The 57,671-nt window shown below is 46.2% G+C and carries 61 protein-coding genes (2 of these 61 only partly in view); 51 read left to right on the top strand and 10 right to left on the bottom strand.

Annotated elements, in window-relative coordinates; genetic code table 11:
- The 34 genes from alr to DESDI_RS16650 form a co-directional block, all read left to right on the top strand.
- Nucleotides 1-456 carry the 3' end of an alanine racemase gene (alr, locus tag DESDI_RS16815; protein ID WP_015263807.1) on the top strand. 723 nt of this gene lie to the left of the window's left edge, so only the last 456 of its 1,179 coding nucleotides appear in the window; the start codon falls outside the window, past its left edge; it ends in the stop codon at nt 454-456.
- A 32-nt stretch (nt 457-488) separates the two neighbouring features.
- A complete protein-coding gene (locus DESDI_RS16810) occupies nt 489-845 on the top strand; it encodes a response regulator (RefSeq protein WP_015263806.1) in 357 nt (118 codons plus the stop codon).
- Between the two features lie 128 nt (nt 846-973).
- A complete protein-coding gene (locus DESDI_RS16805) occupies nt 974-1,645 on the top strand; it encodes a hypothetical protein (RefSeq protein WP_015263805.1) in 672 nt (223 codons plus the stop codon).
- A 2-nt stretch (nt 1,646-1,647) separates the two neighbouring features.
- Entirely contained in the window at nt 1,648-2,502 is an 855-nt protein-coding gene (locus DESDI_RS16800; protein WP_015263804.1) for a class II fructose-1,6-bisphosphate aldolase, read from the top strand.
- 11 nt (nt 2,503-2,513) lie between these two features.
- The gene (fsa, locus tag DESDI_RS16795) at nt 2,514-3,155 is read left to right on the top strand and encodes a fructose-6-phosphate aldolase (RefSeq protein WP_015263803.1); all 642 of its coding nucleotides are present in this window, start codon (nt 2,514-2,516) and stop codon (nt 3,153-3,155) included.
- Nucleotides 3,156-3,385: 230 nt separating this feature from the next.
- Nucleotides 3,386-4,360, top strand: coding sequence for a class II fructose-bisphosphatase (gene glpX, locus DESDI_RS16790; RefSeq protein ID WP_041220068.1), 975 nt, complete (start codon nt 3,386-3,388; stop codon nt 4,358-4,360).
- A gap of 52 nt (nt 4,361-4,412) precedes the next feature.
- Nucleotides 4,413-5,126 (top strand): peptidoglycan DD-metalloendopeptidase family protein, encoded by a 714-nt coding sequence (locus DESDI_RS16785; RefSeq protein ID WP_015263801.1) that lies wholly within the window; start codon nt 4,413-4,415, stop codon nt 5,124-5,126.
- A gap of 120 nt (nt 5,127-5,246) precedes the next feature.
- On the top strand, nt 5,247-5,444 hold the full coding sequence (gene rpmE, locus DESDI_RS16780) for a 50S ribosomal protein L31 (protein WP_015263800.1): 198 nt from the start codon (nt 5,247-5,249) through the stop codon (nt 5,442-5,444).
- Nucleotides 5,445-5,578: 134 nt separating this feature from the next.
- Nucleotides 5,579-6,646: a peptide chain release factor 1 gene (gene prfA / locus DESDI_RS16775; RefSeq protein WP_015263799.1), complete on the top strand. Its 1,068-nt coding sequence runs from the start codon at nt 5,579-5,581 to the stop codon at nt 6,644-6,646.
- A complete protein-coding gene (prmC, locus tag DESDI_RS16770; RefSeq protein ID WP_015263798.1) occupies nt 6,646-7,497 on the top strand; it encodes a peptide chain release factor N(5)-glutamine methyltransferase in 852 nt (283 codons plus the stop codon). The genes prfA and prmC overlap by 1 nt, the downstream gene beginning before the upstream one ends.
- Nucleotides 7,497-8,543 (top strand): L-threonylcarbamoyladenylate synthase, encoded by a 1,047-nt coding sequence (locus tag DESDI_RS16765; protein WP_015263797.1) that lies wholly within the window; start codon nt 7,497-7,499, stop codon nt 8,541-8,543. Before prmC ends, DESDI_RS16765 begins: the two co-directional genes overlap by 1 nt.
- A gap of 391 nt (nt 8,544-8,934) precedes the next feature.
- Nucleotides 8,935-9,522: a manganese efflux pump MntP gene (locus DESDI_RS16760; protein WP_015263796.1), complete on the top strand. Its 588-nt coding sequence runs from the start codon at nt 8,935-8,937 to the stop codon at nt 9,520-9,522.
- A gap of 11 nt (nt 9,523-9,533) precedes the next feature.
- Nucleotides 9,534-9,977 carry a low molecular weight protein arginine phosphatase gene (locus DESDI_RS16755; protein ID WP_041219570.1) on the top strand — a complete coding sequence of 148 codons (444 nt, stop codon included), beginning with the start codon at nt 9,534-9,536 and terminating at the stop codon, nt 9,975-9,977.
- A gap of 200 nt (nt 9,978-10,177) precedes the next feature.
- Nucleotides 10,178-10,627, top strand: a complete 450-nt coding sequence (gene rpiB, locus DESDI_RS16750; protein ID WP_015263794.1) for a ribose 5-phosphate isomerase B — start codon at nt 10,178-10,180, stop codon at nt 10,625-10,627.
- Between the two features lie 23 nt (nt 10,628-10,650).
- Complete coding sequence (locus tag DESDI_RS16745) at nt 10,651-11,199, top strand: TIGR01440 family protein (protein ID WP_015263793.1); 549 nt, start codon at nt 10,651-10,653, stop codon at nt 11,197-11,199.
- A 46-nt stretch (nt 11,200-11,245) separates the two neighbouring features.
- Nucleotides 11,246-12,499, top strand: coding sequence for a serine hydroxymethyltransferase (locus DESDI_RS16740; RefSeq protein ID WP_015263792.1), 1,254 nt, complete (start codon nt 11,246-11,248; stop codon nt 12,497-12,499).
- A gap of 12 nt (nt 12,500-12,511) precedes the next feature.
- Nucleotides 12,512-13,141, top strand: a complete 630-nt coding sequence (gene upp / locus DESDI_RS16735; protein ID WP_015263791.1) for a uracil phosphoribosyltransferase — start codon at nt 12,512-12,514, stop codon at nt 13,139-13,141.
- Nucleotides 13,138-13,608, top strand: coding sequence for a deoxycytidylate deaminase (locus DESDI_RS16730; protein WP_015263790.1), 471 nt, complete (start codon nt 13,138-13,140; stop codon nt 13,606-13,608). The genes upp and DESDI_RS16730 overlap by 4 nt, the downstream gene beginning before the upstream one ends.
- Nucleotides 13,609-13,793: 185 nt before the next feature.
- Complete coding sequence (gene wecB / locus DESDI_RS16725; protein WP_083879905.1) at nt 13,794-14,897, top strand: non-hydrolyzing UDP-N-acetylglucosamine 2-epimerase; 1,104 nt, start codon at nt 13,794-13,796, stop codon at nt 14,895-14,897.
- 185 nt (nt 14,898-15,082) lie between these two features.
- The gene (locus DESDI_RS16720) at nt 15,083-15,313 is read left to right on the top strand and encodes an AtpZ/AtpI family protein (protein WP_015263788.1); all 231 of its coding nucleotides are present in this window, start codon (nt 15,083-15,085) and stop codon (nt 15,311-15,313) included.
- Nucleotides 15,288-15,656: a hypothetical protein gene (locus DESDI_RS16715; protein WP_015263787.1), complete on the top strand. Its 369-nt coding sequence runs from the start codon at nt 15,288-15,290 to the stop codon at nt 15,654-15,656. The genes DESDI_RS16720 and DESDI_RS16715 overlap by 26 nt, the downstream gene beginning before the upstream one ends.
- An 11-nt stretch (nt 15,657-15,667) precedes the next feature.
- Nucleotides 15,668-16,405 (top strand): F0F1 ATP synthase subunit A, encoded by a 738-nt coding sequence (atpB, locus tag DESDI_RS16710; protein WP_015263786.1) that lies wholly within the window; start codon nt 15,668-15,670, stop codon nt 16,403-16,405.
- Nucleotides 16,406-16,518: 113 nt separating this feature from the next.
- Complete coding sequence (gene atpE, locus DESDI_RS16705) at nt 16,519-16,749, top strand: F0F1 ATP synthase subunit C (protein WP_015263785.1); 231 nt, start codon at nt 16,519-16,521, stop codon at nt 16,747-16,749.
- Between the two features lie 110 nt (nt 16,750-16,859).
- Nucleotides 16,860-17,354 (top strand): F0F1 ATP synthase subunit B, encoded by a 495-nt coding sequence (gene atpF, locus DESDI_RS16700; protein ID WP_015263784.1) that lies wholly within the window; start codon nt 16,860-16,862, stop codon nt 17,352-17,354.
- Nucleotides 17,348-17,884 carry a F0F1 ATP synthase subunit delta gene (locus tag DESDI_RS16695; RefSeq protein ID WP_015263783.1) on the top strand — a complete coding sequence of 179 codons (537 nt, stop codon included), beginning with the start codon at nt 17,348-17,350 and terminating at the stop codon, nt 17,882-17,884. Before atpF ends, DESDI_RS16695 begins: the two co-directional genes overlap by 7 nt.
- 44 nt (nt 17,885-17,928) lie before the next feature.
- On the top strand, nt 17,929-19,437 hold the full coding sequence (gene atpA / locus DESDI_RS16690) for a F0F1 ATP synthase subunit alpha (RefSeq protein ID WP_015263782.1): 1,509 nt from the start codon (nt 17,929-17,931) through the stop codon (nt 19,435-19,437).
- A gap of 58 nt (nt 19,438-19,495) precedes the next feature.
- Nucleotides 19,496-20,341, top strand: coding sequence for an ATP synthase F1 subunit gamma (gene atpG / locus DESDI_RS16685; RefSeq protein ID WP_015263781.1), 846 nt, complete (start codon nt 19,496-19,498; stop codon nt 20,339-20,341).
- A 36-nt stretch (nt 20,342-20,377) separates the two neighbouring features.
- Nucleotides 20,378-21,775, top strand: a complete 1,398-nt coding sequence (gene atpD, locus DESDI_RS16680; protein WP_015263780.1) for a F0F1 ATP synthase subunit beta — start codon at nt 20,378-20,380, stop codon at nt 21,773-21,775.
- 2 nt (nt 21,776-21,777) lie between these two features.
- Complete coding sequence (locus DESDI_RS16675) at nt 21,778-22,179, top strand: F0F1 ATP synthase subunit epsilon (RefSeq protein WP_015263779.1); 402 nt, start codon at nt 21,778-21,780, stop codon at nt 22,177-22,179.
- A 209-nt stretch (nt 22,180-22,388) separates the two neighbouring features.
- Nucleotides 22,389-23,039, top strand: a complete 651-nt coding sequence (locus DESDI_RS16670) for a hypothetical protein (protein WP_015263778.1) — start codon at nt 22,389-22,391, stop codon at nt 23,037-23,039.
- Nucleotides 23,040-23,167: 128 nt separating this feature from the next.
- Nucleotides 23,168-24,421: a UDP-N-acetylglucosamine 1-carboxyvinyltransferase gene (gene murA, locus DESDI_RS16665; RefSeq protein WP_015263777.1), complete on the top strand. Its 1,254-nt coding sequence runs from the start codon at nt 23,168-23,170 to the stop codon at nt 24,419-24,421.
- Between the two features lie 92 nt (nt 24,422-24,513).
- Nucleotides 24,514-25,467 (top strand): stage II sporulation protein D, encoded by a 954-nt coding sequence (gene spoIID / locus DESDI_RS16660; protein WP_015263776.1) that lies wholly within the window; start codon nt 24,514-24,516, stop codon nt 25,465-25,467.
- A 152-nt stretch (nt 25,468-25,619) separates the two neighbouring features.
- Nucleotides 25,620-27,803 carry a DNA topoisomerase III gene (locus DESDI_RS16655; RefSeq protein ID WP_015263775.1) on the top strand — a complete coding sequence of 728 codons (2,184 nt, stop codon included), beginning with the start codon at nt 25,620-25,622 and terminating at the stop codon, nt 27,801-27,803.
- Between the two features lie 153 nt (nt 27,804-27,956).
- Nucleotides 27,957-29,135, top strand: a complete 1,179-nt coding sequence (locus tag DESDI_RS16650; RefSeq protein ID WP_015263774.1) for a thiolase family protein — start codon at nt 27,957-27,959, stop codon at nt 29,133-29,135.
- Between the two features lie 128 nt (nt 29,136-29,263).
- Here DESDI_RS16650 and DESDI_RS16645 read toward each other — a convergent pair whose 3' ends face one another.
- The 6 genes from DESDI_RS16645 to DESDI_RS16620 form a co-directional block, all read right to left on the bottom strand.
- Nucleotides 29,264-29,908: a Crp/Fnr family transcriptional regulator gene (locus DESDI_RS16645; protein WP_015263773.1), complete on the bottom strand. Its 645-nt coding sequence runs from the start codon at nt 29,906-29,908 to the stop codon at nt 29,264-29,266.
- A gap of 204 nt (nt 29,909-30,112) precedes the next feature.
- Nucleotides 30,113-30,430, bottom strand: a complete 318-nt coding sequence (locus tag DESDI_RS16640; RefSeq protein WP_015263772.1) for a thioredoxin domain-containing protein — start codon at nt 30,428-30,430, stop codon at nt 30,113-30,115.
- A gap of 14 nt (nt 30,431-30,444) precedes the next feature.
- Entirely contained in the window at nt 30,445-31,368 is a 924-nt protein-coding gene (locus DESDI_RS16635) for an NAD(P)/FAD-dependent oxidoreductase (protein WP_282432560.1), read from the bottom strand.
- Between the two features lie 180 nt (nt 31,369-31,548).
- Entirely contained in the window at nt 31,549-33,420 is a 1,872-nt protein-coding gene (locus tag DESDI_RS16630) for an aryl-sulfate sulfotransferase (protein ID WP_015263770.1), read from the bottom strand.
- 19 nt (nt 33,421-33,439) lie between these two features.
- Complete coding sequence (locus DESDI_RS16625) at nt 33,440-34,921, bottom strand: aryl-sulfate sulfotransferase (protein WP_015263769.1); 1,482 nt, start codon at nt 34,919-34,921, stop codon at nt 33,440-33,442.
- 77 nt (nt 34,922-34,998) lie between these two features.
- Complete coding sequence (locus DESDI_RS16620) at nt 34,999-36,474, bottom strand: SLC13 family permease (RefSeq protein ID WP_015263768.1); 1,476 nt, start codon at nt 36,472-36,474, stop codon at nt 34,999-35,001.
- A gap of 277 nt (nt 36,475-36,751) precedes the next feature.
- Here DESDI_RS16620 and DESDI_RS16615 point away from each other — a divergent pair, with 277 nt between their 5' ends.
- Nucleotides 36,752-37,267 (top strand): murein hydrolase activator EnvC family protein, encoded by a 516-nt coding sequence (locus tag DESDI_RS16615; protein WP_041219565.1) that lies wholly within the window; start codon nt 36,752-36,754, stop codon nt 37,265-37,267.
- A gap of 151 nt (nt 37,268-37,418) precedes the next feature.
- On the opposite strand, the gene DESDI_RS16610 is transcribed toward DESDI_RS16615, so the two are convergent.
- Both DESDI_RS16610 and nifJ read right to left on the bottom strand, forming a co-directional pair.
- On the bottom strand, nt 37,419-37,604 hold the full coding sequence (locus DESDI_RS16610) for a CDIF630_02480 family spore surface protein (RefSeq protein ID WP_015263766.1): 186 nt from the start codon (nt 37,602-37,604) through the stop codon (nt 37,419-37,421).
- 35 nt (nt 37,605-37,639) lie between these two features.
- Entirely contained in the window at nt 37,640-41,164 is a 3,525-nt protein-coding gene (gene nifJ, locus DESDI_RS16605; protein ID WP_015263765.1) for a pyruvate:ferredoxin (flavodoxin) oxidoreductase, read from the bottom strand.
- 208 nt (nt 41,165-41,372) lie between these two features.
- Between nifJ and spoIIID the strand changes: the two genes are divergently transcribed.
- From spoIIID to DESDI_RS16580, 5 genes are all read left to right on the top strand, one after another.
- The gene (spoIIID, locus tag DESDI_RS16600; RefSeq protein WP_015263764.1) at nt 41,373-41,621 is read left to right on the top strand and encodes a sporulation transcriptional regulator SpoIIID; all 249 of its coding nucleotides are present in this window, start codon (nt 41,373-41,375) and stop codon (nt 41,619-41,621) included.
- A gap of 291 nt (nt 41,622-41,912) precedes the next feature.
- The gene (gene mreB / locus DESDI_RS16595) at nt 41,913-42,899 is read left to right on the top strand and encodes a rod shape-determining protein (protein WP_015263763.1); all 987 of its coding nucleotides are present in this window, start codon (nt 41,913-41,915) and stop codon (nt 42,897-42,899) included.
- Between the two features lie 163 nt (nt 42,900-43,062).
- Complete coding sequence (locus tag DESDI_RS16590) at nt 43,063-43,800, top strand: WecB/TagA/CpsF family glycosyltransferase (protein ID WP_015263762.1); 738 nt, start codon at nt 43,063-43,065, stop codon at nt 43,798-43,800.
- Between the two features lie 70 nt (nt 43,801-43,870).
- Nucleotides 43,871-44,584 carry an RNA polymerase sigma factor SigI gene (gene sigI / locus DESDI_RS16585; protein WP_015263761.1) on the top strand — a complete coding sequence of 238 codons (714 nt, stop codon included), beginning with the start codon at nt 43,871-43,873 and terminating at the stop codon, nt 44,582-44,584.
- Nucleotides 44,581-45,813: an anti-sigma factor domain-containing protein gene (locus tag DESDI_RS16580; protein ID WP_015263760.1), complete on the top strand. Its 1,233-nt coding sequence runs from the start codon at nt 44,581-44,583 to the stop codon at nt 45,811-45,813. Before sigI ends, DESDI_RS16580 begins: the two co-directional genes overlap by 4 nt.
- 103 nt (nt 45,814-45,916) lie before the next feature.
- On the opposite strand, the gene DESDI_RS16575 is transcribed toward DESDI_RS16580, so the two are convergent.
- Nucleotides 45,917-47,038: a glycosyltransferase gene (locus tag DESDI_RS16575; RefSeq protein WP_015263759.1), complete on the bottom strand. Its 1,122-nt coding sequence runs from the start codon at nt 47,036-47,038 to the stop codon at nt 45,917-45,919.
- A gap of 94 nt (nt 47,039-47,132) precedes the next feature.
- Between DESDI_RS16575 and fabZ the strand changes: the two genes are divergently transcribed.
- On the top strand, nt 47,133-47,570 hold the full coding sequence (fabZ, locus tag DESDI_RS16570; protein WP_015263758.1) for a 3-hydroxyacyl-ACP dehydratase FabZ: 438 nt from the start codon (nt 47,133-47,135) through the stop codon (nt 47,568-47,570).
- 263 nt (nt 47,571-47,833) lie between these two features.
- Entirely contained in the window at nt 47,834-48,208 is a 375-nt protein-coding gene (locus tag DESDI_RS16565) for a hypothetical protein (protein WP_015263757.1), read from the top strand.
- Between the two features lie 122 nt (nt 48,209-48,330).
- Here DESDI_RS16565 and DESDI_RS16560 read toward each other — a convergent pair whose 3' ends face one another.
- Nucleotides 48,331-48,693 (bottom strand): DUF2680 domain-containing protein, encoded by a 363-nt coding sequence (locus DESDI_RS16560; protein ID WP_015263756.1) that lies wholly within the window; start codon nt 48,691-48,693, stop codon nt 48,331-48,333.
- Nucleotides 48,694-48,982: 289 nt separating this feature from the next.
- Here DESDI_RS16560 and DESDI_RS16555 point away from each other — a divergent pair, with 289 nt between their 5' ends.
- From DESDI_RS16555 to secA, 9 genes are all read left to right on the top strand, one after another.
- A complete protein-coding gene (locus DESDI_RS16555; protein WP_015263755.1) occupies nt 48,983-50,749 on the top strand; it encodes a helicase-related protein in 1,767 nt (588 codons plus the stop codon).
- A 16-nt stretch (nt 50,750-50,765) separates the two neighbouring features.
- Nucleotides 50,766-51,512: a ComF family protein gene (locus DESDI_RS16550; protein WP_015263754.1), complete on the top strand. Its 747-nt coding sequence runs from the start codon at nt 50,766-50,768 to the stop codon at nt 51,510-51,512.
- 94 nt (nt 51,513-51,606) lie between these two features.
- On the top strand, nt 51,607-51,900 hold the full coding sequence (locus DESDI_RS16545) for a zinc-ribbon domain containing protein (protein WP_015263753.1): 294 nt from the start codon (nt 51,607-51,609) through the stop codon (nt 51,898-51,900).
- A 232-nt stretch (nt 51,901-52,132) separates the two neighbouring features.
- Nucleotides 52,133-52,930: a basic amino acid ABC transporter substrate-binding protein gene (locus tag DESDI_RS16540; protein ID WP_015263752.1), complete on the top strand. Its 798-nt coding sequence runs from the start codon at nt 52,133-52,135 to the stop codon at nt 52,928-52,930.
- A gap of 142 nt (nt 52,931-53,072) precedes the next feature.
- Nucleotides 53,073-53,747: an amino acid ABC transporter permease gene (locus DESDI_RS16535; RefSeq protein ID WP_015263751.1), complete on the top strand. Its 675-nt coding sequence runs from the start codon at nt 53,073-53,075 to the stop codon at nt 53,745-53,747.
- Entirely contained in the window at nt 53,734-54,453 is a 720-nt protein-coding gene (locus DESDI_RS16530; RefSeq protein ID WP_015263750.1) for an amino acid ABC transporter ATP-binding protein, read from the top strand. The genes DESDI_RS16535 and DESDI_RS16530 overlap by 14 nt, the downstream gene beginning before the upstream one ends.
- A gap of 165 nt (nt 54,454-54,618) precedes the next feature.
- Complete coding sequence (locus tag DESDI_RS16525) at nt 54,619-54,816, top strand: cold shock domain-containing protein (protein WP_015263749.1); 198 nt, start codon at nt 54,619-54,621, stop codon at nt 54,814-54,816.
- A 221-nt stretch (nt 54,817-55,037) separates the two neighbouring features.
- Nucleotides 55,038-55,568: a ribosome hibernation-promoting factor, HPF/YfiA family gene (gene hpf / locus DESDI_RS16520; RefSeq protein WP_015263748.1), complete on the top strand. Its 531-nt coding sequence runs from the start codon at nt 55,038-55,040 to the stop codon at nt 55,566-55,568.
- Between the two features lie 203 nt (nt 55,569-55,771).
- Nucleotides 55,772-57,671, top strand: the 5' portion of a protein-coding gene (gene secA, locus DESDI_RS16515) for a preprotein translocase subunit SecA (protein WP_015263747.1). It continues 599 nt past the right edge of the window; the window shows 1,900 of its 2,499 coding nt (coding positions 1-1,900); the start codon lies at nt 55,772-55,774; its stop codon lies beyond the right edge, outside the window.

The raw sequence follows: 57,671 nt of genomic DNA, 5'->3' as shown, positions 1-57,671 counted from the left end.
TGGATTGCTAAAGCTCAGATTGTCAGTCTTCGCCAGGTGCCTAAAGGAACCTTTGTCGGCTATCAAAGCATTTATCGTACCAAAGCAGAGACTCGTTTGGCTGTAATCCCCGTGGGATATGCCGATGGCTTTGGGGTACAGCCTCATTTTATACCTCAAGGTTTTTGGGATTTTATTAAAATTATTATTAAAAATTTCCTCGCTCTTTGCGGGATTTTTGTCGGTCAAGAGACTGTGGCTTGGCAAGGCCATTCGATTCGCGTGGCGGGCAAAATTGGTATGCAGTTGACTGTTCTCGATGTAGGCAGGCTTACCTGTCAGGTTGGGGACGTGGTGATTCTGCCTTTAAGGCGGACTCAGGCTAACCCTCGCATGTTAAGACAATATTGGTCGGAAGAAAGATTAATCACGAAACGTGAAATAAAAGAAGGATATTTACAAACTTATCCAGAATAACCATAATTATTGGCGGAAGGAGATGGTAATATATGGCCAACATACTCGTTGTAGATGATCAGATGGGGATTCGCCGACTTCTTTTTGAAGCCTTCAAGGAAGAAGGTCATCGTGTAAAGATGGCTGAAAACGGCAATGAAGCGCTTCATTTGCTCGAGGATTTCCAACCGGAATTGATAATTATGGATATGAAGATGCCAGAAATGAATGGTATTGACACACTAAAAGAGATTAGGATGTTTAATAAAGAGGTTCAAGTGATTATGATGACAGCCTATGGAGATCTTCAAACCATGGAGAGGGCTCAGGAACAAGGGGTGAAGTGTTATATTAGCAAGCCTTTCGATCTTTTCGAGTTACGTGATTACGTCCGTCAAATTCTTCAATAGACTAAGTTGATCTAGAGACACCGCAGAAAGTATTGTAGCGACTGTCTCTTATTTTTTTGAATTGAGGATGGAGGAAAAACCCCTCTACTTGCCGAAGTATAGTTTCGAGGTAGAAAGAGGTGGGAAAATTGATCCTGACGACCCATACATCCGTAGCTATACAGTGCCCTCAATGTGGAGAATTAGAGTTTCACGGCCTTTCTCTTTTTGCGTTTTCCGGAAAGGGACGGGTAAATTTATATTGCCGTTGCGGTGAATCCTTGATATCCGTGGCAACAAGAGACCGCAAACATTTTAATACATCTTTTAATTGCGCTTTTTGCGGTCAGGTTCACTATCTTCGCCTCAAACGCGGAGCTTGCTGGGGTAAGAATGCTTTGGCATTAGTGTGCCCAGAAGTAGAGGCATCGGCAGGGTTTATCGGTCCCAAGCAAAAGGTGGCCCAAGCCTGCCAGGAACGCGAAAAGTCCATTGCTGAGCTTGCCTCAGAATTAGGATATGAAGATGAGTTTGAGAATCCGGAAGTCATGTTAAAACTGCTAGATCATCTCCATTGCTTAGCCAAGGATGGAGCTTTAGGTTGTCAATGCGGCAACCATAATCTAACCTTTGAACTTTTGCCGGACCGAATTGAGCTTTATTGTGATATTTGTGAAGCGGTTGGCGTAATCTATGGAGAGAATGCTGAAAACATTCGTATTTTTGAGGGAATGACATCGGTCAATTTGGACGAAAATAAAACCGTATTGCTGAATTGTACACAGCATGGACGCTTTTGTAAGGCAATTGAGGAGGAATAAGGATGAGTTTGGTATCTATGGCTGAGCTGCTGCAGGAAGCTCAAAGGGGTCATTATGCGGTGGGGGCATTTAATTGTAACAATATGGAAATTGTTCAAGCTATTGTCGGTGCGGCAGAAGCAGAAAAATCCCCTGTCATCGTTCAGGCAAGTCAAGGCGCCATTAAATACGCGGGGATTGAATATATAGCAGCAATGACCAGCTTGGCAGCTGAGAAAGCCAGTGTGCCGGTAGCCCTTCATCTTGATCATGGTACCAGCTTTGCACAAGTGATGAGTTGCGTAAGAAATCAGTTTACCTCAGTGATGATTGACGGCTCAAAGCTCTCTCTTGAGGAGAACATCGCCCTAACCAATAAAGTTATCGAAGCGGTTCGCCCCTTAGGAGTCTCTGTAGAGGCAGAGCTGGGTAAGATTGGGGGAACAGAAGACGATATTACCGTCAGTGAAAAGGAGGCCCTCTTTACCGATCCCAATGAGGCTGAACGTTTTGTGAAGGAGACCGCAGTCGATGCCCTAGCCATTGCTATCGGAACTGCCCATGGACAGTATAAAGGGGTCCCACAGCTTGATTTTGATCGTCTTGCAGAAATCCGTAAGCGGGTCAACGCCCCCATTGTTTTGCATGGTTCGTCGGGGGTTCCGGATGAGGCCATTCAAAGAGCAATCTCTCTTGGTGTCTGTAAAGTCAATATCGACACCAACATTCGGGAGGCTTTTGTTACGGCAGCCCGCAAGGCCATGACTGATAATCCACGCGAGATTGACCCTAGGAAAATGCTGGGACCGGCTCGTGAAGCGACCATTGAGATTATCCGTGAAAAGATCCGCCTTTTCGGGAGCAGCGGAAAAGCCTAAGGAGGACAAAAATGGAATTTTTATTAGACTCAGCCAATCCAGAGGAGATTAAGCAAGCCTGGAATATGGGAGTTATCGCTGGAATTACGACGAATCCCAGCTTGGTGGCTAAAGAAGGAAGAGGTTTCCATCAGCTATTAGAGGAGCTAATCGAAATCGTCGATGGCCCGATCAGTGCTGAGGTTATCGCTTTAGATACGACCGGAATGCTGACTGAAGCTCGGGAACTTGCCGCTATGCATCCTCATATTGTGGTTAAGATTCCAATGACAGAGGATGGCCTCAAAGCAGTGAAGATTCTAAGCGCCGAAGGGATTAAAACCAACGTGACCTTGATCTTTTCAGCAGTTCAGGCCTTGTTAGCCGCACGGGCAGGAGCTACTTATGTAAGCCCTTTCTTGGGCAGGCTGGATGACATTGGTGAAAATGGTCTCCTCCTGCTTGATGATATTTGCGAGATTTTTGGAGTTCATGGTTTGGAGACCAAAGTGATTGCTGCCAGTATCCGTAACCCCGTGCATGTCACGGAAGCGGCCAGGCTGGGCGCGGATTACGCGACAGTACCCTTTAAAGTATTGCGCCAACTCTTCAAGCATCCTTTAACTGAGGCCGGAATCGATAAGTTTTTAGCCGATTGGCAGAAATTAAAGTAAAATGTTGATTATGGATTGGTAAAGCTCTGACAGACGATTTTCGACTGAAAGAGCTTTTCTTTCTGAGTTCCGGCATCCTGCCTTGCATCCCCAAAAAAAGTATGGGACAATACATTTGGTGCTAATGCATTAAATGAATCAATGGGCGACCACGCTTAGGCACATCTTTGAGATTGTGAAAGTTTAAAGATAATACTATTGGAGGGATCATCATGGATAAAGATTTAACTATGGAACGTGAGCTTACCATGGAATTTGCTCGGGTGACGGAGGCAGCGGCTTTAGCTTCAGCTCGTTGGGTTGGACGTGGTAACAAAGAGGCTGCTGACGATGCTGCTGTACAAGCCATGCGATCCGTTTTTGACACAATCCGTATGAGTGGAACGGTAGTCATCGGCGAAGGAGAAATGGATGAAGCGCCTATGCTCTACATCGGTGAAAAAGTGGGAAGTGGGGAACCTCCTGAGTTAGACGTGGCGGTAGATCCGCTCGAGGGTACAAATATTGTGGCTAAAGGTCTCGCTGGTGCGATTGCTGTGGTAGCGATAGCGAAAAAAGGCGGTCTTTTGCATGCACCGGATATGTATATGGACAAGATTGCTGTAGGCCCTCAAGCCAAGGGCAAGATTCACTTAGATGCTTCCGTGCAGGATAACTTGCGCAGTGTGGCCCAAGCCTTAGGAAAAAGCATGGATGATCTTACGGTCGTAATCATGGATCGCCCTCGGCATGACAAGATTATTCATGAGGTGCGAGAAGCAGGAGCGCGCATTCGTTTGATTACGGACGGAGATGTTTCACCTGCCGTCGCCTGTGCGATTGAAGGTACCGGGATAGATATAATGATGGGAGTTGGCGGAGCACCTGAAGGGGTGCTGGCTGCCGCTGCTTTGCGTTGTTTAGGTGGCGAAATGCAAGGAAGGCTTTGGCCGGAGAATGATGCTGATGTCCTGCGCGCGAAAAGCCTAGGCATTTTGGATGTAAGTAAATTATTAACCATGAATGATTTGGTTTGCTCCGATGATGTATTCTTTGCAGCTACGGGCATTACGGAAGGGCCTTTATTGAAAGGGGTGCACTTTACAGCCCAAGGCGCTCTGACACATACGGTCGTGATGCGGGGCAAAACCGGTACGGTTCGCTTTATTGAAGCGCGGCATAGCTTCGACAAGAAGCCTGCTTATGCCATGAAGGGTGTTATCTAGGTATTTTTTTCCTTATCATAGGAGAGACTACCATTGAGGTGGTTTCATAAAGATGAACATAAGTAAACACAAGCGAGGGGGATTCTTGTTTAAAGGGTGTGCCCTATTACTTGTGTGCAGTTTCTGGATCAATGCCGGGATTTCTATTGGATATTGCCAAGAAGAAAGTACGGTGGTTCAATTTTCTATCGTCACGTTGCAAGAAGGACAGACTATTGAAGACTTAGCGAAGAAGTATCAAACGACAGCCCAGCAGATTCGGTTGGACAACCAAGCGGTTAGCTTAAAACCAGGTGCTACTGTGACCATTCGAGAACAGGCCGGCAGGAATTCAACAGTAGATATTATTGAGACTCCGGCGGCGTTCGAAGCCCTTTCACGTGGGACCCATCGGATTTGGAACTGGCCAGTCCACGCTCGTATTAGCTCGGATTATGGCTGGCGAAATGGAGAATTTCATCACGGCATTGATTTAGCTATTCCTCATGGCACAGATGTTTTAGCTGCTCGGGAAGGTAAAGTGGTCAAGGCGCGATGGATGGATATCTATGGTTTCACAGTACTTCTGGATCACGGCAATGGTGTACAGAGTCTCTATGCGCACAATCAAAAACTGCTGGTTGAGCCCGGTGACTGGGTCGAGCAGGGTGAGGCTATAGCTATTTCCGGAGATACGGGAAGAAGTACCGGTCCCCATCTCCACTTTGAGATACGACTTCAGGGAAAAGCTATTGATCCTCTGCCTTATCTCCCTCCAATGAGCTAAGGTAACTAAAAAAAATTTTTCAGGATAAGGTTCTATTCATTAATTATATATTGACCTGCATGAAGTCGTTGTGTTACAATGTTCAGAGTTGACGACTCGGTTGGGAAAGAAGGTGACGACATGAAAGAAAAGACACACCCTAAATATGAACAAACCACTATCACTTGTGTATGCGGCGAAGTAATTCCAACTGGCAGCACTAAGAAAGACATTAAGGTGGAAATTTGTTCTAAATGCCATCCCTTCTATACCGGTGTTCAACGTTTTGTAGATACTGGTGGACGAGTGGACCGCTTTAAGAAAAAATACGGAATGTAATATGAACAACGACCTGCGGTCGTTGCTAAAAGAAAGGCAGAGCGCATGCTCTGCTTTTTCTTTGACTATGTCATTCCTGAATAATGGCAAGGTTATTCGTTCAGAACTATTCTAGCTCGCTTGAGGTGTGAAAGATGCAAAATAAATTAGTTGAAATTGAAAGGCGCTACGATGAGCTGACTCAGCTCTTAAGCGATCCTGAGGTCATTGCCAGACAAGAAGAGTGGCAGAAGTATGCCAAAGCCCAGTCGGGTATGACGGATATTGTGGAAACCTTTCGTGAGTATAGCACGGTGGTTAAGAATCTCGAAGAGACGCAAAGTCTTCTTCAAGAGAAATTAGATCCCGAATTCAAAGAAATGGCTGAGCTTGAACTTGAGGAATTGACAGAAAAACGGGATGTACTGGCTGAGGAGATGCGGGTTTTGCTCCTGCCTAAGGATCCCAATGACGATAAAAACGTCATTATGGAAATCCGTGCCGGTGCGGGTGGAGAAGAAGCAGCACTCTTCGCTGGAGATCTTTATAGAATGTACACGAAATATGCCGAAGGTCAAGGATGGCGGACAGAACTGCTTAGCGCCAGCTATACGGATATCGGTGGCTTCAAGGAAATTATCTTTCTTGTAGAAGGCCAGGGAGCTTATAGCAAGCTAAAGTTCGAAAGTGGTGTTCATCGGGTGCAGCGGGTCCCCGCCACAGAATCCGGTGGGCGCATTCATACCTCGACGACAACAGTGGCAGTACTCCCCGAGGCAGAAGATGTGGATGTCCAGATCAACCCTAATGATTTACGGATTGATATTTTTTGCTCCAGCGGCCCGGGAGGGCAATCAGTTAATACTACTCAGTCGGCGGTACGGATTACCCATATTCCGACAGGTACCGTGGTGTCTTGCCAAGATGAGAAATCTCAGTTGAAAAATAAAGAAAAGGCCCTGCGGGTTTTGCGGGCACGGGTACTGGAACGGGCTCAGGAAGAGGCCGTAGGAGAATTGGCCAGCGAGCGTCGCAGTCAAGTTGGGACGGGCGATCGTAGTGAGCGAATCCGGACCTATAACTTTCCACAAGGCAGGGTAACAGACCATCGCATTGGCTTGACTCTTCATCGACTCGATGCAATTTTGTTAGGTGAGCTCGATGATGTAATCAATGCATTAATAACTACAGATCAAGCTGAGCGACTTAAAGCGGAGGCATAATGCGTATCGTTGATGCCCTTTTATGGGGAGAGCAAGAATTAAAGCTGGCCCAAGTGGAAAATCCGCGCTGGGATGCGGATCTCCTGCTTGGGTATATTCTTAAGCTAAGGCGTGAACAACTTTATCTGGGTAGAGACCAATTGCTTGCTCCTGACCAAGAGGTTGCCTTTGCCCAAGTCATCGAACGCCGGGTCAAGCGAGAGCCTCTCCAGTATATTCTAAGGCACCAGGAATTTATGGGGCTTGATTTTTATGTGGATAAAAGAGTTCTTATCCCTAGAGCAGATAGCGAGATTCTAGTGGAAAAGGTTCTAGAATTAAAAAGAGCGTGGAGCCCCACTAAGGATGGAAGCCCTCCTGCTATCGTCGACCTTTGTACGGGTAGCGGTGCTTTGGCTATTAGTGTTGCTCATTATTGGCCTGAGGCTCGAGTTGTGGGAACGGATCTATCGCCTAATGCACTTGCCGTGGCTCGCCTAAATAGTGAACGGCTTGGGGTTCGGGTCGAGTGGCGAGAGGGAGATTTTCTGGCCCCGATTCGTGGCCAAAGCTGGGATATCATCATTAGTAATCCCCCCTATATTGCCGAAGGCGAATATACTGAACTCGCCCCGGAGATTGCCGAAGAACCGAGGATGGCCTTTCTTGGGGGTGTGGATGGTTTGGATTTTTATCGGGAACTGGCTAGAGAAGCACCCGCTTTGCTTAAAGCCAGTGGAAGGATCATAGTGGAAATCGGGTGGCAGCAGAGTGTACCGGTCACACGATTTCTTCAAGAACTGGGTCTCACTACTGAGGTTTTTCAAGATTTAGGCGGGAGAGATCGGGTAGTTTTCGCGAGGTGTGAATAATGGAAACAAAACGAGTCACTATCGATGCTCAAAAACCTGAATATGAATGGATTCAAGAGGGAGCAAAGCTGATACGTGAGGGGAAATTGGTCGCTTTACCCACTGAGACGGTGTATGGCTTAGGGGCCAACGCCATTGATGCAGAGGCTTGTCAGGAGATTTTCCGAGTCAAGGGCAGACCCCAAGATAATCCTCTCATTGCCCATATCTCAGATTTGGATATGGCCAAAAAGTTAACAGGACACTGGACTCCACAAGCTGCCCTCTGTGCGGAACAGTTTTGGCCGGGCCCTTTAACCCTTGTGTTAGAGAAGACTGATTTAGTGCCGGATGTGGTAAGTGGCGGATTAGGTACCGTGGGTATTCGTATGCCAAACCATCCCGTAGCCTTACAGTTGATTCAGGAAGCTGGAGTCCCGATCGCGGCTCCCAGTGCTAACCTTTCCGGCAAACCCAGCCCTACCAAGGGAAGTCATGTTTGGAAGGATTTAAAAGGCAAGATCCCCTTGATCCTGGACGCCGGAGCATGTTCGGTGGGAGTGGAATCCACTGTCTTGGATTTAACCGGAGAAGTGCCCATCATTCTTCGTCCCGGAGGAGTTACTAAGGAGCAACTGGAAGAGGTGCTGGGGGAAGTAGCAATCGATCATCCCTCCGAGCAACAGGCCCCCAAGGCTCCCGGTATGAAATATCGTCATTATGCCCCAAAAGGGGACTTAACCCTTCTCATTGGCGAACGAGCAAAAGTTATTCGCAAGATGGTTGAGGAGATTCGCAAAGGACAATCCCGTCTGAAGAAGGTAGGAATCCTCTGCACATTAGAGAGCGCAGCGGGGCTCCACTACCAATTGCCTGACTTGCTTTACGTCTTGGGTTCTGAGAATAATCCCGCAGAGGTTGCCGGTAACCTCTACGAGGGCTTAAGGCTCTGCGATGAGCAGGGTATGGATATTATTCTCGCCGAAGGGGTCTCAGATAAGGGTCTGGGCTTTGCTATTATGAATCGGTTGATTAAAGCGTCGGGGCAGAAAGTGCTTCGGGTGTAGGTCTTTGATTTTTCTGAAATTCGGGTTCGTGCAGCTTTACGCACAACACTCACTCAGTAGCTCCGGGGCAGCGATACTTGCAGACCGGGGCATGGGTCCAATATAGAAGCCTGACCCAAGGATTTTGATATACCGAAGAGAGCGACTTCAAAGCGAGCAGCTACCCGTTCTTCACGAAAAGCTTGCAGCGGAGAGCTTGAGCGATTAGAACGGGTGAGCGCAGCTTTCTGAGCGAACGTGTATAGCAAAATCCTGGAGAAGCCTACCCCCACAAACGTGTATAGTAAGATCCTAGAGACAAAATCTCATCATTCATGTAAGCACACCCTCAAGCATAGAATACAAAGACGCCGTATTGTATTCTATATACCTCGAATAGGAGGAGTGGGGATTGAATCTTGCCTGGATCTTAGCACTTTCTGTGGCTTTAGGAGCGGACGCCTTTAGTTTGGCCTTAGCCATCGGCTTAGTAGGTGTAGGGAAACGTATGACTCTTCGTCTTTCCTTGATGGTAGCAGTCTTTCATGTGTTCATGCCTTTAGGAGGTCTGCTCTTGGGTCAAACTCTGGGGATGTTTCTGGGGCATTTAGCGAAAGGAATTGGCGCACTTGTCCTGTTATGGTTGGGAGGAAGGATGGTATTCCATGTCTGGAGGCCGGAGCCGGAGTGTATTCCTCTTTCTAGAGCAAGACTGGCTCTACATCAGCAACAATTGCCCACGGGGGTATGCTTAAGCGGGGTAGGGTTATATGCCTTAGCTGCCAGTGTGAGTTTAGACGCCCTCAGTGTTGGATTTTCTTTAGGGACAGTGGATAGCGGGGTTGGAATTACTGTATTGGTGATGGGAACGGTCGCCGGATTGATGATGGGCAGCGGCTTAGTGCTTGGTCGTTATGTAGGTTCTTGGTTAGGAAAACGAGCAGAGGCCATGGGAGGTCTTGTGCTCGTCATTATTGGGATAAGGATGTTATTGGGATAGGAGTAATCATGGTGCGAATTGCCTTTGTTTGTACTGGAAATACATGCCGCAGCCCTATGGCCGAAGGTTTGGCAAGGCATATTTTGGGACCGGGAGTAGAGGTAGAGTCTGCTGGTCTTGCGGCTTGGGGCGGAGATCCTGCGAATGGCAAGGCCATTCAAGTGTTAAAGGAGAAAGGCATTGATATCGCCTCCCACCAAGCTCGTGCTGTGAGTCGAGACATCCTTGCCTCAGCAGATTGGGTTATTCCCATGACTCAAACCCATGAGAGACAGCTTAAGGATGCATTTCCGGAATGGAGTTCGAAAGTGAAGCGACTGGGGGCCTGGCATAGCCAAGGGAAATATCAGGATGTCCGTGATCCTTGGGGCGGTAGCGTTGAGACTTATCGACAGTGTGCTCAAGAAATCGAGACCTTGCTTCATGAGGTCAAGACTGGATTAAAAGCTCATTGAGGTAATAGGGTTGGATCGTTATGGATAAACTAATGAGCAATAATCATTTGTTGAGGTGATGATTGATAGCTTGGCGTAGAGCCAAGCATTTTCTCTAAATGCCTTTTCCTAAATAATATGAAAACTCTTTTTTCGTAAGATGAGGCAGGGATTGCATCATTAATGTAGAAAAATTCAATAGAACATGGAGGTGGGTGACCTTGAGAATCGCATTAGGAGCAGATCATGGAGGGTTCGAGCTTAAGAACGAAATTCAAGCCCATTTGGAGAGCCAAGGTATTGAAGTTTATGATTGCGGCACGAACTCAAAGGACTCAGTTGATTATCCAAAGTACGGATTTTTAGTCGGGGATGCCATAAATAACGGTAAAGCGGATTTAGGTATCGTAGTCTGTGGGACAGGCTTAGGGATATCCATTGCTGCCAATAAGGTACCAGGAATCCGCGCTGCTGCCTGCACGGAAACCTATTCGGCTCGGATGGCAAGGGAGCATAATAATGCGAACGTTCTAGGGCTTGGTGGCCGGGTCACCGGTGTGGGACTAGCCTTAGATATTGTTGATATTTTTATCAAGACTCCTTTTGCAGGAGGACGACATGCTCGGCGGGTGGATTTGATCACAGCCATCGAACAGGGTGAACGTATTTAAATCCTTTGCTGGAGGAAAAAATAATGAATTTTGAGGATATCATCAAAGATTGGGATCAAGCGCTGGAGGAATTTTTTGCTCAGGCAGATTTAAAATCCCGGCACATCCTTGTGTTAGGCTGTAGTACGAGTGAGGTCATGGGACATCACATTGGGAAGGCAAGCAGTACCGAAGTAGCCGAGGCCCTTCTTCCTCCCTTATTGGCAAGAGTGAAGCAAAGGGAAATTTATTTGGCCATCCAAGCTTGCGAACACCTTAATCGTGCTTTATTGGTTGAGGAGGCATGTATCGAACAGTATGGTTTGGATCCGGTCACGGTAGTACCCTCCTTACAGGCCGGAGGATCGATGGCCGTTAACGCTTGGCAGAGCTTCCAATCCCCGATGATGGTGGAGACCATCCGCGGACACGCAGGGATCGATGTGGGAGATACGTTTATCGGCATGCATCTACGCCCAGTGGTGGTACCGATCCGGCCCTCGATTAAGGAAATTGGTCACGCACATTTAACTATGGCCAAAACAAGACCGCGGCTTATCGGCGGCCCTAGGGCTATGTATTCGATGGTATAGATGGACATAAATTTGGATTAATAATTGGAGGTAGGAGTGGATAAGTATGGATTATATTAAGGAATGGATTCTCCCTCAAGATCCAGAAGTGGCAGAGGCTATCGCCCAAGAAGAAGGGAGACAACGCAATAAAATCGAGTTGATTGCCTCGGAGAACTTTGTTAGCCGTGCTGTTATGGCGGCTCAAGGTTCAGTTTTAACCAATAAATATGCTGAAGGATATCCTGGTAAGCGCTATTATGGCGGTTGTGAATATGTGGATATCGTTGAAGATTTAGCTCGGGAGCGCGTGAAGAAGCTTTTTGGTGCTGAGCATGCGAATGTTCAGCCTCATTCCGGTGCCCAAGCGAATACTGCAGTTTATTTTGCCATATTAAAACCCGGGGACACCGTCCTCGGCATGAATTTATCCCATGGTGGTCATTTAACCCATGGCAGCCCGGTCAATCTTTCAGGGATGTACTATAATTTTGTGGCTTATGGCGTGAATCCGGAAACAGAGCTCATTGATTATGATGAGGTGCGTAAGCTGGCACTTGAAAACAAGCCCAAACTTATCGTAGCTGGAGCTAGTGCTTATCCTCGCCAAATTGATTTTGCCCAATTACGGAAAATTGCTGACGAAGCAGGCGCCCTCCTGATGGTGGATATGGCTCATATTGCTGGACTGGTAGCGGCAGGACTTCATCAGAACCCCGTTCCTTATGCTCATTTCGTTACTACTACCACTCATAAAACCCTCCGGGGACCTCGGGGCGGCCTCATTCTCTGTAAAGAGGAATTTGCTAAGGCCATCGATAAAGCTATCTTCCCAGGAATACAAGGCGGCCCTCTGATGCATGTCATTGCGGCCAAGGCGGTGGCCTTTGGGGAAGCTTTAAAACCCGAATTCATAGAATACCAGAAGCGGATTGTGGAAAATGCTAAAGTATTAGCGTCCGCACTAGCTGACAAAGGCTTTCGCTTAGTTTCCGGCGGTACGGATAACCACCTCATGTTAGTGGATGTGAGGCCCAAAGGATTGACCGGAAAAGAAGCAGAGGCTATTTTGGATGAGGTTGGCATAACCGTGAATAAAAACACCATTCCTTATGATACAGCCAGCCCCACCGTGACCAGCGGTATCCGTATCGGTACTCCTGCCGTAACGAGCCGTGGGATGGATGCTGAAGCTATGAAGAAAATCGCTGAAGCTATCGATAGTGCATTATCTGAGCGTAATGAAAAAGGAGCCGCCAAGGCCAGAGAAATTGTTGCTGGACTTTGCGCAGAATTTCCACTCTACACAAATCTAGATTAGGAGTTGACAACCATGGCAATAGTTCATGTTCTGGACCATCCCTTAATACAGCATAAATTATCACTCATCCGTGATGAAAATACAGGTTCCAAAGACTTTCGTGAGCTTGTAGAAGAAGTAGCGATGCTCATGGCCTATGAAGTGACCCGGGATTTTCCCCTTCAAGACGTCGAAGTAAAAACTCCGGTGGCTACCATGAAAGCCAAATCGATCGCCGGTAAAAAAGTTGGCTTAATTCCGATTTTGCGGGCTGGCCTGGGCATGGTTGATGGCATGTTGAAGCTTATCCCTACTGCTAAAGTGGGGCATGTAGGACTTTATCGGGATCCGGAGACCCTTAAGCCGGTAGAGTATTATTGCAAGCTCCCCACCGATGTCGAAGAGCGTGATCTTATTGTGATTGATCCCATGCTGGCAACGGGAGGATCAGCTACGGCGGCCATCACCTTCTTGAAGGAGCGTGGGGCTAAGAATATTAAGCTGATGTGCTTGATTGCTGCTCCGGAAGGCATTCGTGAGGTTCAATCCTATCACAATGATGTGGATATTTTTGTGGCGGCAGTGGATGACCATTTGAATGATCATGGTTATATTATTCCGGGACTCGGAGATGCCGGAGATCGGTTGTTTGGGACTAAATGAAAAGGCTCGAACGACCCGGTTGGGATGAATATTTCATGCAGATGGCACAGGTCGTAGCGGGGCGATCTACTTGCTTGCGGCGCCAAGTAGGGGCTGTGATAGTGAAGGATAAGCAGATTCTGAGCACGGGTTACAACGGCAGTCCCTCGGGACTGAGCCATTGTGCCGAGAAAGGCTGTCTTAGGCAGCAACTTGGCATACCCTCAGGTGAGAGAGCCGAGATATGCCGGGCTGTTCATGCGGAGCAGAATGCCTTGGTGCAAGCTGCCAAACATGGGGTTGTCATTAATGGCGCAGATATTTACACCACAGTTCAGCCCTGCGTTCTCTGCACCAAGCTTCTCATCAATGCAGGAATTAAGCGGGTATTTTATCTTTACCCTTATCCGGATAGTTTAGCTTTAGAGCTGGCAACGGAAGCCGATTTGGAGCTTGTTCAGCTCAATCTTCAGGAAGCAGAAGGCTAGGAATTAACCGAGTCTTCATGCATTGAACGAGACTTCGTTTCAGAGGGGGATTCACCTCCAGTGAATGTTAGTCGAGTACATACTGGGCTTAACCGCCATAGACACCCGCCGTTTTTATAGGCTGGGGCATAGGGCGGGTTAGTCCGGTTTTAAAGGAGCGTATTCAGGTGGAAGGTAAAAAGGTGATGGTGGTCTTTGGCACGCGGCCCGAAGCTATTAAAATGGCTCCCGTCGTTCAAGCCTTAAAGAAGTCAGCCGTCTGCTGTGAGGTCGCAGTGACTGCCCAACATAGAGAAATGTTGGATCAGGTGTTGGAGTTATTTAAAATTCATCCAGACTATGATCTCAATCTTATGCAAGCGGGTCAGACCTTAACAGATATAACGACCCGTGCTCTTGATGGGCTGAAAGAAGTCCTAGAGAAAGCTAAGCCGGATATCGTCTTGGTGCATGGAGATACCACAACTACTTTTGTGGCAGCTTTGGCTGCTTATTATGCACACATTCCCATCGGTCATGTAGAGGCAGGCCTACGCACAGGCCAAAAATACTCCCCATTTCCTGAGGAGATGAATCGTAAATTAGCCGGAGCTCTGGCCGATTTGCATTTTGCGCCCACAACAACAGCAAAGAATAATTTATTGCATGAAGGGATCGACGAGTTGAAAGTGTTAGTGACGGGTAATACCGTGATTGATGCCTTGCTGGAAACTGTTAAATCAGATTATACCTTTGCTGATCCGAGCCTCAGGAGCCTATTAAAAGCAACGGAAGGCCAGCGCATGATTCTCGTCACAACCCATCGCCGGGAAAACCTTGGTGAACCGATGCGACAGATTTATCGTGCTTTAGCAGATGTTTTGGATCATTATCCAGATACTTATGTGGTATTTCCAGTCCATAAGAATCCCTCTGTTCGTCAAGTCGTGGAGGAAGTCTTGGGGCAGAATTCCCGAGTTCACTTGATTGAGCCCATGGATTACGAACCCTTTGTCAATTTGATGGCCCAATCGAATATCATCTTGACAGACTCCGGTGGGATTCAAGAAGAGGCTCCCTCACTGGGGGTACCCGTTTTGGTGGTTCGTGATACTACAGAAAGGCCTGAGGCAGTGGAAGCGGGTACGGTAGCCTTGGTAGGGACTTCCTATGAAAAGGTTTTTGAGAAACTTAACCGCCTTTTATCGGACAAAGAAGTATATCAGGATATGGCTCATGCCACTAATCCTTATGGAGATGGCCAAGCCTCGGAACGAATCGTCGCGGCCATGGTAAAATTTCTTTCTTAGAAAATGCTTGTAAGAATGAGGGATTCATTATAGTATTCTTAATATAGCTTAAAAATGTCAGAAATTTGCACTAGGAAATTATTAAAGCTTTGTTGCTATAAAAGGTAAATGTTGTTATTATATTGAATAGATAAAAAATATTCAAAACACTTTTTAGACCAATTATCTTTAGAAGGGAAACAAAGATGGGAGAATCGCGCAGGACTGTACTCAGGGCAATGGCTTTCGGGACGAGTATTGCGACGACCCTTGCCGGACTCGTCGGCGGGGGGTTTTTCCTAGGACGTTTTTTAGATCAACGTCTGGGAACTGAGCCTTGGCTTTCACTCTTATTGATGATCTTGGGCTTGGTTTTAGGAGGGTGCTATTTGGTTGTTACACTGAGAAAGTTTGGCGTTATGGATGACAAAGAGTAATTTTCTTCTCCTGCTGGTAGGTACCTCTTTTATTCTTATGGGAATTGCAGTGACTGGTAATGCGAACCTTTTTGGCGCAATCCTTGGCTATGGGTTTGGATTTCTGTACACGTTATTGTTACATAGGGATACTCTGCGCAGCGTAGACGACGAGGTTTTCGTCGCAGTAAATCGGATGCGTCGGAGTTTTTTTGCACGTTTAGGCATGGTTACTTTAGCGGTTGTTGCAGTAGGTCGGTTTCAACCGGACTGGCTGTTTCCTTTGGCTTTAGGGATTCCCTTAGGCCTTGTAGTCTCCCTCATCACAAGCTTGAAGCAAATAACGAAATATGGAAAGGGGTGAAATATTGAACAATGCATGAAACTGTATTATGGGAGATTGGGGGATTTACACTTCACGCAAAGACCCTAGTCATGACCTGGATTGTAATGGCAATCATCTTGGTTTTTGTACTTTCAGGAGTTCGCCACTTGACCAGCGGCAAACCGGGGAAAATGCAAAATATATTGGAATGGATTATCGATTTCGTTCGTAAACTCATATCGGATAATATGGACTATGAAAAGGGGAAACCCCTTCTCGGTTATCTGGTTACCTTAATTTTGTTTGTCTTTTTCTCCAATATGTTTGGCTTAATTCCAAACTTTACGTTTGGTCTTCTACATAACGTAGAGTTTGCTCAGCTTAATCACATTTTCGATGGGGCGGCTTTAATGTCACCGACTGCCGACATCAATACGACGTTAGCTTTAGCCATTATGACCATGATTTTGGTTATTTATATGGGTATTAAGCACAAAGGAACTCATTATTTCCATCACTTTGTAGAGCCTCATCCTGTGTTCTCAATTATTCATGTGGTTGACTTATTGTCCAAGCCCATGACCCTGGCTTTCCGTCTTTTCGGGAATATCTATGCTGGGGAGGTCCTCATTTCAGTCATTCTGATGCTACCTGGAATTTGGGTCTTAGGCGGGGTTTTACCCGATGCAATCTGGCTTGCTTTCAGCGTATTTATCGGAGCGATTCAATCCTTCGTCTTCACGGTTCTGACCACTGCTTATGTTGCCCAAGCGGTCGCCGAGGATTAGAAGGTACACCTTTGCTAGGCAAGGGAAAGCACATGCTTATTTTCAGTGCGTTAATACACACTGAGGAATAATACTTAATAATTATACGGGGAAATAAGAAAGGAGGAAACTCTGTGGACGTATCTGCTGCTGCTGCACTTGGTGCAGGGATTGCTGCTGGATTAGCAGCCCTCGGAGCTTCACTTGGTAATGGTAGTATTATCACAAAAACTGTAGAAGGTATTGCACGTCAGCCCGAAGCTAAAGGGGCTCTGCAATCTACGATGTTTATCGGTGTCGGTCTAGTCGAGGCGTTGCCTCTCCTGACTTGGGTACTTGCCTTACTTCTCATGTTCACAAAATAGTCTGGTATACATGGGCTAGATCTTAAGTCCCGGCCCATCAAGCAAGGGGGAACAATGCGTTCCCCCTTGAAAAAATCATTCGATGGACAAGACTTGAGAGGGGGGTAAAAATGAATCCCATACACATTGATCTTACATTAGTAGCCCAGGTCTTATCTTTCCTGCTCTTGGTCTATATTCTCAGAAGATTCGCTTGGAATCCCCTTATCAATATGATGGAGGAACGCCGCAATCTGATTGAGGCTAACCTTGCCAATGCAGAAAAAGAACGCCTGCAGGCTGAACAGATAAAGCGCGAATATCAAGAAGAAATGCGCAAAGCGCGTCACGAAGCTCAGGAAGTTATTGCGAAGGCCACAAAAATGAGCGAAGTACGAGCTTCCGAGATTCTGGCCGGTGCTCATGACGAAGCCGAAAAAATTAAACAATCAGCTTTAGTGGATATCGAACGGGAACGTGACCGGGCAATTGCTCAGGTTCAAGCTCAAGTTGCTAACTTATCCGTGGCCGTTGCCGAGAAGATCATTCGCAAAAACCTGGATGTCAGAGGCCAGGAAGATATGATTGAGCAATTTATTCAAGAAGTAGGGGAATTGCCATGTTAAAGGGAGCGATAGCTCATCGGTATGCCCAAGCCTTATTTGAAATCGCCCTTCAGGGCAACTTGGACGCGATTGAGGCTGAACTTCAGGAGCTAACACAATTATTCGAACAGAATGCTGAGGTAGCCCACGTCCTTTACCATCCGCACATTTCTCTTTCCGTAAAGAAAGACCTGATGAGGAAGATTTTCGCTGGCGAATTAAGCGTCACTGTGGGAAATTTCTTGAACTTGCTGATTGACCGGAGAAGGCAGAATTATCTTCCGGACATTGCCCAGGAATTTACCCGACTTGCCGATGGAGCACGTAATGTTGTGGAGGCGAAAGTGACGAGTGCCGTTCCGCTGAATGATATCCAAGAACAGCGACTGCAGAAGGAACTGGCCCGCATCACTGGGAAAAATGTACGGATGGTTAAGGAAGTACGCCCAGAACTAATCGGCGGCGTGATGATTAAAATCGGGGACCGTGTGATGGATGGAACCGTGGCCTTTAAGCTTCAGCGGATTCGCCAAAGCCTCAGCCACGCATGAAAAGGGTCGAGAGAACCTCAGAAAATAGGGGTGAATAGACGAAGATGAATTTACGTCCAGAAGAAATTAGTTCAATCATCAAACAACAGATTGAGCGTTATGATAGTGCAGTAGAAGTCGTGGATGTAGGTACCGTTATCCAAGTAGGGGACGGAATTGCCCGGGTTCATGGCCTGGAAATGGCCATGTCTGGGGAGCTTTTGGAGTTTCCTGGTGGTATCTACGGGATGGCCATGAATCTTGAAGAAGATAACATTGGCTGCATTATCCTAGGTAAATTTACGGCGATCAGAGAAGGAGACCAAGTCAAACGGACAGGTCGGATTGTTGAAGTTCCCGTAGGGGAAGCCTTAATCGGACGGGTCGTCAATTCTTTAGGTCAGCCCATCGACGGAAAAGGTGAAATTAAAGCCGATAAATTCCGTCCGATTGAAAACAATGCCCCGGGGGTCGTGTATCGGAAATCCGTTCATGAACCTCTCCAAACGGGACTAAAATCCATTGATGCGATCGTTCCTATTGGCCGTGGCCAACGGGAGCTCATCATTGGTGACCGTCAAACCGGAAAAACTGCAGTTGCAGTGGATACCATCATCAATCAAAAGGGCAAGGATGTTATATGTATCTATGTGGCTGTGGGACAAAAGGCTTCGACGGTTGCGGGAGTCGTAAAGACCCTCGAGGATCATGGAGCGATGGATTACAGTATTGTAGTCTCGGCAACTGCATCTGAACCTGCACCCATGCTTTACATTGCACCCTACTCAGGTTGCGCCATGGGTGAAGAATTTATGTACAATGGTAAGCATGTCTTAATCATCTATGATGATCTTAGCAAACAAGCGGCTGCCTATCGTGAATTGTCCTTGCTTTTGAAACGTCCCCCAGGCCGTGAAGCCTATCCCGGTGACGTCTTCTATCTCCATTCCCGTCTTTTGGAACGGTCTGCCAAACTCTCAGAAGATCTCGGCAGCGGTTCAATGACCGCACTGCCGATTATTGAGACCCAGGCGGGCGACGTTTCGGCGTATATTCCTACCAATGTTATTTCCATTACTGACGGACAAATCTTCCTGGAAACGGATCTATTCAATGCTGGCTTCCGTCCAGCAATAAACGTGGGGATTTCCGTATCCCGGGTAGGTGGCTCCGCTCAGATTAAGGCTATGAAACAAGTCGCAGGACAGCTGCGTTTGGATCTGGCTCAGTATCGTGAGTTGGCTGCCTTTGCCCAGTTTGGCTCTGACTTGGATAAAATCACCCAAATGCGCCTCAATCGTGGTGAACGGATGATGGAAATCCTTAAGCAAAAGCAATATGAGCCTATGTTGGTTGAGGAGCAGGTTGTTGTTCTCTATGCAGCCGTAAAAGGCTTCATTGATGAGATTCCAGTCGATAAGATTAAAGAATTTGAAGAAGCCTATCTGCGCTATTTGCGCACCTCGCAAGCTGATCTCCTGACGAGAATCCGCACGGAAAAGGCGCTAAATGATGAGTTGAACGCAGAGATTGAAAAGGCGATCAACGAAGTTAAGCAAGATTTCTTGGCATAGTTACATGGTTCAGTCCATGTTTTGCTGAACGGATAATTAAGGGGGTAGGTGAAACTAGGTGGCAAATGTACGTGATATACGACGCAGAATTCGAAGCGTACGGAACATGCAGCAGATTACGAAGGCTATGAAAATGGTGGCTGCATCTAAATTACGTAAAGCTCAGGAAAAGGTCATCGCTGCCCGTCCTTATGCCCGTCAATTGCAAGAGGTTTTAGCACGACTTGCCCAGGATCATGCGGATGTAACCCATCCCCTCTTAGAAGAACGACCTGTGCAACGTGTGGGCTATATCGTTATCACATCTGATCGAGGCCTCTGCGGTGGGTATAATGCGAACCTAATACGGATGATGAATGGTATCATAGCCGAAGAGTCCCGCGAGGTAAGACTCGTCATCATCGGACGTAAAGGGCGAGATTTCTACCGACGTGGTAAGGTTGAGACCATTGCCGAGTTCGTAGGGCTCAGCGATAACCCATCCTATGGAAAGGCTAAGGAAATTGCTCGAGAAGTCATCAGCCTCTATGTCAATGGTGAGTTGGATGAAGTCTATATCGTTTATAACGAGTTTTTAAGTGCGATTTCCCAACGTCCTACTAAAATCAAGCTTCTTCCCATAGAAAGCCCAAAGGAAGAATCCCATAAGGAATATATTTTCGAACCCTCTCCGGAGGAGATTCTAACGACGCTTCTACCTAAATATATAGAAACGCAAGTATTCCGTACTATCCTTGAAGGCAAAGCCAGTGAGATGGGAGCAAAAATGACCGCCATGGGCTCTGCAACGGATAATGCTAAGGATTTGATCGAGCGGCTGACCTTGCAGATGAATCGTGCTCGCCAAGCGGCGATTACTACGGAAATTTCCGAAATTGTCGGGGGCGCAAGCGCTCTCGAATAAACCATGGCCAAAACATAAAAAGGAGGTTTCTCGCCTGTGAATATCGGCAAAATCGTGCAAATCATGGGAGCGGTAGTCGACGTTGAGTTTGCTTCCGAAGCACTGCCAGAGATTTATAGTGCCATTACGGTCACAGTTCCCGAGAAAAAAATCGATCTCACCCTTGAGGTCGCTCAACACTTGGGTAATAATACAGTGCGCTGCGTTGCCATGTCCTCAACGGATGGTATGCAACGGGGGATGCAAGCGCTCGATACGGGTGCCCCTATTACTGTACCTGTCGGCCCCGCGACTTTAGGTCGGATTTTCAACGTGCTCGGCGTTGCTATCGATAATGGACCTGAAGTTCATACCGATACGACCTATCCCATCCATCGTCCGGCACCATCTTTCGTAGATCAAGACCCTTCCACAGTGATGTTGGAAACAGGAATTAAAGTTATTGACCTACTCGCTCCTTACTCTAAGGGGGGTAAAGTAGGACTCTTTGGTGGTGCGGGAGTAGGTAAAACCGTCCTAATTCAAGAGCTTATCAATAACATCGCCATGGAGCATGGTGGTCTTTCTGTTTTTGCTGGTGTAGGAGAACGGACCCGTGAAGGAAACGATCTTTGGAATGAAATGAGAGAGTCTGGGGTTATTGACAAAATGGCCATGGTATTTGGTCAGATGAATGAGCCCCCCGGTGCCCGTTTACGGGTTGGACTGAGTGGATTGACTATGGCGGAATATTTCCGTGATGTTCAACATCAAGACGTTCTTCTTTTTATTGATAACATTTTCCGCTTTACTCAAGCAGGTTCAGAGGTTTCCGCTCTTCTCGGCCGGATGCCTTCCGCAGTAGGCTACCAGCCTACTTTGGCTACAGAAATGGGTGCCCTGCAAGAGCGAATTACCTCCACACGGAATGGATCTATCACCTCCGTTCAGGCTATCTACGTGCCTGCGGATGACTTGACTGACCCGGCTCCGGCTACAGCCTTTGCTCACTTAGATGCTACAACGGTTCTTAACCGGGCTATCTCGGAGAAGGGGATCTATCCGGCGGTTGACCCCTTGGATTCCAACTCGCGGATTCTTTCTCCCCAAATTCTCGGCGAAGAGCATTATCAAGTGGCACGGAACGTCCAACAGATTCTTCAGAAGTATAAAGAACTTCAGGATATTATCGCTATTTTGGGTATGGACGAGCTCTCTGAAGATGAAAAGCTCGTCGTGGCTCGTGCTCGTCGAATTGAGCGCTTCCTTTCGCAACCCTTCCACGTGGCTGAAGTATTTACCGGCTCGCCTGGAAAATATGTGCCGGTTAAAGAAACCGTCCGTGGCTTTAAGGAGATTGTGGAAGGAAAGCATGACGATTTGCCTGAGGCGGCCTTCCATATGGTGGGGACCATCGAGGAAGCCATTGAAAAAGCCAAAGCATTGGGGGCATAATTATGGCAGGGACGTTTACACTCCGTGTCGTTTCCCCGGAAGGCAATGTGCTTAAGGAAGAAGCAGAATTTGTGGTTTTACCCGGGGAAACCGGTGAAGTTGGAATTTTGCCTAATCACGCACCCTTGATTACCGCCTTAGGGATCGGGGTCATTCGCTACACAGTCAATAGCAAAGTAGAGAAAATAGCCACCTCCGGTGGATTCGTTGAAGTATCAGATAATAAAGTAACGGTTTTAGCGGATACAGCGGAGCCTGGAGACAAAATTGATCTTGAGCGGGCCATAGCAGCCAAAGAAAGAGCGGAAACACGTCTCGCTCACAGAACGGATGGAATCGACTCCAGACGTGCTGAACTGGCGCTTTTACGAGCTGTAGCCCGGATTCATGCAGCCCAGGATTAAGTTGCTATAATTGTAAATATGAAGAGGAGGTTGTCTCTAAGCCAGAGTATACCCAGTTTACTCATAGCTTCGAGATAGCCTCTTTCTGTATTTTAAATTAATTTCCTTACAAAAGACCGTTATCTTGGCTAGGCTTTGGCAAAACTAGAAGGTAGAGCTGAGGAATGGAGTTATACTCTGCTAGTTAAAGAAAAGGTGTGAGGAAGAATATGGAGACCCCCAAAAAGCATAGGAATAGAATCGTAGTATTAGGAGTTATCTTTTTATGCTATACTATGTTTCAGATTTGGTTTTTTTCTCAAGAAGTGGGTGAGAGAGAATTTTACAGTCGCTTGGAGAGCCAGATCAGCAATCCATTGCTTTTAAATTCAGGTCTAGTAGAGGCCCGAAAAGCTGAAGTGCGTGTTGTCCTCTGGTTTGAACAGGGAAAGCCGGATCGGAGATTCAAGCAGGATTTGACACAAACAGGTTGGGCGTGGATGGAGTCTAATTCAGCGGGTATAGCAGGATTACCCTACTCTCTTGCCGGTTATAGGACCATAGTTACTGAGGAGGAGCCTGAGATTTTCGCTTGGTACCAGGACCTCGAGCAGGAAGTCAGAGAAGTGGGAGGAATCGCTTATCTCGATGAAAGGATTCCGGAAGGAATAGATATTGCCCACTACGCCCTCAAGCAGAATATCCTTCCTCGCCAGTTTTCCCTTTCTGAACGAACCATTTCCGTTACGGGGTGGCAAGAATCACTTTTTTCCCAGGTCCTAGCAGGTGATGATCGGGTGAATATTCAAATCATCAGCCAAACACATGGGGGCAAGGGAAGAACGGCCCTAGCTCTACCGGTTTTACTGGAAGAATTTTAAAATTGGCTAAACCGGGTGTTTTAGCAGGAAATTAGGCGATTCGAAGAGAATATAAGCAAGTCGGATAGAATATATGAGTATATTGCCATGTGAAGGCAGTGATATGTAATTGGGGGTGCCTAGACACTTTGAACAAAATTATCGTGGCTGGCGGTAGGTCTTTGGAAGGAAAGATTACCGTGAGCGGAGCAAAAAACGCAGTATTGCCAATTATTGCTGCCAGCTTGCTGTCTCCTGAGCCTATACGCATAGACGACGCTCCACACCTATTGGATGTAGATGTCATGTGTCAGGTTATTGGAACATTGGGAGCTTCAGTAAGGCGAGAGGGTTCGCGGCTTTACATAGAAACACCAGAGATCACAAGTATCGAAGCGCCTCATGATCTTGTATCCCGCATGAGAGCTTCCATCGTAACCATGGGACCAGTCCTTGCAAGAACGGGCAGAGTACGGATTTCCCACCCGGGGGGGTGCGCGATCGGCTCTCGACCGATTAACTGGCATCTTAAGGGCCTCGAGGCTTTAGGCGCTGAGGTCCGAATGGATCATGGTTATTTGGATGTAAGTGCTCCTGTCTTAAAAGGAGCTCGGATTTACCTGGATTTCCCTAGCGTGGGAGCTACCGAGAATATTATGATGGCTGCTGCTGGAGCTCAAGGGATGACTTATATTGAAAATGCAGCTCAAGAGCCAGAAATCATTGACTTAGCTAACTTTTTAAATCAGATGGGCGGTAAGGTTCGGGGAGCCGGAACCAATGTGATTCGCATCGAAGGCGTTCGCGAATTCCATGGTGCCACCCATACCGTTATACCCGACCGTATTGAAGCAGGCAGTTATCTTTTGATGGCCGCCGCTGCCGGTGGAGATATTTTTGTTCAAAATGTCATAGCCGACCACCTCAAACCCCTTTTAGCGAAAATGGAAGAAGCAGGGGTGTACTTCCGCGTTGTAGATGATGGAATACGTGTGGTTGGTGAAGGAGTCTATAATGCCGTGGATGTGAAGACTCAAGTTCATCCTGGTTTCCCTACGGATTTGCAAGCGCCATTTTCGGCCTTCTTAACCCGAGCTAATGGCACAGGGGTCATCACGGAGACCGTCTTTGAGAACCGCTTTATGCATGTGGATGAGCTTAAACGCATGGGCTCTGATATTAAAATCGAAGGCCGTAGTGCGATTATTCAAGGTATCCAGCGTCTCAATGCAGCCCCGGTAACTGCCACAGACTTACGGGCTGGGGCTGCTTTGATACTGGCGGCTTTAACAGCTGATGGGGAAACTGAGATTCAAGGAGTCCATCATATTGACCGCGGGTACGAGTATATTGTAGAGAAATTGAGTGGAATCGGTGCCCAAGTCCGGAGAGAAATAGAATAGAAGAAATACTAGAATAGCAGAGTAACATATTGTCCCTTCCCTCAGCATAGTGTTAAGCATAGGCTTGGCCTAGGTGAGGAGGAGGGACTTTTGTGCGTAAAGAATGGTTCAGGATACTGGTTCTAGTGGTCATCATCGTCATCCTATTTCCTTGGACGGTCCTCCGCTGGCACCAACAGGGAGATTTAGATAATGAGGAGTTCACAGTAAGGGTTCTCATGCCGGATGGTGAAGTGGCAAACCAGAGTCTGGAGGAGTATTTGATCGGTGTAGTTGCCGCCGAAATGCCCGCGGAGTTTGAGGAAGAAGCCCTTAAAGCTCAGGCTGTTGCGGCACGAACCTATGCAGCGAAACGCATCACCCAGCAAACGAGCAATGGTGAAACTTATGATGTAGACACCACTGTCAACACACAAGCGTGGATATCGGAAAGCCAGATGAAAGAGAAATGGAAGTGGCTGTCCTTTTGGCGTTACCATGGTAAAATTAAAGGAGCGGTTACCAGCACGAAGAATCAAGTGCTGGTCGCTAATGGACAATATATTGATGCCTTTTTTCATAGTAGTTCCGGTCGCAAGCCTACTGAGCGAGCAGAGGATGTTTGGAGTTCCTCAAGACCTTATCTACAAAACATACCTGCGGGAGAGCAAAACCCGAATCGCTTCGTGAAAAGTTATTCCTTTACCCCGAGTAGCCTCTCTCAAAAGCTAGGCGTTACCGGGAAGGCCAAAGCATTTGCAGATGCGGATTTTGTTATATTAAGCGAAACGGGAGCGGGGAGAGCCAAAGTCGTACGGGTTCTGGGAAAAAACTACACCGGAGCTCAGTTGCGCCCCCTCCTCGGCTTAGCTTCAACAGATATAGAGATCCAGCTAACGTCCCAGGAGCTTAAGATCACGACCTATGGCAACGGGCATGCAGTAGGTATGTCTCAGTACGGTGCCAACGATCTCGCGAAAGCAGGCAAATCCTATGAAGAAATTCTTCAACACTTTTATCCCGGGACCAAGTCACTTTATCTAAAGAAAGGTAGTCCGACACCATGACATTTTGTCATGGTGTTTTCTTTTCTTACACCATAGGCAGACGCGGTTATGGTGATCTATTAATGCTTGTTCTCAGAAGGACTGTGTTATACTAAGATATACTGAATCGTACTTGCATAAGTGTCAATGAAAACGGATATAGGAGAGAAACAATGGGAAAAAGTTTGGTCTTGACTGAAAAACCCTCCGTAGGTCGTGATATTGCGAAGTTATTAGGCTGCAATCAGAAAGGCAATGGATGCTTCATCGGCTCTAGATATATTGTAACCTGGGCCTTGGGTCACTTAGTAACTCTTGCTGAACCAGAAGCCTATGGGGATCAATATAAAACCTGGCGGCTAGAAGACCTGCCCATGCTACCGAAACAAATGGAATTAGTCGTCATCAAAGAGACGTCAAAACAATATTCAGCAGTGAAACAACTTTTACGGCAGCCTGATGTGGAGGAACTTATTATAGCCACGGACGCAGGGCGTGAGGGTGAGCTGGTAGCTCGCTGGATTATTCAAAAGGCGGGTTGGAGAAAGCCTATCAAGCGGTTATGGATTTCTTCACAGACAGATAAGGCTATCAAAGAAGGCTTTAATAACCTCAAACCAGGTAAGGCCTATGAGTCTCTATATGCGGCAGCAGAGTGCCGAGCTCAAGCAGATTGGTATGTGGGCTTAAATGTGACACGAGCCCTAACTTGCAAGTACAATGCCCAGCTCTCTGCAGGAAGAGTACAAACCCCCACTTTAGCGCTCGTTGTCGAGCGAGAAAAAGAAATTCAGAAATTTGTTCCTAAGGACTACTGGACCATCCATGCCCAAGGGCAGGGTTATTTCCTACGTTGGCAAGATAAAAGCAATGGGCAAAGCAGGATCTTTGATGAGCAGAAAGTGGAGAAGCTCTTGCAAAGGTTGACAGGAAAGCAAGGACGCCTTACAGAGATTAAGAAAGAAGCCAAGAAGGATCTGCCCCCCCAGGCCTATGACCTAACTGAATTGCAAAGAGATGCTAATCGAAAATATGGATATTCGGCTAAGAGAACTTCCTCGATTATGCAGCAACTCTATGAACAGCATAAATTAGTTACCTACCCTAGAACGGATTCGCGTTACTTGACAGACGATATAGTCGCCACTCTCCCCGAACGACTCAAATCTATCGCTGTGGGTCCCTATTCTGAATTGACTCGTCGAGTTCTGCGAACAAAGATCGTGACCACCAAGCGATTGGTTGACAATTCGAAGGTTACGGATCATCATGCGATTATTCCCACTGAGCAAGCTGTGTTCTTAGGCAAGCTTAGCCAGGAGGAAGCCAGAATTTATGACTTAATCGTTCGCCGCTTTATTGCGGTTCTATCCCCGGCCTTTGAGTATGAACAAACCACGATCAAAGTGGATATCCAAGGAGAGGTTTTTACCGCCAAAGGAAAAATCATGAAGAGTAAGGGGTGGCGAATGGTCTATGAGGGGAATGACTCTATTGATGAGGAAGGTGATCAGGAGGATCAAGAGCAAAGTTTGCCAGATCTAAAAGCAAATCAAGAGATTGAGTTGCTTTCTATAAAATCAGCCTCAGGTAAAACGAAGCCCCCCAAGCGCTATACAGAGGCCACTCTGCTATCAGCCATGGAGCATCCTGGTCAACGACTTGAAGACGCAAAACTACGAGAGACCCTGGAGAAAACCAGTGGCTTGGGTACCCCCGCAACCCGCGCAGATATTATTGAAAAACTCTTTAATTCCTTCTATATGGAGCGCAACGGCAAAGAAATTACCCCTACCTCCAAAGGAATCCAGCTCGTTGGATTGGTTCCCGCCGAGCTAAAATCACCTGAATTAACAGCCAAATGGGAACAACAACTCCATGAGATCAGTAAAGGACGTGAAGACCAACAGCGCTTTATCCAAGGGATCAAAAGCTATGCTACTCAGCTTGTCGGTCAGGTGGTAGGAAGTAGCCAAACCTTCCGCCATGACAATATGACGAGGGCCAAATGTCCGGAGTGTGGTAAGTTCCTTTTGCAAGTTAAGGGCAAGCGCGGCGAAATGCTTGTCTGCCAGGACAGGGAGTGCGGCTATCGCCAAGGTCTCTCGGTGCAGTCAAATGCCAGATGCCCCCAATGTCATAAGAAGATGGAGCTACGGGGAGAAGGGGAAAACAAGCTGTTTACTTGTGGCTGTGGCTACCGTGAGAAACTCTCCGCCTTCAATAAGCGCAAAGAGCAAGAGGGCAAGGGTTCTTACAACAAAAAGGAAGTCAATCAGTTCTTGCAAAAGCAAAAGGAGGCCGTTCCGGTGAATACAGCCTTAGCGGATGCTCTTGCTAAGTTGAAACTTCCTTAAAAGTAGCTCTAAGAATCCAAAATGAAATATAGAAAGGTCTTTCCCGAAGGGGAAGGACCTTTCTTTGTTATTTTCGTATCCAAAACATTATTAGCTTACTAGAAAGATTGAATATTTTGAATTATAATACTATGGAGAGGAGTGAGTGAGTCCATGGAAGATGTTGTTATTGTAGGTGCCGCTAGGACACCCATTGGAGATTTCCAAGGATCATTAAAGGATGTTCCAGCTGTTGAACTTGGGACAATCGTAGTAAGAGGTGCACTAGAAAAGGCTGGAGTGGATCCCAAACTTGTGGAAGATGTCGTCGGAGGAATGGTCTACAAAGCGGGGGTGAAAGGAAATCCGGCAAGACAGATACAACTTGAGGTTGGTATCGCCCTTGAAGCTGCGGCTACTACAGTGGATCAACAGTGTGGTTCAGCTATGAGAGCTATAGAAATTGCTACCCAACAAATGTATTTGGGTAAATCCAGTGTCAGCGTGGCGGTAGGGATTGAAAACATGTCCCGCGCTCCCCATATGCTGTTAAACTCACGTCAAGGTACAAAATTAGGACCTACTAACTTAGAAGATCATCTCACTTACGACGCCTTAGTCGATGCTATGACGGGGTACCATATGGGTGTTACAGCGGAAAACCTCGCGGAAAAATATAACATCACCCGTGAGGAACAGGATCAACTGGCCTACCTCAGTCATACACGGGCCGTCGCCGCTATTCAAAATGGGTATTTCAGAGATGAAATCGTACCTGTGGAAATAACCACTCGCAAAGGTACAAAGGTCGTTGAGGTCGATGAGCATCCTCGTGCCGATATATCTATGGAAAGCTTAGGAAAACTGAAGCCGGCATTTAAGAAAGACGGAACAGTCACAGCGGGTAATGCTTCGGGGTTGAATGATGGTGCTGCAGCTTTAGTCTTAATGACAGTTAGCAAAGCAAAAGAACTCGGAGTTAAACCGATTGCCAAGATTTTATCAACGGCCTCCTATGGTGTAGCTCCAGAAATTATGGGAATTGGCCCAGCCTATGCTATTCCTAAGGCCTTGATGTATGCCAACCTTGAACTTAGTGATATCGATTATTTCGAAATTAATGAAGCGTTCGCCGCCCAATTCCTCGCGGTGAATAGAGAACTGAAACTAGATATGGATAAAGTAAATGCCAATGGCTCGGGAATTGCCTTAGGTCATCCTGTGGGATGCACAGGTGTTCGTATTATCGTATCTATGCTTAGTGAACTGAAAAGACGTGAAGGAAAATATGGGGTTGCCTCCTTATGTGTAGGTGGCGGGCCATCTATGGCAACCGTGATTGAGATGCTATAGTAACGTTTTCCACAGCTGATAGTTTTTAGCTTGCCTTTGAACAGTGAGCTCAATAGACATACACTAAAACATAGCAAAAGGGGTCGCGTGAAAGATTATTTTCACCCGACCCCCTGCTTAATCACTTACTACCAGTACATTGTTTTATCTTCGTTGACATAGCGACTCAACTTACTTTCGTCAAGAATAACGATGCCATTCGTTTCTTTCTTGATCACGCCATCTTCTTTTAAGAATTTTAACATTTTTGAAACAGTAACTTGGTGGATCCCAAGATATTCACTAAGTAGTTTGTTATTATAATCGACTTCAACACTACGTTTGCCATCAACGATGCTGGAATGATCGAGCAGAAGCTTACATAGCAGCCCGAAGTTATTTTTATGACTTTGGGCATGAAATCGTTCAGTAACTGCGCGATATTCCTTCATAGCTAAATGAAGCATCTCTACACATAGATCTTGTTGGCTTATCACATACTGATAAAATGTTTCATAAGGAACTTTATAACAGCAGCATTTGGTATGGGCTACAAAATTAGATGTACTGATACCCCCGTTAAATAAGACTAAAATGCCAATCACTGATTCTAAGCCAGTATTAGCCCTTTTTATTCCATACAAAATCTCGGCACCTGTTTCGGAAATATGCGTGCGATAGCAGATCCCAGAAGTTATGATGTAGACATAATCAATCTTTTCTTGCTGATGAATGATGTGTTCGCCCTTCTTAAATTCACAATAGGTCTTCATAGATATATCCTTAAGATTCATCCCAAAACCCTCCTTCGAAGTTTCAAATTCAGAGGGAATCCCTTCAAGCAGTATGTGCAAGAGTTAAGCACGATATCTCATTATACCATGTGAATATTAACATTTTTACCTCATTACGACGAATAGTTGGGAAAACGCCAAAAAAGCAATGCCCGATCGATTAGGGACATTGCTTTTTATCTTTTATCAATTATCTATCTGCTACTAATCGGTAATCAATTTAATAATCACAGGTTTCTGCTGTAATCCTGCTAAACGTTGAACTTCTTCACCTTGTTCAAAAAGGATGATGGTAGGATAGCCTTCCACGCCAAATTTTGCAACGGTTTCTTTATTCTGGTCGAAATCTAATTTGAGGATTTCCACATCATTTACATCTTTTGCCACATCATTGAGCACGTAACCTAGCATCTTGCACGGTCCACAAGTGGATGAATAAAAATCAACTAAGACTTTACCGATCTTCTTCGTGAGGATTTCATCTAATTCATTACCACTGGACTCTCTAACCGTAACAGCCATTTTTATTACTCCCTTTACTTCAAATTTTCGATATATTTCGCGACAGCTTGAGCTGCGATAGCTCCATCATTGCAGGCCGTGATGACCTGACGGAGATGTTTACTGATGACATCCCCAGCTCCGTAAATCCCCGCAAACTTTGTGGCCATCCAAGCATCGGTTTCGATATAACCATACTCGTTAAGGATGTCCAGACTTTTAAAAGCCTCTGTAGTAGGTTGTAAGCCAATATACTCGAAGGCCCCATCGGCCAGGACTGTGAGAGCTTCGCCAGTTTTTGAGGAAATGGCGTGAAGTCCCAATTGGCCCTCTTGAGTAAAGAAGTCTTTGATGTCGTAGTATTCATATATTTCAACATTGGGCAGCTGACGCAATTTAGCGCAAGCGCTGGGATCAGCTGTCAGATTCAACATCGTCACAATGGTTAGTTTCTTTGTAATACCAGCCAAGAACAGGGACTCTTCCACTGCCGAGTTGCCGCCGCCGATGACCATGACCTCTTTATCTCGGTATTTCGCCCCATCGCAAATGGCACACCAACTGATTTTGGAACCGGCAAAATCTAATTCGCCGGGAACTCCCAGCATTCTAGGTTTGGTACCTGTAGCAAGGATGACGGCCTTCGCATAATGGACGCTACCCTCTTGACAGATCAGCTTCTTCAGTGAACCTTCGGTTTGAATAGCATCGACCGTGCAATAATCAAAGGGGATGCCTAATTCTTGGGTATGCTCAAACATCTTAATCGCTAAGTCCGCGCCTTCAATGGTGCCCATCCCGGTGTAGTTTTGAATTTCATAGGTATTGATGACTTGCCCTCCCGGCGCCAACTTATCCAGTAGCAAGACGCTAAGGTTTGCTCTGGCTGCGTAAATAGCGGCGGTCATACCTGCCGGACCGGCCCCAATGATGGCAACATCATAGTGCATCATGGCAATTGCCTCCTCTGCAATAATTATATATGGTAAAGCACGATGGCTTTACTCTCTATAGAATGAGTGGTTTTTGTTAGGAACAAAGGATTTCAGTACAGTAGGCTATAATAAACAAGATTATGCGTTTATCATAGCCTACTGCCGCTATACATTTAAGATTCACATTAGGTAGTTTTTGTGGATTTAGAGTTGAAGGGTGACTCCAGTTTCGTATTTCTTTTCATCAATAATAATGGAAACCTTGAAATCACCAGTCAAACCTTCACGACTAATAGGGAATTCAACCGCCCGATCATCGGACTCTAAGAAGGTGCCCACACACATAGCCAAGAAGGGACGCTTGGTGGTGGGAACAAAATAACTGTAAGTTTCTTTGCCTTCCAGCTGGAAGAGGACCATTTGACCTTTTTCAAATCTTGCTTTGAAAATAATGCGATCTGCTTCGAGGCCGATTTTCGCACCATTTTCCGCAGGGATCAGGCCACCGGCTTCCGTGGGAGGTAGGGTTAAGAATTTTTCCGTGACACCTAAGGTGCCTAGGAGTTGACCTTTGCCAAAAGTTAAAGTATCTTCAGGGCAATAGAGCTGCAGCTTTTCAGCTCGGTAGTAATTGGCGGGAAGCTGCATTTCGAACATGATCACGTCATCCTTAATCTCTACAGTGACTGAGTTAAGTTCACAATACTGTATGTCATCACCCACATATCGGGAGGGTGGGGTGTCGCAGGTTTCTCCTTTAAATTTACCGATACCGCCAGAGTGCACGAGATAATGACCTTCTCCATAGTACTCAACATTACAGATGTAAGTGGAAAAGAAGTCTTCTCCTCGTTCCTTACCAAATTGCCAGACTTGCTCAATTTCCATTTTTTCTGTATCGATTCGGTAACGAACGCCGCGCGAGAAGTTATCTTTGGCAGGAACATATTTTTCTTTTGTCTTTGCTCTCCAATGGCCATTATCGAAGCACATGATATCTCCATCAGGTAGGACTACGCAAGCATGTTGCTCATATTGCCAGTCAAATTTGCTAAGATCACCTACAGGCTTGAAGAAGTATTTATCGACCATATCCTGTGGCCAGCCTTCAGGGTCGCCAATAATCCAATTGAGTTTGCTGGTTTCATAGTCAATATTAATCACAGCATCTTGGTGGCGACCGGAGAGAGTTAAGGAGTTGGTTTTTTTATCATACCAGACAGCATTATTATGGAACCAGTCATGCTTATCCTGGCTGCCCGATCCACCCACAGGGAATTGAGGGAGAATTTGCTGATAATCCCATCTCTTAATGATTTGCCCGGTGGTGCGATCGATCAGGACACACATGTCCTCGACAGTTCCGCGGGGAGGATCTTGAGTTAAGACAAGAAGATTCCCATCTTCCATTTCGAATTGGTCGTGATGATAGCCGCCGGGTAAACGATATTCCTTGTATATCTTGCCAATCATACCCATCTCATAAAGACCGCTCGTATGATAAGGGGGTAACATGAGGCGATCAGTGCCGATGAGAAGGCGACCGTTTTTCACGCGTTTCAGGTCGAAGGCAAAGTTAGTAGTTGAATACCAACGGACTTCGCCGCGATAGTCGTAGGCGGCGGTCATAGCCGGTGTAGTAGGGCTGACAAACATCATATTGCTTTGGAAGTACTCTTGGGTGGTGGAGAATAAGGTAGGCTGCTTTACTTTGTCAGGGAGTGCATCAGTTTTGATTTTGAGGGTGTTTCCCCCCCCATTACTGAGAATAAGCTCGACTATATTTTCATAGTCTCCGTAAAGACCATAGACAGGGATGATATGCTCTTTAGCCTCAGGGAATTCAAAGCGAATCGTTTCGGCCTCTTCCTTGCCCTGAACGGCAACGGTTACAGTGGTAGGCTGCTCTGTTTTAAACATAACCAAGGCAGTCAAGGGAGCGATTAGATAGGGATTCAATTTGACATAAGGCTTTTGCAAGGAATAGCTCCCTGCCTTATACTCGGCTAAAAATTCCTGTTCTGCTCGATGCTGGGTAGTAAGAATGTGCTCAAACTCTTTGTACTTTACACTCATGGATATACCTCCTTTAAGATTAGAATTTTGTGAAACCATCATCATCATCGTCATCATTCAAGGAAAGGTCCTGATCTCCGGCAGCAACGCAGGCTTGATGAACCTTGGGATAACCGGTTGTACCGTCAACACCGACAACATTTTGCACTTCACAATCAGCTGCACCAAGAACGCGAAATTTACGAATATCCAGCATAGGTATTGCGGTCTCTTTGGGTTCAGGAAGCTGTGGGATATAGCTGTAAGGATAACGATAAGCGCGATAATAGATGACTGCCGGATTTTCTGTAAAGGGAGAAAGGAATTCCCAGACCACTTCTTTCATCCGTGTAACCTCGAACAAGCGACCTTCTACCCCTTCGGTGACTAAGGTGTTTCCGTTGGGGAGCCGTTGAGCGGCACTGGTCAAGGGGCTATAGAAACGATAATCGTTAATGATGGGCGAACCATAATTCATGAGTTCACTGCCAGTAATTTGCCAGACGACTTTCATGGTGACAGGGTTTAATTCTAGCACTCGCGAACGGTCAGCGATATTTACTTTGGTCCCGTCTTTTGAGATATTGCTGGGTGCACCATAACCGGACCAACCGCCGTTATCAAAAATAAGGATATTGCCGGCCCCGGGTAGTCCCTGAGGAACCATATGCACATGATGCTGGCCGATGATTTGGCCGATTTTCCTTAGCTGCGGATCATCAGCAAAATCAGGACCCATTTTCCAAACGACCTTACCGGTCTCCTTTGAGATAATCGCGCAGATATTGGATTCCCGAGCGTCCCAAATAATGTTATCGGGATGGAAACGCTCATCCCCCTTGTCATACCATTTGTTAGGACCGAGAACGCTCATGGAGTTGATGTGCATCCAGTCGCCCATGCCGCCCCCTGCTTCATGCATGTTCGGATTTTTGTAGAGGGCTAATTTGGCAACAGCATCAAAGCCATATTCATTAAAATGATCAACGGCATGCCATTCCCAGACAATATTCCCTTCCCAGTCCACTTCAATGATGACATCATCGAGGAGATTTTTATCGGAGATCCGCTTGTTGTAGCAGTTTTCATGACAAAGAATTAAAGTGTTACCACGATCGGTCTTGCACTCCATTCCCGGCACATAGTAACCGACCGTGTTGCCTTCTCTTTGATAATCATGGTGCTGGCGAGCCATCCATTGAGGCTTTTCCCCTTCGTCTTCGATATACTCTTTCTTATTGAATTCCCAAACCACTTTACCATTCCAGTCGACTTGAATCAGGTCGATTTGGTCTTGATAGCCAAATTTCCCGTTTCGGCGGCCGCGGCTTCCCATAACGTAACCACCGGGGAGCAATTTATTAGGGAAACCCATGAGGTCCTTGAAGACCCGGACCACATTACCATTCATGTCAATGATGACACAGCCTAAGCCTGCAGCATTCAAAATAGTGTAGCCATTAAAGCATTTCTCAGGATTATAGACGGTGACTCCGGTTGGATGAACAAAGGGTTGACCCATAAAACAACACTCCTTTTTTGTTTAGATAGTTTGATTGGAATAATAATTTATTGGATAAGGATTACCTTGAGTCTAGCTTAGAAGAGCAGTTTTGCAATTTGATAACCAACGAAGGTATAAATGACCCACCCAGCAATACAGATGGGGAAACCGAATTTCAAGATATGTTTAAACTCAATGAGATCCTTGCGGGCATGCATCATACCTGCGTAAGGTGAGGCGGCCGGCGTGAGGATGGCAAAGAAGGCGGTCATGGTAATGGTCATTGCAGCAGCCACGACGTTTAGGCCAGGATACTGATCGGCAAAGGCCAACAGGATAGGAAGTAAGATAATGGCCATCCCCGCGTTGTTGGCAAAGTTCGTTGTAATAAGAACGAAAAGTAAGAGCAAGCCAACAAAGACGAGTTCAGGCTTGTCCCCGAGGAGGGGTTGGAGGATCTCAATCAGCCAAGTTTTGATCCCAGTTTTATCATTGGAAACGGCATCAGCACCGTACATTGCTGCAGCAACTAAGAAGTAAATATCCCAAGACAGGCTTTTAGCAGCAACTTCCTTGTAGGGGAGGGCCGGTTTTCCGGCAATTTGAATGACCATTAGAACGATGACGCAGATGAAGGTTACGCCCAAAGTTCCCATTTTGTTCAGTATGGCGGTGAAAGCCCAAGCCTTGGGCAGAACACTAGGAGCCATCAGCAAAATAATATAGGCAACGATTGAACCCAGAAAGAGCTTTTGCTGTGTATTCATAGGGGGGAGAGGATTTTTCTTAAACTGTTCGATATTGACGTTTTTAAAATTAGATAAATCAATTCTAAAGACAAACTTGGCTACCAACATGAGCACGACAAGCATTGCCAGCGACATAAGAATGTTGTAAGAAACATAGGACACATAGTTTACTTGAAAGCCGGAAATCTTTTGAAAGGTGCCGGTAATGGCTAGGGCAGCTCCCTTAAAGGGAAACATAGGTTGTGCGAAGGTGGCAGATAAATAAACTCCGAAAATGGTAAAGGCGTAGGCTGGATGTTTCTTGTCAACCTTAAACTCATGGAGGAACTCGACAGCAATGGGCCAAAGAATCAGCAAACTTGCTAATGGGCTGGTTAAGCCGGCAAGAAAGAAAGAGGCTAAAAAGAAAACGCTTAGAAAGGTATAAGGCTTTCCGTTGATCACTTTTCGTGTTAAGAACCAGCGAGCTAAGTATTGAGTACAGCCTGCATATTCTACAGCAGCGAAGAGGACCATGGAGATCATGACCAGCACAACGACCTCATTACCGAAGGCACCGAGGGCGACGTTTTTTATAGTGTCAAAGCCACTCATAGCAAGGAGGAAAAGCCCCAAAAGACTTGGCCAAATGCTATTCACTGTGGACCAGAGATAGACCATGCCTACAAATATTGCTAAAACATGCATGCCGATTTCGGTGATAGGACCAATCGGATCAAGGAGAGGAAATAATACCATGAAGGCAATACCAATAATGCTGTGAACGGTTGCTATATTGAGTGAACTTTTTTTACCTTCAACACCTGGATTGTTCTTAAGCATATTTTTCACCCTTTCATTTTCGTACGTTGTTAGGGAGTGGGATATTGTCTGCAGTCAATATCTCTCCTACGGCATTAAGCAAATACTCACTTTCACATAGATTGTAACAAGATGTTCAAGTTAAATAGATAACATATGCTAACAAAATAAGATATATTTGATTTTGTTATCGTACTTATTTGATAAAGTTATAGCTTTTTAAGCCTTAGTTAAATTTACATATTATGGTCTAACTCTTCGCTCTTTGGGTAAAGATAATCCAAGAGGTGATGTGAGTATGACGATCTGGAGAATCATAATCATGGTGCTGATGATAGGGGCTACTTTACTGGGAACGCAAGCTTGGCTTAAGGGTGAAGAAGTGGCACTAAGCCCAACTATCCTCCAAGATCCTGTCAAGACGGTGAGCGATTTCCCCAGTCCTGTTCAAGGGAAACCTCTGCGGGTTGCCGGAGAATATTATTCTAACAAAATGGAGACTATGCTCTTTCATCCGGGAACGGATTATGCACAAGCTGAGGGGGCTGTAATTCGGGTTAAACATGAAGGCAGAGTAATCTATGCGGGGCCGGACCCCTTTCTAGGGATTAAAGTCGAGGTAGATTGCGGAGGGGATTGGAGCGTAATCTACGGTGGTTTAAAAAACTTACGTGTGAAGGAAGGGGAATGGGTGGAAGTCGATCAAGTCATTGGGCAAATTGGCTATTACCCGGACATTTTTGGGGATATTGAACAGACTCATCTTCACTTTGAGGTTTGGCAGGGGGATCTTGTTCAGGTTCCCGAAAGGTAATAGAGTAAATTATAAAATCAGAATTAAATTTAATTATTATCTCAATACATAGAGGAAGAGCGGGAAAGCTTAAATTCCCGCTCTTTTTGGTGTGCCACAACTAGAGGTGCGTTCGACGAGATGGAGTTTAATTGGAATGGGTCACCTAAGCCTAAGACAAGGAATTGGTATCTACCCAATCTTTCGCTTCATCCACAGAATCCTCCGTGGGGATAGCGACCTTAGATTCTGCTTTAAGCTCTTTGATATCAGCTCGCCAAGCAGCAGTATCATGGCGCTCGATGGGATTGGCCATAAATTTTTCTTTGGGTTGATTAGAGCTGCTTTTCTCAGTCATTTCAGAAACCTCCTTAATTCTTATGTTTGCACCGATCAATACTGTTGTTCTGCCATGCGTTTGAGGGTCTTATATTTATCCTGCGCATGCTCCTCGGCGGCTTGGAACATCTCGTCGGCAATTTCGGGGAAGACCGTTTTCAGGGAAGAATAACGAATTTCGCCCTTGATAAAGTCTTGGAAGGAGTCTTTGGGCTCCTTAGAATCCAGCGTAAAGGGATTTTTTCCTTGATCCTTCAGGCGAGGATCGTGACGCCACAAGTGCCAGTATCCCGCATCAACGGCCTTCTTCATTTCCGCCATGCTTGTACCCATACCCGTCTTGATACCGTGGTTGATGCAGGAGGCGTAGGCGATGATGATGGAAGGTCCTTTATAGCTTTCAGCCTCAGTAATGGCCTTGAGGGTATGATTCATGTTAGAGCCCATAGCAACTTGAGCGACATAGATATAACCATAGGTGGTGGAGATTAGACCTAAGTCCTTCTTGCGGACTTTCTTACCACCGGCGGCAAACTTGGCGATGGCTGCGGTTTGGGTTGCTTTGGAGGACTGACCGCCGGTATTCGAGTAGACTTCAGTATCGAAGATGAAAATATTTATGTCATCGCCGCTGGCCAGGACATGGTCTAAACCATTGTAGCCAATATCATAGGCAAACCCGTCGCCACCGAAAATCCAAACCGAAGGCTTGACTAGGTAATCCTTTTTGGCCATGATTTCTTGAAGGAGAGGATTAGCGGAGATTTTCTCTTTTTGGAGCGTCTCGAGAACACGAGCGCTAGCTTTCTTGGATCCTTCACCATCATTGAAGTTATCTAACCAGTCTTGGAAGGCTTCCTTCAGCTCGGAACTAATAGTACCTTCTAGGCATTGACTCATGAGTTGTGCAACTTTTTCGCGGATTTGTTTGGAGCCTAGATAAATCCCATACCCAAATTCAGCATTGTCTTCAAAGAGAGGATTCATCCACGCCGGACCCTTACCTTCGGCATTGGTGGTATAGGGTACAGAAGGTGCACTACCTCCCCAAATGGAGGAACAGCCGGTGGCATTGGCGATAATCATGCGATCCCCATAAAGCTGGGTAATCAGGCGCGCATAAGGTGTTTCACCACAGCCCGGGCAAGCTCCGTTAAATTCCAGAAGGGGTCGTGCGAACTGGCTGCCGATCAGGGTTTTTACATCGAGAAGGTCTCGTTTCTCGGTGACCGTCATGGCAAATTCCCAGTTTTCGGCCTCCATCTCGATTTCGTGATCGGCAGGCTCCATGACGAGAGCTTTTCCTGGGGCAGGACAGATATCGGCACAGTTTCCGCAGCCGGTGCAATCCAAAGGAGAAACCTGAATTCGGTAATGATAGCCCTCCAGCTTTTTCGAATTGGGCTTCTTAGTTTTGAAGGTGTCGGGTGCTTTCCCACACTCTGCTTCGTCCAGCAGGAAGGGGCGGATGGTGGCATGAGGGCAGACATAGGAGCATTGATTACACTGAATACATTTATCGATTTGCCATTCCGGAACGACCACGGCAATTCCGCGCTTTTCGTATTTAGTCGTGCCCAAGGGGAAGGTTCCGTCTTCCATACCGACAAAGGCGCTGGTGGGGAGATCATCTCCTGCATGACGTTCCATAGGACGTTGGATGTTTTTGACAAAGTCGGATTCTTCTTTCACAGGCATGTTCTCATCAGGAATGTCGGCCCAAGCGGCAGGAACCTTTACCTCAATGAGGGATTCAATGCCCTGATCCACGGCCTGCTCATTCATTTTGACAATATTGGCACCTTTTTTGCCATAGACCTTATTAATAGAATCTTTTAAGTAGCGAATAGCATCATCAATGGGTATGACCTTCGCCAGCTTAAAGAAGGCTGCCTGCATGACCATATTAATCCGGCCGCCTAACCCGATCCCTCGGGCGATAGCGATGGCGTCGATTAAATAGAAGTTAATCTCGTTTTTAGCCATATAGCGTTTAAGTGCCGCAGGGAGGTGATCTTCCACTTCCTCCTTGGTCCATGGGCAATTCAAGACAAAGGTGCCGCCCTTCTTCAGACCCTTTAAGATATCGTAGTTATAGATGAAGGACTTATTGTGACAAGCAATATAGTCCGCATCAAAAACTAAGTATGAGGACTTAATAGGTTGCTTACCGAAACGCAAGTGGGATATGGTCGTTCCACCCGACTTTTTGCTGTCATATTCGAAATAACCTTGAACATTAAGATTGGTGTTATCCCCGATAATCTTGATGGCACTCTTATTGGCCCCTACCGTGCCATCAGAGCCTAGTCCCCAGAATTTGCAGCGAATGGTACCTTCAGGAGAAGCGTCAATAATTTCTTCTTCAGGGAGAGAAGTGTTGCTGACATCATCGACGATACCGATGGTGAAGCGGTTTTTGGGTTGGCTCTGGTTAAGGTTTTTATAGACGGCCAAAATCTGCGAGGGTGTCGTATCCTTCGATCCAAGACCATAGCGGCCACCCACAATAAGGGGTTGTTTTTCTTCTTTACTAAATACTTGGAGTATATCCAGGTAAAGGGGTTCTCCGGTGGAGCCAGGTTCCTTTGTTCTATCCAGGACGGCAATCTTTTTGACGGATTGGGGTAGAACGTCAAAGAAATATTTTGAGCAGAAGGGACGATAGAGATGAACTTTGATCAGCCCCAGCTTCTCTCCCCTTTGAGCGAGGAAGTCAATGGTCTCTTCAATCGTGTTACATACCGAACCCATAGCCACGATGATGTTTTCAGCATTGGGGTCTCCATAGTATTGGAAGGGATGGTATTCCCGCCCGCTAATTTTTTTAAACTCTTTGAAGTAATCTTCGATAATATCCGGAACTGCCTCATAGAAGGGGTTGGCAACTTCACGTCCTTGAAAGTAAATATCGGGGTTTTGTGCGGTGCCCCTTAAGACAGGATGATTAGGGTTTAGAGCGTTATCACGGAATTGTTGAATTTTCTCATAATCCACGAGTTTGGCGATTTCTTCATAAGGGGTAATTTCAATTTTTTGCACTTCATGGGACGTTCTGAACCCATCAAAGAAGTGCAGTTGAGGAATTCGCGACTTAATGGCTGCGAGATGAGCTATGTAACCCAGATCCATGGCTTCTTGAACATCGTTGGAACAAAGCATTGCAAAGCCTGTTTGGCGGCAGGCATTAATATCAGAGTGGTCACCAAAGATGGACAAAGCATGAGTAGCTAAACCCCGGGCACTCACATGGAAAACAGCGGGGACTAAATTTCCAACCATCTTGTACATTTCGGGAATCATCAGGAGTAAACCTTGCGAAGCGGTGTAGGTTGTGGTCAGTGCTCCAGCTTGGAGGGAACCATGAACTGCTGCCGCGGCGCCTGCCTCGGATTGCATTTCCACTACTTTAACTGGTTGATCAAAAATGTTCTTCAGATTGTGGGCCGACCATTCATCGACTGCTTCAGCCATCGGTGAGGATGGTGTAATAGGGAAGATGGTCGCCACCTCGGTCAAAGCATAGGACGCTTCGGCTGCGGCTTGATTAGCATCCATCGTTTTCATTTTTCTTGCCACGTGAGAACCTCCTTTAAAACAATGAGCATTTGGATATAGCCTTAGTATTCGTTATTCAAAAAGTCTCATACATTTTTTTGTTATTAAAAGTGTATGTTTTCATTGTTATACATCATTTACCAATCGCTGACGTCCATTGAGGATGTCTTTTTTGGTTTTAAGTGCATATAAATGTATAAAATTTCGTTGCAAAAAGGAGGGCTTCTGGGTGCAAGAATATATCCGCAAACGTGTACTCGATATCGGGAATTACATAATGGAATCGAGCGCCACGGTACGACAAACAGCTGACATTTTCGGAGTCTCTAAATCGACTGTCCACAAGGATGTCACAGAGCGACTACCCCTCATCAATGAAAAGTTGGCCATGGAGGTAAAACAAATTCTGGAGAGCAATAAAGCAGAGCGTCATATTCGTGGTGGGGAAGCCACTCGGAAGAAATATCAAGAGAATTAAAGGTTAAAGGTTATTATTTCAGTGATAGGGTACCCTAAGATAAATAAGGCTCAAAAGATAGTTTAGATTAAAGTATATATATAAAAATAATAGAGGAATTAGTGTATTTTCATCGAATAAAAGATTGTGGTATATTATGTATAATCTCCCGCAGGGGAGATTGTACTTTTGCGTAGATAAGGTTACCTTAGGCGGCAAAAGTAATAGTCAACCATGAAAAGCGAGTAAGATGAGTTTGGAAGTTTTCCCGGATGGACAAGCCAGAAGAGTAAGAAAGGGGTACCACAACCAATGTTCGGTATTGACTTAGGAATTGATTTAGGTACAGCCAGTGTTTTAGTTTTTGTTAAAGGCAAGGGAATCGTTCTCCATGAACCTTCGGTTGTTGCTATAGATAAGAATACCAACAAGCGAATCGCTGTTGGGGAAGATGCACGGATGATGCTGGGAAGAACCCCAGGAAACATTGTTGCTGTTCGCCCCATGCGTGATGGAGTTATCGCCGATTATCAGACCACCGAGCTGATGCTCAAATATTTTTTAGAAAAGGCCGGAGCGCGTCGTTGGCCTTTATTCAAAACCCGGGTGGTCGTATGCATTCCCTCTGGGGTAACTGAGGTTGAAGAACGGGCTGTTAAGCAAGCGGCTTATCAAGCTGGTGCCAAACAGGTCAAGGTGATTGAAGAACCCTACGCAGCTGCTTTAGGTGCTGGATTGGATATTTCCGGACCTACGGGTAATATGATTGTGGATATTGGCGGTGGAACTTCAGATGTGGCGGTCCTTTCCCTTGAAGGAATTGTTACCAAACGCAGTCTGCGGGTCGGCGGCGATAAATTCGACGAAGCCATTATTCGTCATATTCGACGTGAGTATAACTTGATGATTGGGGAGCGGACAGCGGAAGAAGTAAAGATAGCCGTCGGTTCTGCTATTCCCGAAGGTCGTCCTGATCATGCTGAAATCGATGTCCGGGGCAGAGATTTGGTCACAGGTCTTCCTAAGACGATAAATGTGAATTCTCGAGAGTGTTATCTCGCCCTCGAAGAGAATGTTGAAGCGATTGTTGGGGCTGTTAAGGAAGTATTGGAGCGCACACCCCCTGAGCTTTCTGCAGACATTTTGAATAAAGGGATTGTCATGACCGGTGGAGGATCCCTCATTTATGGTTTTGATACCCGAATTTCACGTGAAACAGGGCTGCCGGTGACTTTGGCTGATGATCCTATTTCATGCGTGGCTTTAGGAACAGGTAAGGTACTCGAACATAGCTTTTAAGGACTATAATACATAAGCAGTTGGTTATCAGGGACAAACATAAATAAGCCGAGGAAAGGGGCGGATCCGGTTGAGACCGGGAGAAGCTAAGCCTCGGCTTTTATTTTTCCCGTTATTAACGATGATAATTGTGAAACTTTTCGTCTTAGGGGAGGTTTGTTGGATGAGAGCAGATATATTGGGTATAAAAGTTGACAAGGAAACCATGTCAGAAACCCTTCTTAAACTACAAGAAGCAGTGAACAACCATCAAGCCATCCAAGTGGTGACGGCGAATCCGGAACTTATCTATGGGGCCGGAAAGGACGCCCGGCTGAAGCAGCTCATTAATTCTGCTCAGATCGTTACCCCGGATGGGGTGGGTGTCGTGTGGGCAGCCAAGCACTTAGGTTATCCTGTGGTGGAAAGGGTTACCGGTATCGATCTGGTTGAAGCCCTTTTGCCTGTAGCAGCAGAAAAGCAATGGCGAATTTTCTTTTTGGGGAGTCAACCCGGTGTAGCTGAGCGTGCAGCCCAGAAGGCTGCTGAGAAACACCCGGGCTTCCAGTGGCAAGCTGCCCACGGTTATTTTAGCCGCGAGGAAGAGCCGAGCCTGGTCGAGCAGATTCGCAATTTTAAGCCAGACCTTTTGTTTGTTGGCTTAGGCGCCCCTCGTCAGGAATTCTGGATGTTTTCCCATTTGGATTTAAATACAGTAAGCATCGGTGTGGGCGGTAGCTTCGATGCCTTGGCCGGAATCAATAAAAGAGCTCCCCAATGGATTCAAAATATTCATCTGGAGTGGCTTTATCGCTTAATTAGACAGCCCTCGAGAATTAAGCGTCAACTCGTACTTCCCCGTTTTGCTTGGAAGGTTATTCGATCCAATAAAGAACAAGCGAGAACCAGAAAAACACGTTAAAATAAAAAAAGATTCGACACCGACCCAAAAGAAAATCGTATTTACGTATTTAAGGATAGGAGGTTGGAAAATGCCTGAATGGGAATTCAAATGGTCCTGGGAGAAGATTACACTCGACCCACAGGCCAGAGAGGACTTTTTACAGGAATCTCAGCCTTTTATTCGTCATGTTTCCATCCAGACCTGCCACCGTACCTTAGAATGGGGTAGAGATGAAGAATTATCCGAGGCTTTAATCGCCTTTAACGAAGCTATTGACCATTTTGAGGAAGAACGCAGCGTTCCTTTTTTAGCCTACGCTCGGCTCCTGATGAAGCGCCGGCTTATAGATTATTATCGGAAACAGCGTTTGCGGGACGCTTTATCGTTGGATCAAGATGAAGTAGGTCAGGCCGTAGAAATCCATGTGGGGATCCATGAATTTCAGGAGCGTCAGCAAAATCAAGAGCGAGCAGCCGAGATTCAAGAGTTCTCTTTAGCCCTTAAACGCTATGGACTATCCTTTCAAGTCCTAGCTGAAGTATGTCCGAAGCACCGCGATAGTCGAGAAACCCTGCTCAGAGTGGCTCGAACCCTTGCTTTATCCTCAGAATTATGGGCTCAAGTGGAGAAGACGGGAAAACTGCCCATGCAAGCCTTGAATATTAAGACTCAAGTCCATCCTAAAGTGCTGGAACGGGGTAGAAAATATATCCTCGCTGTGGCCTTATTAATCGCGAATCAACATGACTATATCTATTTAAGAGAATATGTACTCCCTGATGAAAGGAGGGCTGAAGGATGAGCCAAAATAAGGGCGTTGTTTTAGAAAAGAATAACCAGAAGATCACGGTCCTAACCGGTGATGGAGCGTTTAAAACACTCAAGTATAAAGGGAATGTCGAGATCGGAGAAGAAATTCAGCTTCCCACTCAATACAAGATGCCTATCTGGCGGATTGGAGCCAGTATAGCTGCTGTCTTTATCTTGACCTTTATGAGCATCTTCGGGTGGAGTGTTTTTCAACCGAGAACGGCGGTTGCTATGATATCCCTCGATATTAATCCCAGCCTTCAGCTTACTCTGGATCAAAAGGGAGAGGTTTTGGAACTGGAATCTTTGAATTCCGAAGCAGAGCAACTGATGCTGGGGCTTTCCCTCGAAGGGAAAGCCTGGGAAGAGGCGCTGGATGAAATCATTCAGAAATCAGCGGCACTCCAATATTTGACTGAAGAGCAAAGCTGGATTGTGATAGGATATTCGGCTGTGGATACGAAGAAGAAATTACTCGCTGAAACCATCAATACGGAAGAAGTAACCAGAAAAGTCCAAGAAGCAGTTGAGGAGCAGGGGCTTAAACCGGCAGTAGCGGTCTATGAATTGACCTCAGAACAAAAACAACAGGCTCAAGAGAAAGGGCTGTCTTTAGGGGAGTATGCCTTAGTTGATACCGCTCAGAAAGTTGGTATCACAGTAGATTCGCAGACAGTCAAAGAAAAAGGTCAGCGAGAACGCCTATTAGACACCCCTGAGATTCAAGAGCAATTGCGTAAGGATAATCATATAATCGAAAGCAATAATTACTTTTCAGATCACACGAATAGAAGCAACCCAAACAGCAAAGATGCACAAAAGGATGACTCTAAGGAAGAAAGAAACCAAGAAATGAATAACACTAACAACGCAAAGGACAGGACTAAGGATTCGGATAAAGACAACAGCAAGGATGAAGGCAGAAGTAATTCCCGAGGCATCGACAACCGGGCAAACTCGCCGGAACGCGACACCACGAAGAATTCTAAGAAAAATGATAACTCTGAGAAGTCCAATAGCAATAAGGCTAATTCAGACACTAGGGATAACAGGAGCGGAAATGACAAGAATACGGGTAAAGCCGATGAGCGGTCAAAGCATGATGAGAAGGATAACGACCGTTATCCATGGTCAGTTCGCAATGAGAATAGTAAGAGTATTCATCAAGACAAGGATAGCTGGAATTTCCGCACGATTTTAGATTTTACATATCAGAAATAGTGATAGATGCTAAGCTAAAAGCAGATGCTCTCCTAGGGATAGTTCCGTGAACGATTCCTGAGAAGAGCATCTGCTTTTAGTTTATATAGTTAACGTCATGAGCTTAAATCATCAACACTTCTCCATAAAAGTTCTGAGTTTGTCTGAGCATCATCTGGACGCTGAAATCCTGCCAGCGCTTTGCCCCGGAAGCTATACACGAGGCAGCAAGGTCGGGTTTTTGAAGTAGCTCAGCACAGGATTCGGCGAGATCCTTCGGTTGCCCGGGAGGGACCAGCAACCCATCCTGTTTGTGGCGGATGACTTCGGGTATGCCTCCTACAGCTGTAGCAACAATAGGTAAACGGGCTTGCATGGCTTCCAGGAGCACTAGACCCATGCCTTCGCTAAGGGAGGGAAGAACAAAAAGATCCATAGCGGGAAGGGCTTGGTAAGCATCAGGTAGATATCCCGCCAGGGTAAGTGTTAGATCAAGAGATTTTGCTTGTTTTTGGAGTTCTGAGTGAAGGGGTCCGTCACCGATGATAAGAATATGGATTAAGGGGAATTGGCTCCGGAGGATTTGCGCTGCCTCAAGGAGCGTGCTTAAGCCTTTCGTTGGGTGCAGGCGAGCGACACAGCCGAGTACTAGGGCACCGTTAGGGATTTTCCATATTTGGCGAAAACACTGACGTAAATTATCCCTTTCCTCGAGAGAATCAAGCTGAGGTAGGAGCTGGATTCCGTTGTAGATGGTGCGAATCTTTTGCCCTCCACGTGCAGCAACCTCTTGAGCTAAAGCCTCGGAAACCGTGATAATTCCAGAAGTCAGGGGCAGGGTTAGACGATCTAAGGTTAGGGCTAAGCGGGCAGCCTGCGGGGAAAGATAATCTTGTCGAAGGGAGCTATGGACTGTGCTGATCACAGGAATCTTTAAGCGCCAGCCGGCCAATCTGCCAAGAAGATTGGCCCGGGAGCCATGAGTGTGGAGAAGCGAAAACTCTTCTCGGCGTATCACCTCTATTAGCTTGGGCAAAGGGGATAGATCCAGAGCATGTCTCATGGGAAAGAGTAGAGTGGGAATTCCACGCTCCTCAGTAAGCTTGGCAAAAGGTCCGGCGACTAAACAGCCTGAAGTCAGGGATAAAGAGGCCGAGTGAAGACCCTGTAGCAGGGTTAGAACATGCTGCTCGGCACCCCCGATTTCTCCACCGCCAATTAATTGTAATACTTTGTAGGTAGCCAATGCGGTTCTTCCCTTCTTCGCCAAACTCGGTTATACTAAGTGTACATGAAATTGTGACTAGGTACTAAAAACCATGGGATGGGAGGCCCTCTATATGTTAGAAAGTCAAGAAATTCAAAAAATCATTCCTCATCGTTATCCTTTTTTACTGGTTGATCGCATTCTCGAATTAGAGGAAGGAAAACGCGGTGTGGGATTAAAAAATGTTTCCGGCAATGAGCCCTTTTTCCAAGGGCATTTTCCGGGTTATCCCGTGATGCCTGGTGTGCTGATTATGGAAGCCTTGGCCCAGGTGGGAGCCGTCATTCTACTAAAGCTGCCGGAATACGCAGGACATGTGGCGCTTTTTGCCGGACTTGAGGACGTGCGGTTCCGCAAACAAGTCATCCCAGGAGACCAACTTCGTTTGGAAGTTGAACTGCTTAAGCTCAAACGCGGTATTGGCGTTGCTCAGGGCAAAGCTTATGTGGGAAATGATGTAGTAGCTGAGGGTACCTTGAAATTTGCGGTAGGTCCAAAATTAGAAAACTAAGACGAATTTGAATCGTATAGACCATTCAAAAGCCAGGGGGAGCGTTGCTCGCCCTGGTTTTTTGTGCGTATTGAACTGGATTTGTTCGGTGATCAATGCATTTTGTTTGCACTATAAGAATTCTTTCCTAATACTTCATATCCCTGCTTTGAGCGAGACTTCTTTCAGAGGGGAACGTTCGTGCGGTACTGAATGCCTATCTTGAGACAAATTACCCTTCTACAATTCTTGCATAGGCTAGGGTAGGAGGGAGAGAAAGAAAGATGAATATACAACTTACAGCACTGGGAGCCATAGTGGCGTTGCTTTGGCTACTCGCTGATTATTGGGAATGGACGATGCCGGCTACGACAGAGAAAAAAATTATAGATTGGAAGAGAAGCTGCTATAAATCCCAAATCATTGTGAAATTCATCAATCAAGAATCTATCGATCAGCAGGAACGATTTGCCTTTTCCTTGAGATATTTTATTAGGGATATGGAGCGAGAAATGGGGATTCCCATCCATTGCGAGATTGAGTTATCTGGACAAGAGAATCAACTCACCGCGGAAGAGCTACGCCATATTCAATGTTTAAAGCAAGCGTTTTCCAGCTTTACATGGCGACTACAGGAGTCAAAGCCTCATCTGAATTAGATGCTACCGACCTATAGAGGCACATAATTATAGCTTTGAATTAATAAAAGCTCAAAATACAGGAATCCCCCAACTCATGTTGGGGGATCAGGGTTCCAGTTAAAAGCGGGTGCCTAGCAAAGTCAGCGCGTACTTGAAGAAGATTTTGTGTCGGATGTTTTTTGATCGCCTTCGGATTTTTTAACACCATCTTTATGATGCCTTTTCCCAAAGTCATACTTTCCATTAGCCAGATCCTCTTCAACCTTTTTTTGGTGATGCTCGATTTTAGCCTTGATTTCAGCAGCCTTTTCTTTTTCAAGAATTCCTGCTTCGACTTGTTTGTCGAGCATTTGCACCTTGAGCTCAACCATCTGTTGGTGGAGAGCTTTGAGTTCTGCCAATTTGGCAGGATCAGGTGCAGCAGCTGTTGCTCCAAAAGCACTACCAGCACCTAAAGAGAGGAAGGCTAAGGTGAGTAAACTTACAGCGAATTTCTTCAACAATTCACACTCCTCCTTTGTTTTTAAGGGACAAGCCTTTAAAACCGGAACGATGATAGATTACCCGAAAAGAGAAGAAATCATATTAGGAAATATTGGGTTTTATGTTAACTCCTCGACTCAGACAATAAATTTTATATATAAGTGGTGCAAGTAAAAACGACAGGGAAGTTTGGTAGGAAAATTAATGGGAAAAGCAAGAAGGGTAACAACGGGCGAAGAAGAATAGTGTAATAACTAGGACTCATGTATTTCAAAGGATAAGGTTACGATCAAGGAGCGATATTTAGCGATGTTCTATATTCTACTTTCGGAATCAGTGGAATTGCATATCACTCCTCTCAGAGAGATGAGCTTCCTTCAGGAGAAGGCTGAGGTCTTGTTACCTGGTCTTCCCTTTGGTTTTGCTTTATCCTTGCTCGATAAAATGAGTAACAAAAAAAACAAAGCGGAGAAGTTGACGTCTTTCTGGCTTAGGCGAAGAAAAGGAGAGACAAAGGTCCTAAAAAGAGATCGGGATGGGCTCAAGGGCGAGCTGATCAAAATTTTGCAGAAAAAGGTAAGCATCTCCCAAGCTTGGCACTGGGAGCATTTGGAGAGTTTTCAATTTGATCCTGAGGGGAAAATTCGGTCTAGAGGCCGAGATGCTTTTCAAGCGAGGATGACAGGAAGACTGCTAGCAAAAACCGATCTTCAACGGTTGGGGAAGGAGTGTCGTATTCCTTATTCTGAAGTTTTATGCCTGTGCCATGAACAAATTAGCAAAGGATATGGGGAATGGGTCCCCGCGGTCATCAAGGATGACCAAGGTTGGAGATGCCAGCGTTGCGGGGGGACAAAGGTAGAGGAATGGACAAGCATTTATGGATCAACCGCTACCTGCACAGAATGCACTGTATTAGGGGCAGTTAGCTCTCTTCATGCTCTCTATCGAAGTACATGTCTACCGGATATACATTGGCCTAAGCAGCATAAGATTGTCTTCTCGCCACGTTGGGAGCTAAGTGAGGCCCAAAAGCTGGCTTCCCAAGAGATTTTAAAGTATGTCCAAGAGGATTCGATAAGTGAGGCTGTTGGGCGGGAAATGTTGCTCTGGGCAGCCTGCGGAGCAGGCAAAACTGAGGTCTGTTTTCCAGCTACCGCATGGGCACTTGAGCAAGGAAGAAGAGTCCTGTTTGCGGCTCCCCGACAGGATGTGATCCATGATGTAGCTCCTCGCTTGCAAGAGGATTTTCCGGACCTGCAGATAAGTGTTTTGACCGGGATCAGTCCGGAGCACTTTGCTTCGTCTCCCTTGGTCCTAGCCACGACTCATCAGATACTCCGATTTTATCAGGCCTTTGATATAATCTATCTTGATGAGATGGATGCCTTCCCCTATTATGGCAACGATGCTTTGGCATGGGGAATTCAGCAAGCCTTGCGACCAGAGGGGAAGATTGTCTATCTGACCGCCACTCCGACCGCAGAAAGTTTAGGTAAGGTACGGGATGGAAAGATGGGACTCATTCGCATACCCGCTCGGCATCACCGTCGGGCTATCCCGATGCCTGAATGGCGGAAGGTCTCCGAGGGGTTGGCGCCGGAAAGGTTTAGTCATCATCCGATTCTGAAAGTATGGCAGTGGCTGAAAGAGTTAGTGCGTCTCGGACCAGTTCTCATCTTCGTCCCAAAAATATCCTGGGTTAATGCATGGGTTAACCTGCTGCAGGGGGAATTCCCAGAGTGGGTCATTGCCGGAAGCTATAGCACTGACCCTCAACGACAAGAGAAGATTGAAGGACTGAGGAGAAGGAAATATCACGTCTTTGTCTGTACCTCCATTCTGGAGCGGGGAATAACATTTCCTGATGCACAGGTTGTGGTGTTAGAAGCAGATCATAAACTGTTTGATGAGAGAGCTCTCGTGCAGATGGCGGGACGGGTGGGAAGAACCCGAGAGAATCCGACTGGCAGTGCTCTCTTCCTTGCCACGAGAAAAACCCCTGGGATGGAAAAGGCGATGGTTTGGATTAGGGAGCAAAATGAATTAGCTCTGGCCCAGGGATTAATCGATTAAGCAAAGGAGGTGCCTCATGGCACGCGACGCCCTTTCCTTCTGGCAGCATCTAAAAGATCTTGCACACTCCTTGCTTTATGAAAAGCAAACCACCTGCCTTCTCTGCGATGCACCAGTCACTGGAAGTCAGGTTTTTTGTGGTCCCTGTGAGTCTGCCTACTTTTATCCCGGCCTCAGGCGTTGTGGGCATTGCGGAAAGCTCATCGAAGGGAATGTTGAGGAATGCCAGGATTGCGCCCAAGGAAGGGGCCCCAAGGGACTGAACCAAGTGGTGGCTTGGGGACATTATACCGAGGCTTGGCGGGAGTTGATTCAGGATGTCAAATTTAAATCCCAGCCCTATCTCCTGAAAAGGCTAAGTCAGCCCTTGGCGGAATTTGCCATCCATCACTTGCCTCCACCGGATGTTTTGGTACCTGTTCCGATGCATGGGGAAAGATTGGCGGAACGAGGTTTTAACCAAGCGGCAGCAATTGCCTCGCTTCTGCACTGGGAACTGAAGATTCCCATCTGGGAGGGACTTCAAAGAGTTCGAGCCACCACGCCCCAAGTCGGATTGAGTCGTCAAGAGCGGCTGCATAACTTAGAAGGGGTTTTTCGTATGACCCCTGAGCAAAAATGCATCCAAGGGGCAAGGATATGGCTGATTGATGATGTGGCGACCACCGGTGCAACCTTAGAACACTGCGCGAAGGAGCTGAGGAAGAACGGCGCCGAGGAAGTTTATGGACTTGTTCTAGCTGCCGGTATGGAGAAATCCTAAGAAAAAAGGACTACCCAGTCTCCAGATTCGATGGTATAATAGGGTCGGATAGGCGTGAGTCTGTTACTATTTTTTAGGTAAGGGGATTTTCTTCATGGCGTTTCAAGACAAAGATCTAGTATGCAAAGATTGCGGTACCACATTTGTATTCACCGTTGGTGAACAAGAATTCTATGCAGAGAAAGGTTTCGAAAACGAACCACAACGTTGCAGAGATTGCCGTAATGCTCGTAAAGCAAGCCGCAATGGCGGAGAAGCTCGCCAACGCGAAATGCACACTGTTGTTTGTGCAGAATGTGGCGTTGAAACTCAAGTTCCTTTTCAACCAACTTCAGATCGCCCCGTTTACTGCCGTGATTGCTACCAAGCTCAACGTGTAGGTCGCTAATCAGAGAGTAACCGAGCAATATATCAAAGCATTGGGAATTGAACCCAATGCTTTTTCTTATGCTCAGGAGAATTAAAGTTATGCAAAGTTATTAAGCAAATACATTGCATAAACTTACTGCTTTATGTATAATATTTACTAGCCAAAGAGACAAGATATACTTAAAAAAGTAGCATGAATTACCTAGAGGATAAGTAAAGTAAAGTAAGAAGAAAAGGAAGAGGGAAAAGAAATGAAAAAGAGTTTACGTAATGGCGTTATCGCTGTCCTTATGATGGGCGTGCTCGCTCTGACAGGTTGCGGAGGCAGCCAAGCTCCAGCCAAGGATCCGGCAGCTTCGGGTGCTGGAACAGAAAAGGTTTTAAAGATCGGTTCGGCTATTGAGTATGCGCCCTTTGAATTTATGGATGAAAAACAAAATCCTGTAGGCTTTGACATCGACTTAATGAACGAAATCGGCAAAGATATGGGATACACTGTGAAATTCGAATCTTCATCCTTTGATGGGTTAGTGACTGCTATCGGCCAAGGAAATTATGATGCAGTGATTTCAGCAATGACCATTACTGACGACCGCTCCAAGTCCGTGCTTTTCAGTGATCCCTATTTTGAATCCTCTCAAATTATTGCGGTTAAGAAAGGCTCGGATGTGAAATCTGAGCAGGATTTAATCGGTAAAAAGGTCGGGGTACAACAAGGAACAACAGGTCAGGAAGCTGTTGAGGGATTAAGCATCGATCCGAAGAAATTTGAGACCATCGGGGATGCGATTAACGATATGATGATCGGCGGGTCCGATGCAGTTGTTGCTGATACCCCAACCCTCTACTACTTCATAAAGCAAAATCCCAATATGGATATTGAAATCGTCTCCAGTAACTTTCCTAAAGAATATTTCGGCATCGCCTTTAAGCTCGACAATAAAGAATTAGCTGATCAAGTCAATGCGACGCTTAAGAAATTTATGGATAATGGGAAGTATAACGAGATCTATAAAAAGTGGTTTAATGAGGATGCACCTAAGTTTTAAGAATTATATAAAGCCGGTGAATGACGCAAACGCCTAGCAATGCTGGGCGTTTTGTTCTTGAATAAGCTTGCTTAGGACTGTATAATTATCAGGTAAAAATCTGAGCAGAATTTATGATTTGTAAATAAAGGAGGATGTGGGTGTGGAACTCCGCTGGGAATTGATGATTGAGAGTATCAACCCCTTGCTGAAAGGGGCAGTAATTACTTTAGAACTTACAGCCGGGGCAGTGGCCATGGGTATCGTCATTGGACTGTTTATGGCCCTGATGCGTTTATCCGGCAGCCGGGTCGTGCGTGGATTCGCGATTGCTTATATTGATTTTTTTAGAGGCACGCCCCTCTTAGTACAGATCCTCATGGTATATTTCGCTGTCCCGCAGCTCTTGGGCTTCCAGATTCCTGATAATTACCAATTTGTCGCCGGGATTGTGGCCATGGGACTTAATTCCGGAGCTTACATCGCCGAAATATTTCGGGCCGGCATCCAGTCCATCGATCGTGGCCAGGGTGAAGCAGCTCGCTCTTTGGGTATGGGTCAAACACAAGCAATGCGCTATGTTATTCTCCCACAGGCCTTTAAACGGGTTATTCCTCCCCTAGGCAATGAGTTTATAGCTCTGTTAAAGGATTCTTCTTTAGTGTCCATTATTGCTCTTCAAGATCTCATGTATACCGGAAAACTCATCGTCAGTCGAACCTACCAACCCTTTGTCATCTATATGGAAGTGGCCTTAATCTATCTTGTGATGACGCTAATCTTATCGCGGTTCGTCAGCTATACGGAGAGGAGGTTCGGTAAGAGTGATAACCGTTAAAAATCTGCATAAGCATTTTGGCAAACTGGAGGTACTGCGGGGTATTGATTGCCATATAAAAGAAAAAGAAGTTGTGGTCGTGATTGGTCCCAGTGGCTCAGGGAAAAGCACCTTTTTGCGTTGCCTCAATAAGCTTGAAGAAACGACCCAAGGGGAAATTAGCATAGATGGGATTCCTCTGAATTCGGAAGCTAATGTGAACGCCATCCGCCGTGAGGTAGGAATGGTATTCCAACGCTTTAATCTCTTCCCTCATAAGACTGCTTTAGAGAATGTCGCCATGGCCCCGGAAATCGTTCGGAAGACTAACAAACATCAAGCCCGGGAAATTGCCTTAGAGCTACTGAAAAAGGTTGGACTAGAAGATAAGGCGGATGAGTATCCTGATCGACTCTCGGGTGGGCAGCAACAACGGGTGGCAATTGCACGTGCCTTGGCTATGCATCCTAAAGTCATGCTCTTTGATGAGCCGACCTCTGCTCTTGATCCTGAGATGGTCGGTGAGGTTTTAGCCGTCATGAAGGATCTGGCTCGGGAAGGTATGACTATGGTTGTGGTAACCCATGAGATGGGCTTTGCTCGGGAAGTAGGAGATCGGGTGATCTTCATGGATGAGGGAGTCATTATGGAGGAAGGATCACCGGCAGAGCTTTTCGGTAATCCTCGGAATCCAAGGACCCAGTCCTTCCTAAGCAAGATTCTGTAAGAATTTAAGTACTTGTGATATGAATAAATGGTCAAATTTTTTTATTACCTAGACAAAAATATTATCTATTGTTAGGTTTAAGCTGACTATGCTTTGGGCATCCTTCCTAAGAGACCAGCTTTCGTTATCAATGAAGGCTGTGAAGGAACCAAGGAGGTATTTTTCGTGCTGGGTAAAGTAAAGTGGTTTAGCAAACAAAAAGGGTATGGCTTTATTGAAGGAGATCATGGGCAAGACATTTTTGTGCATTTTTCTTCAATTAGCGGTGATGGTTTTCGCACTCTCGAAGAAGGACAAGGCGTGGAATTTGATATCAGCCAAGGTCCACGTGGTGAGCAAGCCACGAACGTACAGGCAAGATAAGGGGACTATTAGTAGCTGGATAACACCGGATACACAACCTTAAGATAGTTTCTGTGACATGAATAAAAAAGGGAAGTGTTGGAAAAATTACAACAGTTCTCTTTTTTTGTATTGAGGTTTTTGTTAATTTAGTTCAACAGAAAAGAAAATGGGGAAGGATTTTTGATTATAAACGGGAATATTAGATAGTGTAGGTATTTAGATAATAAGGGGGTTTTACTATGAACATCAGCGTTCGCGGCAAACAAATGGAAGTCACCGATGCCCTGAAAGAATACGTTTTAAAAAGGGTAGGGAAATTGGAAAAATACTCTGATGAGTTTATGGATGTTAAAGTAACCCTGCTGGTAGAAGAAGGTCGTCATCGTGTTGAAGTCACTGCGCCCATTCATGGGATAATTCTCCGCGGTGAGGAAGAAAGCACAGATATGTATGCCTCCATCGATATGGTTGTAGAAAAACTGGAACGCCAGATTGATAAGTACCGGACCCGGATCAACAAACGCATGCGTACAAAAGTGCTGAAAGACCACGAGACGCTACAACCGGCGAATCTGGAGGATGACTCCGAAGAGGTTGTTCGATACAAAAGGTTCGGCACAAAGCCGATGTCTGTAGAAGAAGCGATTATGCAAATGAACCTAGTTGGCCACAATTTCTACGCTTTCACCAACATGGACACCCACGCCATTAACGTGGTTTACCGGCGGAAAAGCGGCGGAGACTACGGCTTGCTGGAACCCGAAAAGTAATTGATGACCCAGTGAGTTCAATGATGCTATCAAGGAATGGCCTACTACGGTGGGCCATTCCTTGCGTTTATTTGTTATTTCAGGGCTCTGATCTAAACTTTAGAGATAATTTCCTATTATGCGCCCGGGGATTGGCTTGCACCCCGTTGTCGGTAATGATAAAATGAGACGATACCCTTGGACAGATGGAAAGGTGGTCAATAATGGGTTTCTTTGACAAGTTATTCGATGATAATGGACGTGAGATTAAAAAGTACCAAAAAAGAGTTGAGGCAATCAACGCTTTGGAGCCGGAGATTAAGGCGCTTTCAGATGAACAGTTGCGTGCTAAGACCGATGAATTCAAGCAACGCTTAGCTGATGGAGAAAGTCTGGATAGCCTTTTACCCGAAGCTTTTGCTGTGGTTAGAGAAGCTTCATGGCGGGTCATTGGCCAAAGGCACTACGATGTGCAGCTCATCGGCGGCATGGTCCTCCATGATGGACGAATCGCAGAGATGCGTACTGGAGAAGGAAAAACACTGGTAGCAACCCTTCCGTCTTATTTGAATGCCTTAACAGGTCGGGGGGTCCATATTGTAACCGTAAATGATTATCTTGCCCGTCGTGACAGTGAAATGATGGGCCTAATCCATCAATTCTTAGGACTATCCGTAGGTCTCATTGTTCATGGTTTAAATTATAGCCAGCGGCGTGAAAGCTATGCTGCAGATATAACCTATGGTACCAATAACGAATTTGGCTTTGATTACCTCCGGGATAATATGGTGACCCGGCCGGATGGGCTTGTACAACGGGAGCTACACTATGCCATTGTGGACGAAGTGGACTCCATTCTAATTGATGAGGCACGGACGCCTCTGATTATTTCCGGTGAAGCGGACAAGCCAACTGAGCTTTATTTCCGAGTAGCGATGATTATTCCCCGCTTAAAGCCGGAAGAAGACTATAATGTCAATGAAAAAGACCGGGTGGTTACCCTGACGGAACAAGGGGTCAGCCGGGTCGAAACGATGCTCGCGGTAGAAAATCTCTTTGATGATTTGCATACAGAATTAGCTCATCATGTCAATCAAGCACTCAAAGCCCACGCTCTATTTAAGCGAGATCGAGATTATGTGGTCAAGGATGGCCAAGTCATAATTGTGGATGAGTTCACGGGACGTCTGATGTTTGGACGACGTTATTCGGAAGGTTTACATCAAGCGATTGAAGCCAAGGAAAAAGTAAAAATTGAAAAAGAATCACAAACCTTAGCGACCATTACCTTCCAAAACTATTTCCGGATGTTCGAAAAGCTGGCCGGCATGACCGGGACAGCGATGACGGAAGAGCCGGAATTCAGGAAAATCTACAAACTGGATGTCGTCGTTATTCCCACCAACAAGCCGATGATTCGCGAGGATATACCTGATGTAGTCTATCGGACTGAGGATGGCAAATTTAAAGCAGTTGTTGAGGAAATAATTGAACGCTATAAAAAGGGACAGCCAGTTCTCGTGGGAACCGTATCCGTTGAGAAGTCTGAGCGTTTGAGCGATATGCTGGAGCGTCGTGGTGTTCCTCACCAAGTCCTCAATGCCAAGTTCCATGAGAAGGAGGCCGAGATTATTGCGGGCGCAGGCTTAAAAGACATGGTAACCATTGCCACCAACATGGCCGGTCGTGGTACAGATATTATCCTCGGCGAGGAAGTAGCCAACCTAGGCGGTCTGCATATTATGGGAACAGAGCGCCACGAGTCGCGCCGGATTGATAACCAGCTGCGTGGACGTGCCGGACGTCAAGGGGACCCGGGTTCCTCGCAATTCTTCCTCTCCCTAGAAGATGATCTTATGCGCCTCTTCGGTGCCGAAAACATTATGGGCATGATGGATAAATTGGGTATGGATGACTCCATCCCCATCACCTCCAAGATGATCTCTCGTTCTGTGGAGACTGCTCAACGACGCGTGGAAAATCGCAACTTTGAAATCCGGAAGCATGTCTTGGATTACGATGATGTTATGAATCTCCAACGTGAAGTGATCTACGCTCAACGCCGTCAAGTGCTGATGGGTGGAAACATCCAAGAAAGCATTGCAGATATGTTGGAGAAAGTGG

It is taken from the genome of Desulfitobacterium dichloroeliminans LMG P-21439 (assembly GCF_000243135.2).
GTDB classification, from domain to species: domain Bacteria; phylum Bacillota; class Desulfitobacteriia; order Desulfitobacteriales; family Desulfitobacteriaceae; genus Desulfitobacterium; species Desulfitobacterium dichloroeliminans.
Note: the sequence above shows the minus strand (reverse complement) of the source record. Positions and strands in the feature narration are given on the sequence as shown.

Bases quoted from the DNA above. Each gene is read 5' to 3' on its own strand.
- atpF (WP_015263784.1), top strand. From the start codon at position 16,860: ATGAATCCCATACACATTGATCTTACATTAGTAGCCCAGGTCTTATCT.
- DESDI_RS16670 (WP_015263778.1), top strand. From the start codon at position 22,389: ATGGAGACCCCCAAAAAGCATAGGAATAGAATCGTAGTATTAGGAGTT.
- DESDI_RS16655 (WP_015263775.1), top strand. From the start codon at position 25,620: ATGGGAAAAAGTTTGGTCTTGACTGAAAAACCCTCCGTAGGTCGTGAT.
- fsa (WP_015263803.1), top strand. From the start codon at position 2,514: ATGGAATTTTTATTAGACTCAGCCAATCCAGAGGAGATTAAGCAAGCC.
- DESDI_RS16580 (WP_015263760.1), top strand. From the start codon at position 44,581: ATGAGCCAAAATAAGGGCGTTGTTTTAGAAAAGAATAACCAGAAGATC.
- DESDI_RS16765 (WP_015263797.1), top strand. From the start codon at position 7,497: ATGGAAACAAAACGAGTCACTATCGATGCTCAAAAACCTGAATATGAA.
- DESDI_RS16745 (WP_015263793.1), top strand. From the start codon at position 10,651: ATGAATTTTGAGGATATCATCAAAGATTGGGATCAAGCGCTGGAGGAA.
- DESDI_RS16695 (WP_015263783.1), top strand. From the start codon at position 17,348: ATGTTAAAGGGAGCGATAGCTCATCGGTATGCCCAAGCCTTATTTGAA.
- DESDI_RS16730 (WP_015263790.1), top strand. From the start codon at position 13,138: ATGAAAAGGCTCGAACGACCCGGTTGGGATGAATATTTCATGCAGATG.
- DESDI_RS16800 (WP_015263804.1), top strand. From the start codon at position 1,648: ATGAGTTTGGTATCTATGGCTGAGCTGCTGCAGGAAGCTCAAAGGGGT.
- DESDI_RS16810 (WP_015263806.1), top strand. From the start codon at position 489: ATGGCCAACATACTCGTTGTAGATGATCAGATGGGGATTCGCCGACTT.
- DESDI_RS16720 (WP_015263788.1), top strand. From the start codon at position 15,083: ATGGGAGAATCGCGCAGGACTGTACTCAGGGCAATGGCTTTCGGGACG.
- mreB (WP_015263763.1), top strand. From the start codon at position 41,913: ATGTTCGGTATTGACTTAGGAATTGATTTAGGTACAGCCAGTGTTTTA.
- DESDI_RS16545 (WP_015263753.1), top strand. From the start codon at position 51,607: ATGGCGTTTCAAGACAAAGATCTAGTATGCAAAGATTGCGGTACCACA.
- atpB (WP_015263786.1), top strand. From the start codon at position 15,668: ATGCATGAAACTGTATTATGGGAGATTGGGGGATTTACACTTCACGCA.
- fabZ (WP_015263758.1), top strand. From the start codon at position 47,133: ATGTTAGAAAGTCAAGAAATTCAAAAAATCATTCCTCATCGTTATCCT.
- DESDI_RS16625 (WP_015263769.1), bottom strand. From the start codon at position 34,921: ATGGGTCAACCCTTTGTTCATCCAACCGGAGTCACCGTCTATAATCCT.
- DESDI_RS16640 (WP_015263772.1), bottom strand. From the start codon at position 30,430: ATGGCTGTTACGGTTAGAGAGTCCAGTGGTAATGAATTAGATGAAATC.
- DESDI_RS16630 (WP_015263770.1), bottom strand. From the start codon at position 33,420: ATGAGTGTAAAGTACAAAGAGTTTGAGCACATTCTTACTACCCAGCAT.
- DESDI_RS16620 (WP_015263768.1), bottom strand. From the start codon at position 36,474: ATGCTTAAGAACAATCCAGGTGTTGAAGGTAAAAAAAGTTCACTCAAT.
- glpX (WP_041220068.1), top strand. From the start codon at position 3,386: ATGGAACGTGAGCTTACCATGGAATTTGCTCGGGTGACGGAGGCAGCG.
- DESDI_RS16740 (WP_015263792.1), top strand. From the start codon at position 11,246: ATGGATTATATTAAGGAATGGATTCTCCCTCAAGATCCAGAAGTGGCA.
- DESDI_RS16675 (WP_015263779.1), top strand. From the start codon at position 21,778: ATGGCAGGGACGTTTACACTCCGTGTCGTTTCCCCGGAAGGCAATGTG.
- DESDI_RS16550 (WP_015263754.1), top strand. From the start codon at position 50,766: ATGGCACGCGACGCCCTTTCCTTCTGGCAGCATCTAAAAGATCTTGCA.
- DESDI_RS16540 (WP_015263752.1), top strand. From the start codon at position 52,133: ATGAAAAAGAGTTTACGTAATGGCGTTATCGCTGTCCTTATGATGGGC.
- prfA (WP_015263799.1), top strand. From the start codon at position 5,579: ATGCAAAATAAATTAGTTGAAATTGAAAGGCGCTACGATGAGCTGACT.
- sigI (WP_015263761.1), top strand. From the start codon at position 43,871: ATGCCTGAATGGGAATTCAAATGGTCCTGGGAGAAGATTACACTCGAC.
- DESDI_RS16645 (WP_015263773.1), bottom strand. From the start codon at position 29,908: ATGAATCTTAAGGATATATCTATGAAGACCTATTGTGAATTTAAGAAG.
- upp (WP_015263791.1), top strand. From the start codon at position 12,512: ATGGCAATAGTTCATGTTCTGGACCATCCCTTAATACAGCATAAATTA.
- DESDI_RS16615 (WP_041219565.1), top strand. From the start codon at position 36,752: ATGACGATCTGGAGAATCATAATCATGGTGCTGATGATAGGGGCTACT.
- DESDI_RS16785 (WP_015263801.1), top strand. From the start codon at position 4,413: ATGAACATAAGTAAACACAAGCGAGGGGGATTCTTGTTTAAAGGGTGT.
- DESDI_RS16610 (WP_015263766.1), bottom strand. From the start codon at position 37,604: ATGACTGAGAAAAGCAGCTCTAATCAACCCAAAGAAAAATTTATGGCC.
- DESDI_RS16650 (WP_015263774.1), top strand. From the start codon at position 27,957: ATGGAAGATGTTGTTATTGTAGGTGCCGCTAGGACACCCATTGGAGAT.
- DESDI_RS16555 (WP_015263755.1), top strand. From the start codon at position 48,983: ATGTTCTATATTCTACTTTCGGAATCAGTGGAATTGCATATCACTCCT.
- rpmE (WP_015263800.1), top strand. From the start codon at position 5,247: ATGAAAGAAAAGACACACCCTAAATATGAACAAACCACTATCACTTGT.
- DESDI_RS16590 (WP_015263762.1), top strand. From the start codon at position 43,063: ATGAGAGCAGATATATTGGGTATAAAAGTTGACAAGGAAACCATGTCA.
- wecB (WP_083879905.1), top strand. From the start codon at position 13,794: ATGGTGGTCTTTGGCACGCGGCCCGAAGCTATTAAAATGGCTCCCGTC.
- prmC (WP_015263798.1), top strand. From the start codon at position 6,646: ATGCGTATCGTTGATGCCCTTTTATGGGGAGAGCAAGAATTAAAGCTG.
- hpf (WP_015263748.1), top strand. From the start codon at position 55,038: ATGAACATCAGCGTTCGCGGCAAACAAATGGAAGTCACCGATGCCCTG.
- DESDI_RS16565 (WP_015263757.1), top strand. From the start codon at position 47,834: ATGAATATACAACTTACAGCACTGGGAGCCATAGTGGCGTTGCTTTGG.
- atpA (WP_015263782.1), top strand. From the start codon at position 17,929: ATGAATTTACGTCCAGAAGAAATTAGTTCAATCATCAAACAACAGATT.